45 protein-coding genes and 1 riboswitch (2 of these 46 cut by a window edge) are annotated in these 57,671 nt (G+C 75.7%); of the genes, 25 read left to right on the forward strand and 20 right to left on the reverse strand.

The features are described from left to right. The 3 genes from ACF08D_RS04650 to ACF08D_RS04660 all read right to left on the reverse strand — a co-directional run. A protein-coding gene (locus ACF08D_RS04650; protein ID WP_392221036.1) for a ribonucleotide-diphosphate reductase subunit beta crosses the window boundary here: on the reverse strand, positions 1-308 show its 5' end (the start). The gene continues 382 nt to the left of window position 1, outside the view; the window shows 308 of its 690 coding nt (coding positions 1-308); the start codon lies at positions 306-308; the stop codon falls past the left edge of the window. 169 nt (positions 309-477) lie between these two features. Beyond that, a riboswitch (cobalamin riboswitch) is annotated at positions 478-702 on the reverse strand. Between the two features lie 91 nt (positions 703-793). Then, on the reverse strand, positions 794-1,150 hold the full coding sequence (locus ACF08D_RS04655; protein ID WP_392221037.1) for an STAS domain-containing protein: 357 nt from the start codon (positions 1,148-1,150) through the stop codon (positions 794-796). A gap of 37 nt (positions 1,151-1,187) precedes the next feature. Further along, a complete protein-coding gene (locus tag ACF08D_RS04660) occupies positions 1,188-2,567 on the reverse strand; it encodes a PP2C family protein-serine/threonine phosphatase (protein WP_392221038.1) in 1,380 nt (459 codons plus the stop codon). A 236-nt stretch (positions 2,568-2,803) separates the two neighbouring features. On the opposite strand from ACF08D_RS04660, the gene ACF08D_RS04665 reads away from it, so the two are divergent. The 4 genes from ACF08D_RS04665 to ACF08D_RS04680 all read left to right on the forward strand — a co-directional run bounded on the left by ACF08D_RS04665 (position 2,804) and on the right by ACF08D_RS04680 (position 9,282). Beyond that, the gene (locus ACF08D_RS04665) at positions 2,804-7,057 is read left to right on the forward strand and encodes a SpoIIE family protein phosphatase (RefSeq protein ID WP_392221039.1); all 4,254 of its coding nucleotides are present in this window, start codon (positions 2,804-2,806) and stop codon (positions 7,055-7,057) included. After that, a complete protein-coding gene (locus tag ACF08D_RS04670) occupies positions 7,057-7,347 on the forward strand; it encodes an STAS domain-containing protein (RefSeq protein WP_392221040.1) in 291 nt (96 codons plus the stop codon). The genes ACF08D_RS04665 and ACF08D_RS04670 overlap by 1 nt, the downstream gene beginning before the upstream one ends. A gap of 109 nt (positions 7,348-7,456) precedes the next feature. After that, the gene (locus tag ACF08D_RS04675; RefSeq protein WP_392221041.1) at positions 7,457-8,332 is read left to right on the forward strand and encodes an MEDS domain-containing protein; all 876 of its coding nucleotides are present in this window, start codon (positions 7,457-7,459) and stop codon (positions 8,330-8,332) included. Then, the gene (locus ACF08D_RS04680; protein WP_392221042.1) at positions 8,329-9,282 is read left to right on the forward strand and encodes an anti-sigma factor RsbA family regulatory protein; all 954 of its coding nucleotides are present in this window, start codon (positions 8,329-8,331) and stop codon (positions 9,280-9,282) included. Before ACF08D_RS04675 ends, ACF08D_RS04680 begins: the two co-directional genes overlap by 4 nt. Before the next feature lie 141 nt (positions 9,283-9,423). On the opposite strand, the gene ACF08D_RS04685 is transcribed toward ACF08D_RS04680, so the two are convergent. The 4 genes from ACF08D_RS04685 to ACF08D_RS04700 are packed head-to-tail and all read right to left on the reverse strand — an operon-like array spanning position 9,424 to position 18,197. Continuing rightward, positions 9,424-11,643 carry an NADP-dependent isocitrate dehydrogenase gene (locus tag ACF08D_RS04685; RefSeq protein WP_392221043.1) on the reverse strand — a complete coding sequence of 740 codons (2,220 nt, stop codon included), beginning with the start codon at positions 11,641-11,643 and terminating at the stop codon, positions 9,424-9,426. Positions 11,644-11,686: 43 nt separating this feature from the next. Further along, complete coding sequence (locus ACF08D_RS04690) at positions 11,687-16,297, reverse strand: amino acid adenylation domain-containing protein (RefSeq protein WP_392221044.1); 4,611 nt, start codon at positions 16,295-16,297, stop codon at positions 11,687-11,689. Next, positions 16,294-17,943 carry an amino acid adenylation domain-containing protein gene (locus ACF08D_RS04695; protein ID WP_392221045.1) on the reverse strand — a complete coding sequence of 550 codons (1,650 nt, stop codon included), beginning with the start codon at positions 17,941-17,943 and terminating at the stop codon, positions 16,294-16,296. The genes ACF08D_RS04690 and ACF08D_RS04695 overlap by 4 nt, the downstream gene beginning before the upstream one ends. After that, complete coding sequence (locus ACF08D_RS04700) at positions 17,940-18,197, reverse strand: acyl carrier protein (protein ID WP_392221046.1); 258 nt, start codon at positions 18,195-18,197, stop codon at positions 17,940-17,942. The genes ACF08D_RS04695 and ACF08D_RS04700 overlap by 4 nt, the downstream gene beginning before the upstream one ends. Before the next feature lie 482 nt (positions 18,198-18,679). On the opposite strand from ACF08D_RS04700, the gene ACF08D_RS04705 reads away from it, so the two are divergent. Beyond that, positions 18,680-19,261, forward strand: coding sequence for a CAP domain-containing protein (locus tag ACF08D_RS04705; RefSeq protein ID WP_392221047.1), 582 nt, complete (start codon positions 18,680-18,682; stop codon positions 19,259-19,261). An 11-nt stretch (positions 19,262-19,272) separates the two neighbouring features. Here ACF08D_RS04705 and ACF08D_RS04710 read toward each other — a convergent pair whose 3' ends face one another. Further along, positions 19,273-20,031: a peptidoglycan recognition protein gene (locus ACF08D_RS04710; protein ID WP_392221048.1), complete on the reverse strand. Its 759-nt coding sequence runs from the start codon at positions 20,029-20,031 to the stop codon at positions 19,273-19,275. A 206-nt stretch (positions 20,032-20,237) separates the two neighbouring features. Here ACF08D_RS04710 and ACF08D_RS04715 point away from each other — a divergent pair, with 206 nt between their 5' ends. From ACF08D_RS04715 to ACF08D_RS04725, 3 genes are all read left to right on the forward strand, one after another. Then, positions 20,238-21,680, forward strand: a complete 1,443-nt coding sequence (locus tag ACF08D_RS04715; RefSeq protein ID WP_392221049.1) for a WGR domain-containing protein — start codon at positions 20,238-20,240, stop codon at positions 21,678-21,680. After that, positions 21,677-22,171 carry a hypothetical protein gene (locus ACF08D_RS04720; protein WP_392221050.1) on the forward strand — a complete coding sequence of 165 codons (495 nt, stop codon included), beginning with the start codon at positions 21,677-21,679 and terminating at the stop codon, positions 22,169-22,171. Before ACF08D_RS04715 ends, ACF08D_RS04720 begins: the two co-directional genes overlap by 4 nt. Before the next feature lie 408 nt (positions 22,172-22,579). Beyond that, positions 22,580-23,113: a DoxX family protein gene (locus ACF08D_RS04725; RefSeq protein WP_392221051.1), complete on the forward strand. Its 534-nt coding sequence runs from the start codon at positions 22,580-22,582 to the stop codon at positions 23,111-23,113. 34 nt (positions 23,114-23,147) lie between these two features. Here ACF08D_RS04725 and ACF08D_RS04730 read toward each other — a convergent pair whose 3' ends face one another. Continuing rightward, entirely contained in the window at positions 23,148-23,303 is a 156-nt protein-coding gene (locus ACF08D_RS04730) for a DUF6131 family protein (protein ID WP_392221214.1), read from the reverse strand. Positions 23,304-23,446: 143 nt separating this feature from the next. On the opposite strand from ACF08D_RS04730, the gene ACF08D_RS04735 reads away from it, so the two are divergent. Both ACF08D_RS04735 and ACF08D_RS04740 read left to right on the forward strand, forming a co-directional pair. Next, positions 23,447-24,697 (forward strand): FAD-dependent monooxygenase, encoded by a 1,251-nt coding sequence (locus ACF08D_RS04735; protein WP_392221052.1) that lies wholly within the window; start codon positions 23,447-23,449, stop codon positions 24,695-24,697. Positions 24,698-24,761: 64 nt separating this feature from the next. Beyond that, complete coding sequence (locus ACF08D_RS04740; RefSeq protein ID WP_392221053.1) at positions 24,762-25,196, forward strand: hypothetical protein; 435 nt, start codon at positions 24,762-24,764, stop codon at positions 25,194-25,196. Between the two features lie 86 nt (positions 25,197-25,282). Here the strand turns inward: ACF08D_RS04740 and ACF08D_RS04745 are convergent, their stop codons facing one another. Both ACF08D_RS04745 and ACF08D_RS04750 read right to left on the reverse strand, forming a co-directional pair. Continuing rightward, positions 25,283-26,698 (reverse strand): alpha-lytic protease prodomain-containing protein, encoded by a 1,416-nt coding sequence (locus ACF08D_RS04745; RefSeq protein ID WP_392221054.1) that lies wholly within the window; start codon positions 26,696-26,698, stop codon positions 25,283-25,285. A 174-nt stretch (positions 26,699-26,872) separates the two neighbouring features. Continuing rightward, positions 26,873-27,838, reverse strand: coding sequence for a LysR substrate-binding domain-containing protein (locus tag ACF08D_RS04750; protein WP_392221055.1), 966 nt, complete (start codon positions 27,836-27,838; stop codon positions 26,873-26,875). Between the two features lie 188 nt (positions 27,839-28,026). On the opposite strand from ACF08D_RS04750, the gene ACF08D_RS04755 reads away from it, so the two are divergent. After that, positions 28,027-28,221: a hypothetical protein gene (locus ACF08D_RS04755; protein ID WP_392221056.1), complete on the forward strand. Its 195-nt coding sequence runs from the start codon at positions 28,027-28,029 to the stop codon at positions 28,219-28,221. A gap of 22 nt (positions 28,222-28,243) precedes the next feature. Here the strand turns inward: ACF08D_RS04755 and ACF08D_RS04760 are convergent, their stop codons facing one another. Then, positions 28,244-28,897, reverse strand: a complete 654-nt coding sequence (locus ACF08D_RS04760; protein WP_392221057.1) for a DUF6328 family protein — start codon at positions 28,895-28,897, stop codon at positions 28,244-28,246. A gap of 114 nt (positions 28,898-29,011) precedes the next feature. On the opposite strand from ACF08D_RS04760, the gene ACF08D_RS04765 reads away from it, so the two are divergent. Beyond that, a complete protein-coding gene (locus tag ACF08D_RS04765) occupies positions 29,012-29,617 on the forward strand; it encodes a flavodoxin family protein (RefSeq protein ID WP_392221058.1) in 606 nt (201 codons plus the stop codon). 135 nt (positions 29,618-29,752) lie between these two features. Here the strand turns inward: ACF08D_RS04765 and ACF08D_RS04770 are convergent, their stop codons facing one another. Both ACF08D_RS04770 and ACF08D_RS04775 read right to left on the reverse strand, forming a co-directional pair. Beyond that, positions 29,753-30,091, reverse strand: coding sequence for a DUF3140 domain-containing protein (locus tag ACF08D_RS04770; protein WP_392221059.1), 339 nt, complete (start codon positions 30,089-30,091; stop codon positions 29,753-29,755). After that, positions 30,088-30,315: a DUF2945 domain-containing protein gene (locus ACF08D_RS04775; RefSeq protein ID WP_392221060.1), complete on the reverse strand. Its 228-nt coding sequence runs from the start codon at positions 30,313-30,315 to the stop codon at positions 30,088-30,090. Before ACF08D_RS04775 ends, ACF08D_RS04770 begins: the two co-directional genes overlap by 4 nt. Positions 30,316-30,536: 221 nt before the next feature. On the opposite strand from ACF08D_RS04775, the gene ACF08D_RS04780 reads away from it, so the two are divergent. The 7 genes from ACF08D_RS04780 to ACF08D_RS04810 all read left to right on the forward strand — a co-directional run bounded on the left by ACF08D_RS04780 (position 30,537) and on the right by ACF08D_RS04810 (position 39,703). Continuing rightward, positions 30,537-32,630 (forward strand): MMPL family transporter, encoded by a 2,094-nt coding sequence (locus ACF08D_RS04780; RefSeq protein ID WP_392221061.1) that lies wholly within the window; start codon positions 30,537-30,539, stop codon positions 32,628-32,630. Positions 32,631-32,808: 178 nt separating this feature from the next. Continuing rightward, entirely contained in the window at positions 32,809-33,705 is an 897-nt protein-coding gene (locus ACF08D_RS04785; RefSeq protein ID WP_392221062.1) for an SDR family oxidoreductase, read from the forward strand. A 194-nt stretch (positions 33,706-33,899) separates the two neighbouring features. Further along, positions 33,900-35,231: a polyprenyl synthetase family protein gene (locus tag ACF08D_RS04790; RefSeq protein ID WP_392221063.1), complete on the forward strand. Its 1,332-nt coding sequence runs from the start codon at positions 33,900-33,902 to the stop codon at positions 35,229-35,231. Further along, positions 35,228-36,760, forward strand: coding sequence for a phytoene desaturase family protein (gene crtI / locus ACF08D_RS04795; protein ID WP_392221064.1), 1,533 nt, complete (start codon positions 35,228-35,230; stop codon positions 36,758-36,760). The genes ACF08D_RS04790 and crtI overlap by 4 nt, the downstream gene beginning before the upstream one ends. After that, a complete protein-coding gene (locus ACF08D_RS04800; protein ID WP_392221065.1) occupies positions 36,757-37,767 on the forward strand; it encodes a phytoene/squalene synthase family protein in 1,011 nt (336 codons plus the stop codon). Before crtI ends, ACF08D_RS04800 begins: the two co-directional genes overlap by 4 nt. Beyond that, complete coding sequence (locus ACF08D_RS04805; RefSeq protein WP_392221215.1) at positions 37,764-38,810, forward strand: DUF5914 domain-containing protein; 1,047 nt, start codon at positions 37,764-37,766, stop codon at positions 38,808-38,810. The genes ACF08D_RS04800 and ACF08D_RS04805 overlap by 4 nt, the downstream gene beginning before the upstream one ends. A gap of 206 nt (positions 38,811-39,016) precedes the next feature. Beyond that, positions 39,017-39,703 carry a hypothetical protein gene (locus tag ACF08D_RS04810; protein WP_392221066.1) on the forward strand — a complete coding sequence of 229 codons (687 nt, stop codon included), beginning with the start codon at positions 39,017-39,019 and terminating at the stop codon, positions 39,701-39,703. A gap of 65 nt (positions 39,704-39,768) precedes the next feature. On the opposite strand, the gene ACF08D_RS04815 is transcribed toward ACF08D_RS04810, so the two are convergent. From ACF08D_RS04815 to ACF08D_RS04830, 4 genes are all read right to left on the reverse strand, one after another. Continuing rightward, the gene (locus ACF08D_RS04815) at positions 39,769-41,319 is read right to left on the reverse strand and encodes an FAD-dependent oxidoreductase (protein WP_392221067.1); all 1,551 of its coding nucleotides are present in this window, start codon (positions 41,317-41,319) and stop codon (positions 39,769-39,771) included. Continuing rightward, positions 41,316-42,569, reverse strand: coding sequence for a lycopene cyclase family protein (locus ACF08D_RS04820; RefSeq protein ID WP_392221068.1), 1,254 nt, complete (start codon positions 42,567-42,569; stop codon positions 41,316-41,318). The genes ACF08D_RS04815 and ACF08D_RS04820 overlap by 4 nt, the downstream gene beginning before the upstream one ends. A 179-nt stretch (positions 42,570-42,748) precedes the next feature. Further along, entirely contained in the window at positions 42,749-44,014 is a 1,266-nt protein-coding gene (locus ACF08D_RS04825; protein WP_392221069.1) for an NAD(P)/FAD-dependent oxidoreductase, read from the reverse strand. Positions 44,015-44,153: 139 nt separating this feature from the next. After that, positions 44,154-45,239 (reverse strand): MerR family transcriptional regulator, encoded by a 1,086-nt coding sequence (locus ACF08D_RS04830; RefSeq protein WP_392221070.1) that lies wholly within the window; start codon positions 45,237-45,239, stop codon positions 44,154-44,156. 162 nt (positions 45,240-45,401) lie between these two features. On the opposite strand from ACF08D_RS04830, the gene ACF08D_RS04835 reads away from it, so the two are divergent. Continuing rightward, positions 45,402-46,034 carry an RNA polymerase sigma factor gene (locus ACF08D_RS04835; protein WP_392221071.1) on the forward strand — a complete coding sequence of 211 codons (633 nt, stop codon included), beginning with the start codon at positions 45,402-45,404 and terminating at the stop codon, positions 46,032-46,034. Between the two features lie 32 nt (positions 46,035-46,066). On the opposite strand, the gene ACF08D_RS04840 is transcribed toward ACF08D_RS04835, so the two are convergent. Together ACF08D_RS04840 and ACF08D_RS04845 are read right to left on the reverse strand one after the other, a co-directional pair. Then, positions 46,067-48,751 (reverse strand): DUF262 domain-containing protein, encoded by a 2,685-nt coding sequence (locus tag ACF08D_RS04840; RefSeq protein ID WP_392221072.1) that lies wholly within the window; start codon positions 48,749-48,751, stop codon positions 46,067-46,069. 232 nt (positions 48,752-48,983) lie between these two features. Continuing rightward, entirely contained in the window at positions 48,984-49,778 is a 795-nt protein-coding gene (locus tag ACF08D_RS04845; protein WP_392221073.1) for a crotonase/enoyl-CoA hydratase family protein, read from the reverse strand. A gap of 480 nt (positions 49,779-50,258) precedes the next feature. On the opposite strand from ACF08D_RS04845, the gene ACF08D_RS04850 reads away from it, so the two are divergent. From ACF08D_RS04850 to ACF08D_RS04870, 5 genes are all read left to right on the forward strand, one after another. Beyond that, positions 50,259-51,839, forward strand: a complete 1,581-nt coding sequence (locus ACF08D_RS04850) for an AbfB domain-containing protein (protein ID WP_392221074.1) — start codon at positions 50,259-50,261, stop codon at positions 51,837-51,839. 68 nt (positions 51,840-51,907) lie between these two features. Next, on the forward strand, positions 51,908-52,537 hold the full coding sequence (locus tag ACF08D_RS04855) for an RICIN domain-containing protein (RefSeq protein WP_392221075.1): 630 nt from the start codon (positions 51,908-51,910) through the stop codon (positions 52,535-52,537). A gap of 32 nt (positions 52,538-52,569) precedes the next feature. Beyond that, positions 52,570-53,220, forward strand: coding sequence for an RICIN domain-containing protein (locus ACF08D_RS04860; RefSeq protein ID WP_392221076.1), 651 nt, complete (start codon positions 52,570-52,572; stop codon positions 53,218-53,220). A 149-nt stretch (positions 53,221-53,369) separates the two neighbouring features. Further along, positions 53,370-54,476: a hypothetical protein gene (locus tag ACF08D_RS04865; protein ID WP_392221077.1), complete on the forward strand. Its 1,107-nt coding sequence runs from the start codon at positions 53,370-53,372 to the stop codon at positions 54,474-54,476. A gap of 348 nt (positions 54,477-54,824) precedes the next feature. Then, positions 54,825-57,671, forward strand: the 5' portion of a protein-coding gene (locus ACF08D_RS04870) for a polymorphic toxin-type HINT domain-containing protein (protein WP_392221078.1). 1,410 nt of this gene lie beyond the right edge of the window; 2,847 of the gene's 4,257 nt are visible here — the first part of the coding sequence; it begins with the start codon at positions 54,825-54,827; its stop codon lies beyond the right edge, outside the window.

Consider the following 57,671-nt stretch of genomic DNA (forward strand, 5'->3'; position numbering starts at 1 on the left):
GCCTTGTCGCGCAGGATCAGCCGGACCATGTCGGCGGTGTTGGTGAGCAGCGCGTGCGTGGAGAAGTGCAGCGGCAGGTAGAAGCCCGCGTACAGCAGCAGCGACGACAGCAGCGTGGAGGCGACCTTCCGCTTCAGCGGGTCGTCGCCGTAGCCATAGGTCGGCGTGATCAGCACATACGGCTCGGACACCCGCGGCATGCCGTCGCGGCGCGGGTGCAGGGGGATGCGTGTGGCCGGCAGGCCCAGCCTGTCCACGAAGCGCCTGGTGTTCTCCGAGACGCTGGAGAAATACACAAGACCGCTCATCGGTCCGCCGCCTCCTCTCGCTCGTTCCCGTCCGGCTCCGGGGACCGGAGGAGGGCACGGCGGCACGTGGGGCGGAGAGCGGACGGCGGCGCGCGAAGGCACGCCGGAGCCGGGTCCGTACGACGGCCACGCGGCCCTCCCTCGGGGCCTCGAAGCGCGTACGCCGGACGTCGGCGCACGCACCGGTGGCAGGTCTTCGGACTCGCGGGCACATCGCCTGACGACGTCAGGCCACCTACTGGCCGTCGCTTCCCGGGCCCCCGCACGGGGCCCAGTGCGTATGACGGCGGTCGTTCCCGCTCACCGCTGCGGGGCAGTCCCGGATTCGCACCGGGTTCCCTCTTGCCTCGCCGGGCACCGCAGTGCCCGGCGAACCACCAGCGGCTCCAACACTACATCTGGAACCGACTGGTGGCGCGCACCCCAGATGTTGTGTCTCGCAAGAAAGTTAGGTATACCTAAGTGGGGCGCCGACCCCGGTCGTGTCAGTGCGCCAGCGCCCTGAGCGCGTCGTCCGCCGTGGGGTGGAAGGTGAAGACCTGGTCCAGGCCGACCGTGTGGAAGACCCGGGTCAGGTCGGGGCTGAGCCCCGCGAGCGCCAGCGGGCAGCCGGCCGCCTCCGTGCGGTGGTAGGCGCCGACCAGCACCGTGATGCCGGTGGAGTCGCAGTACGTCAGGCCCGACAGGTCCAGCACCAGGGCCCCGTCGGGCGCGAGCGGCACCGACGTCAGCTCCCGGCTGAGCCGGGGCGCGGTGTGGTGGTCCAGCTCGCCGGTCACCTTCAGCAGGATCCGGCCGGCCCCGTGCGGCTGCTGGTCGACGGTCAGGATGGGTTCGGTCACCGGTTCTCCAGGTGGGTCATGCGGGTGTCGCCGATGGTCATACGGGTGTCGCGGGTACGGACAGGACGAGCAGCGCGGTGTCGTCACCGACTCCGCGGCCCAGGTCGCCGAGGAGGCCGTTCACAGTGTGCAGGAGCGCGTCGGCGGTCGGCGCGCCCAGGGCCGCCAGGTGCCGGACCAGCCCGTCCTGCCCCAGCAGGCCGCCCCCCGGGGTTCGGGCCTCGACCAGCCCGTCGGTGTAGAGCAGCAGCGCGTCACCGGGTCTCAGGCGCGTCGTCGTCCGGACGAACCGGGGCGCCGGGAGCATGCCGATGAGCTGCCCGCCGAGGGTGGAGACCGGCTCCACCGTCCCGTCGGCGCGGTGCGCGAGCGCGGGCGGGTGACCGCCGCCGGCCAGGGTGACGGCGAAGGACCCGCCGGCCTCCGGTTCGAGCACCCCGAACAGGGCCGTGCAGTAGCGCGGCGTGCTGCCCTGCTCCTCGCCCTTGAGCACCGCGTCCAGGTTGGCCAGGGCGTTGCACGGGTCGGGGTCGTAGATCGCGGCGGCCCGCAGGGTGTAGCGGGTCAGGGAGGTGAGCGCGGCGGCGTCGGCGCCCTTGCCGCACACGTCGCCGATGAAGAACGCCCAGCGCCCGTCGTCCAGCGGGAACAGGTCGTAGAAGTCCCCGCCGACCTCGTCCGCCGACGCCGGGTGGTACGCGGCCGTCGCGCACAGGCCCGGCACGGTCGGCAGGACGGGCGGCAGCAGGGTGCGCTGGAGGGTGCGCGCCAGCCGCTCGGCGTCGGTGCGCCGGGCCCGCTCGGCGGCGACGGTGCGCAGCGCGGACAGCCGCAGCTCCAGCTCCTCCATCACCAGGGCCGCCAGGTCCCGCAGGCTGCCGAGCTGGTCGTCCGTGGGGTGGCGCGGCCGGGTGTCCATGACATGGACGGTGCCGAGGCGGTGGCCGTCTGCGGTGGTGACCGGCGCGGCGGCGTAGAAGCGGATGCCCGGGCCGCCGGTGACCAGCGGGTGCCCGGCGGTGCGCGGATCGGCGCGGGCGTCGGTCACGACGTACGGATCGGGGCCGAGGACGGCGGAGGCCGACAGCCCCGGGACGCGGAGCGTCTCGGCGGAGCCGGCCGGGCCGTGCGCGGCCCTGACCCTGATCCGGTCGGCCTCCACGAACGCCACCCCGGCCATCGGCGCGTCGAAGATCCGCGCCGCCAGCGAGGCGATCCGGGAGAAGGTGTGGTCCGAGGACGGGTCGTCGAGGGGGTACCGCCGCAGCGCGGTGACGCGGCCCTCCTCGTCGAGCGGCTCGCCCTCGCCATCGCATGGCGAACTCGCGCCGTCGCGTGGCGAGCTGTCGCCGTCGTGTGGCGAGCTCTCGCCGCCGGGCGGCGAAGCGAGCACCGGTACCGGTGAAGTAGAGGTCATCGTCCCGCCCCCTGCGCGCGTCTCGTGCTCTCACCATGCCGAGTGCTGGTACCCCGTTTCGACGCTTTATCCTACGGAGTGATCGGCGCCGGTGGGTGGGGCGGTCCGGGGTGCGGGACGACGGACGTCGGACCCCGCGCCCGGGTCACGTGCCGCCCCCGGCGGTGGTGCCGCGACCGGCCGGATCCCGGTGGCGCGGTCCGGCAGGTGGGGCTGGTTGGACGAGAGGGTCTCCCGTGACGCGTGCTGAAGACGCCGGGCAGGCGTGTGCCCGGAAGGCCGGGCACCCGTCGCCGGGCGGGGCGGCCGGCGAGGTGTTCGCCGCCGACGCCGAGGTCGGCGCGGACCTCGCCGCGGTGGACTGGACGGCGACCCCGCTCGGGGTCCCGGAGAGCTGGCCGCAGAGCCTGCGGACGGCGGTGAGCATCCTGCTGTCCTCCCGCTTCCCCATGTGGATGGCGTGGGGACCGGAGCTGACGTTCTTCTGCAACGCCGCCTACCGCCGCGACACCCTGGGCCAGAAGTACCCCTGGGCCCTGGGCCGCCCCGCCGACGAGGTGTGGGCGGAGATCTGGGACGACATCGGCCCCCGCATCGACGCCGTCCTCACCACCGGCGAGGCCACCTGGGACGAGGCGCTGCTGCTGTTCCTGGAGCGCTCCGGCTACTCCGAGGAGAGCTACCACACCTTCTCCTACAGCCCCCTGCGGGACGACTCCGGCGCGGTCGTCGGCATGCTCTGCGTGGTCAGCGAGGAGACCGAGCGGGTCATCGGCGAGCGGCGGATGGCGACCCTCCGGGACCTGGGCTCCGACCCCAGCGTCGTCCGGACCGAGCAGGAGATGCTCGCCTTCGCCGGCGAGCAGCTGGGCCGCAACCAGCGCGACCTGCCCTTCACGCTGACGTACCTCTTCCAGCCGGACGGCACCGCACGGCTGGCCGCCGCCACCGGACTGCCCGCCGGGCACCCCGCCGCCCCCGCGCTCCTGCCGTCCGGCGCCCCCGCCGGCGACGCGGAGGAGAGCGCCGGTACGGCCGGCGCCTGCGGCCCGGGCGCCGGGGACCCGGACGTGCCGTGGCCCGCCGCCGCCCTGGCCCGCGGCGAGTCCGTGACCGTACCCCTCGACGCGGCACCCTTCACCGGGCTGCCCGCCGGGGCGTGGCCGAAGCCGCCCGCCGAGGCCCTCGTCGTACCGCTGCTCCAGCAGGGCAGCGCCCCCTACGGCTTCCTGGTCGCCGGGCTCAACCGCTACCGCCCCCTGGACGCGGGCTTCCGCGGCTTCGTCGAACTGGTCGCCGGGCACATAGCGGCAGGCGTGGCCAGCGCCCGCAGCTACCAGGCGCAGGAGCGGCGCGCCGAGGAGCTCGCCGAGCTGGACCGGGCCAAGACCGCGTTCTTCTCCAACATCAGCCACGAGTTCCGCACCCCGCTCACCCTGATCATGGGGCCGGTCGAGGAGCTGCGCGGCCGATTCGAGGGCGCCGACCCCCGGGCCCGCGAGGAACTCGACGCCATCCACCGCAACGGCCTGCGGCTGGGCAAGCTCGTCAACAGCCTGCTCGACTTCTCCCGCATCGAGGCCGGCCGGATGCAGGCCCGGTACGAACCGGTCGACCTGCCGGCCGTCACCGCCGAGCTGGCCAGCGTGTTCCGCTCGGCCGTGGACAAGGCCGGGCTCGCCTTCGAGGTCGACTGCCCCGCGCTGGCCGAGCCCGTGCACATCGACCGGGGCATGTGGGAGAAGGTCGTCCTCAACCTGCTGAGCAACGCCCTGAAGTTCACCTTCGACGGCTCCATCGCCGTCCGGGTCCGCGCCGAGGACGGCCATGCCGTCGTCACCGTCGCCGACACCGGGATCGGCGTGGCGGAGGAGGAGATGCCGAGGCTCTTCGAGCGCTTCCACCGCATCGAGTCCGCCCGCTCCCGCTCCAACGAGGGCAGCGGCATCGGCCTCGCCCTGGTCAAGGAGCTCGTCGGCCTGCACGGCGGCACGATCACCGCCGACAGCGCGCCCGGCGAGGGCACCCGCTTCACCATCCGGCTGCCCTTCGGCACCGACCACCTGCCCGCCGGGGCCCTCGTCCCCTCCGCGCCCGCCGCGGCCGTCTCCGCCACCGCCGAGCCGTTCGTCCAGGAGGCCCTGCGCTGGCTGCCCACGGAGGAGGCCGGCGCGCCGCGGACCGGCACGGACACCTCCGCGACCGGCGGCGCCTACACCTCGGGCCCCGTCGTCCCCGCCCGCGTCCTGATCGCCGACGACAACGCCGACATGCGGGAGTACCTCACCCGCATCCTGCGCGGCGCCGGCTACCAGGTGGAGGCCGTCCCCGACGGACTGGACGCCCTGCGCGCCATCCGCGCCGACGCCCCCGACCTCGTCGTCAGCGACGTCATGATGCCCCGCCTCGACGGCCTCTCCCTCGTACGGGAGCTGCGCGCCGAGGCGCGTACGGCCGCCGTCCCCGTCCTGCTGCTCTCCGCCCGCGCCGGGCAGGAGGCGTCCATCGAGGGCCTGCAGTCCGGCGCCGACGACTACCTCGTCAAGCCCTTCGCCGCCGCCGAACTCCTCGCCCGGGTACGGGCCAACGTCGAACTGTCCCGGCTGCGCACCCATCACGCGCGCTGGCGCACCGCGCTCGTCGACTCCCTCCAGGAGGCGTTCTTCGTCTGCGACGAGGAGGGCGCCGTCATCGAGCTGAACACCGCCTTCACCGACATCCTCGGCTACGGCCCCGAGGACCTCCCGTACGCCCCGGTCCACCCCTGGTGGCCCTCCGCCGACAGCGACCCGGACGCCCACCGTCGGGTCGCCGAGGCGTTCGACCTGCTGATGACCGAGGGCAGCGGGCGCTTCACCATCCCCGTCACCCACCGCGACGGCCACCGCCTCTGGATCGACGCCGCGTTCAACAAGGCCCAGGACCCCGACACCCGCCGCAGCGTCACCGTCGGCACCTTCCGCGACGTCACCGCCGAGCACTACGCCGTCCAGCGCGACAGCGCCCTCGCGGCGCTCAGCCTGCGCCTCACCCAGGCGGCCGGCCTGACCGAGGCGCTGTCCGGCGCCCTCGACGAGCTGAAGCAGCTCTGGCACGCCCGGGAGGTGTCCGCCGTGGTCTTCGGCCCCGGCGGCGAGCCCGCGCTGACCGCCACGGACACCGCGTCCGGCTGGGACGGCCTGCCCGAGGACCGCCGCGAGACGCTCACCGCCCTGCGGGAGCTGCCCGTGCTGACCCCGTTCACCGACCGCACCGGCGCCGGGATCGCCGTGGAGCACCCCGAGGGCCCCATGGTGCTGTGGGTGGACCTCGGCGGCGTCCGGCCCTTCGCCGAGCCGGACCAGCTGCTGCTGTCCCTGCTCGCCGGACACCTCGCCCAGGGACTGGTCCGGGTGCACCAGATCGACCAGCAGCGCCGTACCGCCCTCGCCCTCCAGCGCGCCATCCTCGGCCCCTCGCACCTGCCCGACGGCTTCGCCGTACGGTACGAGCCGGCCACCCGGCCGCTCGAGGTCGGCGGCGACTGGTACGACACGGTCGCGCTGCCCGACGACCGCATCGGCATCGTCGTCGGCGACTGCGTCGGCCGCGGACTGGCGGCGGCCACCGTCATGGGCCAGCTCCGCAGCGCCTGCCGCGCCCTGCTCCTCCAGGACGCCAGCCCCGCCCAGGCCCTCATGGCGCTGGACAACTTCGCCGCCGGCGTCCCCGGCGCCGAGTGCACCACCGTCTTCTGCGGCGTCCTCGACCCGGTGACCGGCCGGCTCACCTACTCCAGCGCCGGGCACCCGCCGGGGATACTCGCCCACCGGGACGGCACCACCCGCCTGCTGGAGGAGGGCCGCAGCCTCCCGCTGGCCGTCCGCCCCGGCCGGCCGCGCCCCGAGGGCGAGTGCGTCATCCCGGCCCTCGCCACCCTGATGCTCTACACCGACGGGCTCGTCGAGCGCCGCCGCCGCCCGCTGAGCGTCGGCATCGACCAGGCCGGCCAGGCCGTCCAGGAGGGCAGGGACGCCGCCGTGGACGATGTCGCGACCCGGGTGATGTCCCGGCTGGAGCCGGAGAACGGCTACGACGACGACGTCGCCCTGCTGCTCTACCGCCACCCCGCCCCGCTGGAGCTGACCTTCCCCGCCGAGTCCGCCCAGCTCGCCCCCGTGCGCAGGACCCTCCGCAGCTGGCTCGAACGCTGCCAGCTGCCCCCGCAGACGGCGCAGAACGTGCTGGTCGCCGCCGGGGAGGCGTGTGCCAACGCCATCGAGCACGGCCACCGGCACCGCAGGGGCGAGCCCATCCGGCTCCGCGCCGAGGCGAACGTCACCGATCTGCGGCTGCTCGTCGCCGACTCCGGGCAGTGGAAGACGCCGCAGCCCGAGGCCAACGCCCACCGGGGCCGCGGCATCATGCTGATGAAGGCCATGATGCAGCAGGTCACCGTCACCACCGGCGCCGACGGCACCACCGTCCAGATGCACACGAGGATCGCGTGATGACCACCACTCCGCTCACCCTGACCCCCGGTCGGCGGGCCGACGGCACGACGCTGCTCACCGCGGTCGGCGAGATCGACATGAGCAACACCGACGCCCTCGCCGAAGCCCTCGACAGCGCGTCCGGCCCCGTCGTCCTCGACCTCACCGGCGTCGAGTACCTGGACAGCGCCGGCCTCAACGTCCTCTTCTCCCACGCCGACCGGCTGGAGCTCATCGCCACCGCGCTCCTCGCGCCGGTGCTGACGATCTCCGGGCTCGCCGAACTGACGACGGTCGAGGGCCTGTGACCCGGGGCCGGTCACCCGGCCCCGTGCCCGGACCGACCCGGCCGGGTGGACCGATGTGCTTCCATTGACGGACAATTCCGCGAGCCGGGGCGAACGAGGAGGAGCGGCCATGACGAGGGTGCGAGGAGCCGGCGCACCCCACGCACGGTTGTCGGCGGCGGAGCAGCACACCAGTGTGGTCTTCTCCGACGACCGTGAGTGGGCGGAACAGCTCTGTACGTTCGTCCGTGCCGGGCTCGACCGGGGCGAGCAGGTCCAGTACTTCGCGGACGCCACCGAGCCCGCACGGGTCCTGGCCGCGCTCTCCGACGGCGGCGTCGACGTACCGGGCGCCCTGTCGCGCGGCCAGCTGACCGTCTCGACCGCGGCCCAGACGTACCTCGCCCAGGGCGGCTTCGACCCCGACGCCATGATGGGGCTCTGGGCGGACGCGCTCGACGACGCCTTCGCCCAGGGGCACAACGGCATGCGCGCCATCGGCGAGATGTCCTGGGGCGTCCGCGACATAGCGGGCGCCGACCGGCTGCTGGAGTACGAACTGCGCATCCACGACGAGGTGTTCGCGCGGCTGCCGCTCACCGCCTGGTGCTTCTACGACCGGCGGCTGCTGCCCGAGGCGTACCTCGACGTCCTGACCGGCGCGCACCTGACGCACCGCGGCGAGACCCTCGCCGACCCCGTGCTGCAGGTCGCCCCCCTGGCGGACCACCCCGGCTTCCGGCTCTCCGGCTCGGCGGGGTACGACACCCGGGAGGTGGTCACGGCCGCGGCCGCCGCCGTCCGGGGCGCGGCCGCCCCCCGCGTGGAACTGGACCTGGCGGACCTGCGCCACCTGGACGCCGCCTCGCTCGCGGCCCTCGCCGACGCCGCGGCGTCCCGCACCGGCGGCGATCCGGTCCTCCTGCGGCAACCACCACCCACGCTGCGCCGGCTCCTCGACCTGTTCCCCACGCTGGGCACCGCCCTGGAGGTCGTGGACCGATGACGACCTTCATGCGCACGACCGGCGACACCGGCCGGCAGGACGCCTTCTTCCACCCCGCCCTGTTCTACGGGACCCAGGACGAGTACGCCGACGGCCTGCGCGCCTTCGTCCGCGGCGCCCTGGACCACGCCCACCCCGTGCTGGTGGCCGTGCCCGGCAAGCGGCACGCGGCGCTGCGCGAGGCCCTGGGCGCCGACCACCCGCACCTCACCTGGGTCGACATGACCGAGGCGGGCCGCAACCCGGGCCGCATCCTGTCCCTGCTCCAGGACTTCGCCGACCGCGCCGGCCCGGACCCGGTCTCCATCGTCGGCGAGCCCATCTGGCTCGGCCGCACCCCGGAGGAGGCCCGGGAGGCCACCCGCCACGAGGCGCTGATCAACCTCGCCTTCGAGGGCCGCCCGGTCAGCATCCTGTGCCCCTACGACACCGCGCTCCCCGAGGACGTCCTGGCAGAGGCGTACCGGACGCACCCGGTCATCGGCGCGCCCGGCGCCTACCGGCCCAGCCCCCGGTACGCCGACCCGCACGAGGTGCTCCGCGACTGCGACGCCCCGCTGCCCGAGCCGGCCGACCCCGCCGTCGTCCCGTTCGAGGAGCACGACCTGGCGCGCACCCGTGACGAGGCCGACCGCTGGGCGGCCGGGGCGGGACTGCCCCCGGCCCGGCGCACCGACTGGCTGCTCGCCGTCAGCGAGGCGACCAGCAACTCCGTGCGGCACGGCGGCGGCAGCGGGACCCTGCGGATGTGGCGCACCCCCGGCGCGTTCGTCGCCGAGATCAGCGACGGGGGCCGGCTGGCGAATCCGCTCATCGGGCGCCGCCGCCCCGATCCCACCGCGCCGACCGGCGGCCGCGGCGTGTGGATCATGCACCAGCTCTGCGACCTGGTCGAGATCCGCGCCGGGCGCGACGGCCTGGTCCTGCGGCTGCACATGGCCCTGGGCTGACCCCGGCCCGCCCGCCCGGCACACGGAGGCGGGCGGCCCCGGTCCCGTACGGACAACGCGATCGCCCCGGCCGGTGGGAAACCGGCCGGGGCGATCCACGTGCGGGGGGCCGGGCCCGGCGGTGCGGGCCCGGCGGCGGCGTCAGGCCAGCGAGGCCAGCGCCTGGTTGAGGGTCTTCGACGGGCGCATGACCGCCGCGGCCTTGGCCGGGTCCGGGTGGTAGTAGCCGCCGATGTCGGCCGGCTCGCCCTGCACCGCGATCAGCTCCTCGACGATGGTGCCCTCCTGCTCGGTGAGCGTCTGGGCCAGCGGGGCGAACGCCTTGGCCAGCTCGGCGTCGTCCGTCTGCTTCGCCAGCTCCTGCGCCCAGTACAGGGCCAGGTAGAAGTGGCTGCCGCGGTTGTCGATGCCGCCCAGCCGGCGGCTCGGCGACTTGTCCTCGTTGAGGAACGTGGCCGTGGCGCGGTCCAGGGTGTCGGCGAGGACCTGGGCGCGGGCGTTGCCCGTGGTCTGCGCCAGGTGCTCGAAGCTCACCGCGAGCGCCAGGAACTCGCCCAGGCTGTCCCAGCGCAGGTAGTTCTCCTTCACCAGCTGCTGGACGTGCTTGGGCGCGGAACCGCCGGCGCCCGTCTCGAAGAGGCCGCCGCCGTTCATCAGCGGTACCACGGAGAGCATCTTGGCGCTGGTGCCCAGCTCCAGGATCGGGAAGAGGTCCGTGAGGTAGTCGCGCAGGACGTTGCCGGTGACCGAGATGGTGTTCTCGCCGCGGCGGATCCGCTCGACGGACAGCTTGGTCGCCTCCACGGGCGACATGACCCGGATGTCCAGGCCCTCGGTGTCGTGCTCGGCGAGGTACCGCTCGACCTTCCCGATCAGGACGGCGTCGTGGGCGCGGGTCTCGTCCAGCCAGAAGACCGCCGGGTCGCCGGTCGCGCGGGCGCGGGTGACGGCGAGCTTCACCCAGTCCTTGATCGGCGCGTCCTTGGTCTGGCAGGCGCGGAAGATGTCACCGGCCGACACGGTCTGCTCCAGGACCACGTTCCCGGCCTCGTCGACGAGGCGGACGGTGCCGGTGGCCGGGATCTCGAAGGTCTTGTCGTGGCTGCCGTACTCCTCGGCCTTCTGCGCCATCAGGCCCACGTTGGGCACCGAGCCCATCGTCGCCGGGTCGTACGCGCCGTTGGCACGGCAGTCGTCGATGACGACCTGGTAGACACCCGAGTAGCTGCTGTCGGGCAGCACCGCGAGGGTGTCGGCCTCCTGGCCGTCGGGGCCCCACATGTGACCCGAGGTGCGGATCATGGCCGGCATGGACGCGTCGACGATCACGTCGGACGGCACGTGCAGGTTGGTGATGCCCTTGTCGGAGTCGACCATGGCCAGCTCGGGGCCCTCGGCCAGCTCCGCGTCGAACGACGCCTTGATCTCGGCGCCCTCCGGCAGCTTCTCCAGGCCCTTGTAGATGCCCCCGAGGCCGTCGTTGGGCGTGAGGCCGGCGGCGGCGAAGACCTCGCCGTACTTCGCGAAGGTCTTCGGGAAGAAGGCGCGCACCACATGGCCGAAGACGATGGGGTCGGAGACCTTCATCATGGTGGCCTTGAGGTGCACCGAGAACAGCACACCCTCCGCCTTGGCGCGGGCGACCTGCTCGGACAGGAACTCGCGGAGCGCGGCGACGCGCATCACGGAGGCGTCGACGACCTCACCGGCCTGTACGGGTACGGACTCCCGCAGGACGGTGGTGGAGCCGTCGTCGCCGGTCAGCTCGATGCGCAGCGAGCCGGCCTCGGAGATCACGACGGACTTCTCGGTGGAGCGGAAGTCGTTCTGGCCCATGGTCGCGACGTTGGTCTTCGACTCGGGGGTCCAGGCGCCCATGCGGTGCGGGTGGGCCTTGGCGTAGTTCTTCACCGAGGCGGGGGCGCGGCGGTCGGAGTTGCCCTCGCGCAGGACCGGGTTCACGGCGCTGCCCTTGACCTTGTCGTACCGGGCGCGGATGTCGCGCTCCTCGTCGGTCTTCGGGTCGTCCGGGTAGTCCGGCAGCGCGTAGCCCTGCTGCTGGAGCTCGGCGACGGCCGCCTTCAGCTGCGGGATGGAGGCCGAGATGTTCGGCAGCTTGATGATGTTGGCACCGGGGGTCTTGGCCAGCTCACCCAGCTCGGCGAGGGCGTCGTCGATGCGCTGCCCCTCCTCGAGGTACTCGGGGAACCCCGCGATGATGCGGCCGGCCAGGGAGATGTCCCGGGTCTCGACGCCGACGCCGGCGGTCGAGGCGTAGGCCTGGACCACGGGCAGGAACGAGTGCGTGGCGAGTGCCGGGGCCTCGTCAGTGTGTGTGTAGATGATGGTCGAGTCAGTCACCGGGTGCTCCGCTCCACGTCTGCGTCTGCAACATTGCTCGACATCAAGATATCTCGTGATCGATCGTCGATCGACAGGGGTCCGGTTCCTTTCTGGACAGCCCGGGGGAGGGGGGCAAAAACCCCTCCCGCTCGAAAAACCGTACATAGCGGTCGAAGAGTGCATCGTCCACCACGGCGGGTACGACGTCGCATTCCGACAGTGCCCGCCGGGTGGCCGAGGAGTCGAACAGCGGAGAGCCGCCCTTGGGCGCGGTCTCGGCGGGCGTCGCCTCGGCGGAGGGCGTCTCGGCGGACGGAGTCTTGGCGGGCGCCGCCTCGGCGGACGGCGGGAGGAGCCCGAGGAGCGGGTAGGCCGCGTTCCCCGGCTGCCGCTCCACCCGGCGGTGCCACTCCTCCAGCGGTACGTCGTCCAGCCGGTGCCCCAGTTCCCGCAGCCGCCCCGCGATCCCGGCGAAGGTCCGCAGCCGCTCGCTGGACAGATGGAAGACGCCCCCGGCCGCCCCCGTGCCGGGCGCCGCCCGGCCGGTCGCCAGCGCGGTGATCGCCCCGCTGACGTGGTCCACCGGCACCAGGTCGAAGTCCGAGACGTAGTCACCCGGCGCGGCACCCACCTGGAGGCACCCCTTCACCAGCAGCCACAGGAAGTCCGACGTCTGGCACACCCCGGTGGCGGTGGCACCGGCGATCCGGGTGGGCCGGTACACCGTCACCGGCAGCCCCCGCTCCCCGGCCCGCGCCACCAGCGTCTCCGCCACCCACTTCGACTCGGCGTAGCCGTTGCGCAGCAGCGTCACGTCGCCCAGCGGGTGACCGGGCAGCACCCGGCCCACCGGCGGCCCGGCCGGCGGGAACACCCCCACTGTCGACACATGGTGCACGGGCACCGTGCGGTGGGCGGCGGCCAGCCGCAGCACCTCCGCCGTCCCGTCCACGTTGGCCGCCCTCAGCCGCTCGTAGCCGTACGCCAGGTTCACCTCCGCGCCGGAGTGGAACACCGCGTCGACGGACCGGGACAGCGCGGCGAACCGGTCCTCGCCCAGCCCCAGCCGGGGCAGCGCCAGATCGCCGGGGACCGGGACCACCCGGTGCGCCATCGCGTCGTCCCACAGCCGGTACCGCTCCAGAACGGCCCGGATCCGCTTGCCGGCCGTCGCCGCGTCCGCCGCCCGCACCAGGCAGTGCACGACCGCCCCGGTCCGCTCCAGCAGCTCGCGCAGCAGGAACGCGCCGAGGAACCCGGTCGCACCCGTCAGCAGCACCTCGCGCGGCTCGGCGGCCACCCGCACCACCTCCCCGGCGGGCACGATGGCCGGGTCCAGAGCCACCGGCCCGATGGCGGGCACCGCGCGCCCGCGCGACCGGGCGAGCGCGGCGAGACCGCCCAGCGTGGGCGCCGCGACGATGTCGGCGGGACGGATGTCGAGCCCCAGCTCGGTGCGCAGCCGCACCGACAGCCGCACGGCCAGCAGCGAGTCGCCGCCCAGGGCGAAGAACGACCGGTCGGGATCGGTGTCCCCGGTCCGCAGGACGTCGCACCAGACCGCCGCCAGCCCGCCGGGCCCGGGACCGCTTGGTCCGGCACTGGCGCCGCCGGGACCACCGCTTCCGGTAGTGCCGGTTCCGGAACCGGGACCGTCGCTTCCGGTGTCGCCGCCTCCGGAACCGGGACCGTCGCTTCCGGTATTGCCGCCTCCGGAACCGGCACCGCGCGAACCGGCGCCCTCCGTCGCGCCGTACCGCCGGTGCACGGCCGCCCGGTCCGTCTTGCCGCTCGCGGTGCGGGGGAGGCCGGGCACCACGACCACCGACGACGGGAGCAGGTGCCGGGGCAGCCGCGCCCGCAGGCCGGCCCGCACCCCGTCCGCGCCGGGCCCGTCACCGGCCGCCACCGTGACGTATGCCACCAGGCGCTTGTCCTCCGCCTCCCGGCCCGCGACCTGCACCACCGCGTCCGTCACACCCGGCACCGCCTTCACGGCGGCCTCGACCTCGCCCGGCTCCACCCGGTACCCCCGGATCTTCACCTGGTCGTCGTCGCGGCCGAGGAACCGGATCGTGCCGTCCGGCAGCAGGCGGCCCCGGTCCCCGGTGCGGTAGAGCAGACCGCCCGGCGGCGCCCCGCCGAACGGGTCCGGAACGAACCGGCGGCCCTGCCCGGCCTCCCCGGACAGATAGCCGAGGGCCACGGAGTCACCGGCGACACAGATCTCCCCCGCCGTCCCCACCGGACACGGCCGCAACCGCCCGTCCAGCACGTACACCCGGCTGCCCGGCACCGGGCGCCCGATCGGCGGCCGGTCCGGCCACCCCTCCGGGGCGCCGGTCAGCCGGTGCGCCGTCACCACATGCGTCTCGGACGGGCCGTACTGGTTCTCCAGGCTCGCCCCCGGGCACGCGCGCGTGAAGAACGCGCGGATCGCCGGCGTCACGTACAACTGCTCGCCCGCCGTGATCACCTCCCGCAGCGAGGGCAGGACCCGGCCGGTGGCCACCGCGTACCCGGCCAGCTGCTGAAGCGCCACATAAGGCAGGAAGAGGCGGTTCACGGCCCGGTCCGCGATCAGGTCGAGCAGGCGGTGCGGGTCCCCGCGCGTCGCGTCGTCCGCGACGACCAGCGCCCCGCCGGCCGCCCAGGTCGCGTACGCCTCCTGGAACGCCACGTCGAAGCCGTACGGGGCGAACTGGAGCGTGCGCGATCCGGCACCGGCGTCCGAGGTGCGGCACTGCCAGTCCAGCAGCGCCGCCAGCGACCGGTGGGGGAGCGCCACCCCCTTGGGACGCCCCGTGGAGCCCGAGGTGTACACCACGTACGCCTCGTCGTCCGGCGACGTGACCGGCAGCGGCGCGTCCCCGGGGCAGTCCGGGACGTCCTCCAGGTACAGCACCGGCACACCGGGGTCGGGGACGGGAGCCGCCGCACGGGTCGTCAGGACGGCGGCGAGCCCGCTGTCCCGGACCATCAGCGCGGTACGGGCGTCCGGCAGGGACGGGTCCAGCGGCACACAGGCGGCGCCCGCCCGCGCCACGCCCAGCAGGGCGACCAAGGCGTCGGCGGACCGGTCCATGCGCACGCCCACGCGCGCGTGGGCCGCCCCCCGGGCCACCAGCCAGTGGGCCAGGCGGTGCGAGGCCGCCGACAGCTCCCCGTACGTCACGGTCCGCCCGCCGTCCAGCACGGCCGGGGCGCCGGGGGCGGCGAGCGCGGTCCGGACGGCCCGCTCGTGGGCGTGCGGCGGCGGCTTTGCCCCGGCCTCCCGGGCCGCCCCGCTCAGCTCCCCGGTCACCAGCAGCCGTTCCGCCCCGGGCATCACCGCCAGGTCCTCCACCGCCCGGTCCGGGTCCCGGGTGGCGTCGGCCAGCAGGGCCAGGAAGCGCCCGGACAGCCGCCGCGCGGTCGACGGGTCGAGGACACCGGTCGCGTACTCCATCAGCACCCGGTACCCCTCGCCCTCCCCGCCCGGGACGATCTCCAGGAACAGGTCGAACTTGGCGGTGCCGTCATGGGCGTAGAGGCGCTCGGCGGCCACCCCCGGCAGCCGCAGCCCGGGCGCGCCCGCGTCGTCCACCGTGAACACCACCTGGAACAGCGGGAACCGTCCCGGCACCCGCTCGCCCGCCAGCTCGGCGACCAGCCTGCTGTGCGGGACCCGCCGGTGCGCCATGGCCCCCCGCACGCACGCGGTGCTCCCCGCGACCAGCTCCCGGAAGGTCTGCCCGGGCCGTACGCGCTGACGCAGCGGCATGACGTCGCTGAGGCAGGCGACCAGCGGCTCCAGCTCCAGCCGGTCCCGCCGGCTGACCGGGGTGCCCAGCACCACGTCGTCCTGGCCGCCGAGCCGGCTCACCAGCGCCGTCAGGACGGCGGTGAACAGGCCGAACGGCGTGGCGCGCAGCCGCCGGCAGGTGTCGCGCACTGCGGCGGCGAGATCCGGCCCGACCCGGAACTCGATCATCCCGCCGCGGTGGTCCGGGACGGCGGGCCGCGGCCGGTCCAGCGGGACGGTCGACTCGGCCGGCGCCCCGGCCAGGGTCCGCCGCCAGTAGGCCAGGTCCTCGCCCCCCGGCGTGCCGGGGTCCGCCGTCTCCTCGGCGCGCTGGGCGCGGGCGTACGCGCCGAACGTCGTCGGAAGGGGCGCCAGCGCGGGGCGGCGGCCCTCCGCGGCGGCCCGGTACAGCTCGCCGAACTCCTCGTCCAGGAGCCGGAAGGACCAGCCGTCCACGACCGCGTGGTGCACGGCCACCGCCAGGACGGCCTCCCGCTCCCCGGTGCGCAGCAGCGTCGCCCGCAGCAGCGGCGGCCGGTCCACGGGCAGCGGGCCCGAGACGGCGGCCCGGACCGCTTCCGCCACCGCGTCCCCGGGCACCTCCCGGACGGCGAGGGGGACGGGCGCGGCGGGGTGCACCCGCTGCACGGTCCGGCCGCCCTCCAGCACCAGCGCCGTCCGCAGCGGCTCGTGCCGGGCGACGATCCCGGTGAGCGCCGTACGGACGGCCGTGACGTCGACGTCCCCGCGCAGCCGGTGGACCCAGGACTCGACGTACCGTCCGGTACCGCTCTGGAACTGGTCGTTGAGCCAGATCGACTCCTGCTCGAACGACATGGGGTGGGTGGGCAGTGCCTCCCCGGCCGGGCCGTTCCCGGGCGCCGTCATGCGCCCGCCTCCCCGGTACGGGCCCCGGAGCCGCCGTCCGGCCGGAGCGCGTCCAGCAGCGCGGCGCGGTCCAGCTTCCCGTTGGCGGTCAGCGGCAGCCGGGGGAGCACCCGCACCACGTCGGGCACCAGGTGGCGGGGCAACCGGGCGGCCAGCTCCCGGCGGAGCGCCGGGCCCGACGGCGGGGCCTCCGAGGGCGCCGCCGTGCAGAACAGGGCCAGCCGCTCGAAACCGCCGTTCGCCCCGGGGACGGGGACGGCCGCGCAGTCGGCCACCGGGGGCAGGGTGCGGGCGACGGCCTCCACCTCCTCCGGTTCGACGCGGTGGCCGCGCAGCTTCACCTGCCGGTCGGCGCGGCCGGTGAAGTGCAGGACGCCGTCCGCGTCGCGGAAGCCGAGGTCGCCGGTGCGGTAGACCCGCGTCCGTACGCCGTCGAGGGCGACGGCCGGGAACGCCCGGGCGGTCGCCTCCGGGTCGCCCAGGTAGCCGAGGGCGATGCCGTCGCCCGAGACGCAGATCTCGCCCGTGACGCCCGCCGGGGCCTCCTCGCCGTCCGCCAGGACGTGCACCCGGCGGCCCGGGACCGGCTCGCCCACGGGTATCCCGGTGGGGACGTCGCAGTCGGCGCGGCGGACCCGGCGGGCCGTGGCGAACACGCACGTCTCGACCGGCCCGTAACCATTGGTCAGGACGGTGTCCGGGTGGCGGTCGAGGAAGGCGCGCACCCGGGGCACGGAGAGCCGCTCCCCGCCCGTCAGGACATGGCGCAGCCCGCCGAAGCAGCCCGGGTCCTCGTCGGTGAACAGGTGGAAGAGGGAGGCGGTGAGCCAGACGGTGTCCACCCCCTCGCGTTCCACCAGGCCGCGCAGCGTGCCGGGCAGCAGGAAGCCCCCGCCGAGCAGCACGCTGGTCCCGCCGTTGACCAGCGGGCCCCACGCCTCCAGGGTGAAGCCGTCCCAGGAGACCGGGGCCGCCTGCGGCATCACCGGGCGCCCGGCGTCGCCGGCGGTGAAGGGCGCGAAGCGGTCCCCGAGGAGGCTGAGCGTCGCCCGGTGCCCCGACACCACCGCCTTGGGGCGCCCGGTGGTGCCCGAGGTGAAGAAGACCGTGGCGGGAGCGGCCCCGTCCACCGGGTCACCGGCCCCGCCGCCGGTGCGCTCCGCGCCGGACGCGGGCCGGGCCGCCCCGCGCCGGGGGAGCAGGCCGCGCCCGTCCGGGGAGCAGACCACGCGCGCGTGGAGGCCGTTCTCGCCGGCCGGCGCGACCGCCACCCGGGGCGTGAGCATCGCCGCCACCGAGCGCAGCCGCCCGGCGGGCCAGGCGGGGTCCAGGGCCGCGTAGGCGGCGCCTGTCTTCAGGACGCCGAGGAGCGCGGCCACCAGGGTCGCCGAACGCTCCAGCACCACCGGCACGAACGTCCCCGGACCGGCGCCCCGGTCCCGCAGTTTGGCCGCCCAGGCGTCGGCCGCCGCGTCCAGCTCGGCGTACCCCACCCGCCGGTCGCCGTCGACCAGGGCCACCGCGCCGGGCGTCCGCGCGGCGTGCTGCTCGACCGCCCGGTGGATCAGCTCCGGCCGCCCGCCGGTCGCGGTGCCCGCCGCGCGCGGGGCCGGTACGGCGCCGGGCAGCGTCGGGACGCCGGTCACCGGGCGTCCCGGGCGGCGGTCACGGCGGCGGCGAAGCCGGCCAGGTCCTCGCTGTCGAGCAGGGTCTCCGGCGGGACGTCCACGTCCAGTTCGCGGCCGACGCGCAGGCATATGCGTATGGCGTCCAGCGAGGTACCGCCGAAGTCGTAGAAGCTGTCCGAGGCCCGGTGGGGCCCGGTGCCCGTCACCTCGGCCACGACGGACAGCACGACCGCCACGACATGGTCGGCGGGTGCGGTGCTCTCAGTGCTCACGTGCGGGGCTGACACCCTCGAAGTCCCTTCTGCTCTTGTCCTGCGACTGCCGGGCGGGTCTTATCGAACAAGTCCGGCCAGTCTTCGCACATCCTGCCCCATCGCCGCCCCGCCCGGAGAGGGGCCGCCGGACGTGAACGTCCGCCCCCCGGGGCCGATTCCGGCCCGCCCGGTTTCCGGCCGGGGCGCGCACGGAAGACCTGACGTCCCAGACGTGCGCAGCCGTCCACGACGCGTCACACGGTCACGGACGGCTGGAGAAACGTTCCATCACGCCGGAGGAAGGCTGCTTTCCCGTGTCGTACGACCCCAGCCCGGACCGCCCCCGCGAAGACGGACTCCGCCCCGGTGCGCCCCTTTCCGGCCGCGCCCGCCGCCGCTCCCGCTCCCGCTCCCGTGCCGGGGAAAGGGCCCCACGCCGGGGGAGACCGGCCCGGGCCACCGGAATCGCCCTCGCCGGTACGGTGGCGGCGGCCGGCGCCGTGGCGGCAGCCGTGGCCCTGGTGACCGGCGCCTTCGACGCGGACCAGTGGGGCGGCCCGGACGTCCGGGTGGCCCCTCCGGCAGCCACCCCGTCCCCCGCCGCCCCCACCGCTCCGGACCCCGCCCTTCCGGTGCCGGCCGCCTCGGTGCCGGCGAGCGCGGTCCCGGCGGCCGGACGGGCGGTGGCCGCGGCCGCCGCCACGCGCGCGGAGCGGGTGGTCGCGCTGGTGAACGCCGCGCGGGCGAAGGCGGGTTGCCGCCCCGTACGCCCCCACGCCCGCCTCCGCGACGCCGCGCAGGGGCACGCCGACGACATGGCCGCCCGGCACTACTACGCGCACGACAGCCCGGAGGGCCGCGACGCGGGCGACCGGATGGAGGCGGCGGGCTACGCGTGGCGCGTCTGGGGCGAGAACATCCACCGCGGCCCCAAGGACCCTGGCCGCGCCGTGCGCGACTGGCTGGCCAGCCCGGGCCACCGCAAGAACATCGTCAACTGCGAGTTCAAGGACATCGGCGTCGGCGTCAGCCTCCGCTCCAACGGCCCCTGGTGGGTGCAGGTCTTCGGGCTGTCCGGCTGACGGGGCCCCGGCTACGGACGGTGCTGGAGACGGGCGGCCCGCGCGGCGATGTCGGGGAGCTTCGCGTGCAGGGCCCCGCCCGGGCAGCGCGTCGGGTAACCGTCCGAATGGCCGCTGACCACGGCGAGGTTCGCCCGTGTCCCCTTCGGGTACCGCGCCTCGTCGTTGGTCGACACCAGGGTCACCCGGCCGCGCGGATCGGGGCCGTACGGGCCGAGCTTCCACGCCACGAGCCGCGCCATGGCGTCGAGCATCGGCTCCGGAACGGAGTCCTCCTCATTGAAGGTGCCGATGCCGGCGATGCCCACCGTTCCCTCGTTGAACCCCTTGGAGTGCGCCCCGACGACGGGCCGGTCGACGCCGCCCGCCCGCCCCTCGTAGATGGTGCCGCACGCGTCGACCAGGAAGTTGTAACCGATGTCGTCCCACTCCCGGCCGATCGCATGGCCCGCGTACACCTGGCGCAGCGTGCCCGGCACGGTCGCGCAGTCGTAGCCGTTGGGCGTGCTGGTGTGGTGGATGACGGCCGCGCGCACGGCCGGCGCGTAGCGGGCGGCGGGCGCCGTGCCCACGCTCTCCGCGTGCCACGCGCCGCGCGGCACGACCGCGGGACGGGGGCCCTGGTGCAGGGCCCTGGGCGCCGGCCGGCGCTCCGGCGCCGAGGAGGCGCTGCCCAGCAGCCAGGCACCCGGGTGGAGCACCAGCGAGGTGGCGGCGAGGAGCATCAGCACCGCCAGCGCGGCGGCGCTGCGGTACCGGCGCCTCCGCATGAGCTGCATGCTCCACCCTCCGCTCGTCACGGCCATCGTGCCCCTGGCCGGGCCGGCGCGCCCGCCGGGCTGCTCCGCCAGTGGCGCTGCTCCACCAGTGGCGGGCGACGGGCCGTCACCGGGTGATTGTCAGTGGTGGCTTCTACCGTTCAGGAAGTGGGACTCGCGGAGAAGGCCGCGCGGTCCGTCCTGGGGAGGGGTCTGCCATGTCGACCACGTCGACCACGTATCTGGAGCTGTCGCAGGACGGCGGAGGTGCGCACAAGTTCTACGAGGTCACGGTGGCCGGCCAGGTGGTGTCCGTGCGCTACGGACGGATCGGCGCCGCCGGGCAGACGCAGACGTCGACGTTCGCCACGCCCCAGAAGGCGCAGGCCGCCGCCGCGAAGAAGGTCGGCGAGAAGGTGCGCAAGGGGTACGCGCCGGCCGTGCCCGGGCAGCGGGCGCCCCGCTCGGTCACCCGCCGCCAGGTGTCCTCGGCGCCCTCCACCGCGCGGGCGGTCGCACCGGTGCTGTGGCGGTTCCGCACGGGCTCGGCGGCCTTCGGCATCCACGTCGACGACGAGCGCTGCTGGGTGGGCAACCAGTCGGGCGACGTCTACACCCTGGCGCACGGCGGGGAGGTCCTCGCCCGCTACAGCCTGCCCGACGGCGTCAAGTGCCTGGTCGCGGACGACTTCTGGATCTACGCGGGCTGCGACGACGGCCGGGTGTACGACCTGTCCTCCAAGCTGCCGTTCGCGGCGTACGACATCGCCGACGACGTCGACATCTTCTGGCTGGACATCCACGAGGGCGTGCTCAATGTCGCCGACCGGGGCGGGCGGCTGACCGTGATCGACCACGAGGACGAGCACCAGTGGGCGCGCGGCGGACGGGGCGAGCACGCCTGGATGGTGCGCGCCGACGACCGTGCCGTCTACCACGGCCACACCCACGGCGTGACGGCCTACGCGCCGGACGGCGGGGGCGAGCTGTGGCACACGCCCACGCGGGGCGCGGTGCTGTTCGGCTGGCAGGAGGACGACGCGGTGTACGCGGGCACGGGGAGCAGGGTGGTCCAGCGGCTGTCCAAGCGGGACGGCCGGCTGGAGGCGACATACGGCTGCGACAGCCCGGTGTACTCGTGCGCGACCTCGCCCGGCGGCCGGTTCGTCTTCGCGGGGGACTCCTCCTCGTCGGTGTACTGCTTCGACCGGGACGGCACCCGCCTGTGGAAGCTGGGCACGGGAGGCGGCTCGGCACTGTCGATGCAGTACCACGAGGAGCGGCTCTACCTGGTCACCACGGACGGCTCCCTGGTCTGCGTGGACGCGAGCGAGGCGGCCGTCACCGCCGCGCAGCGGGGCTCCGTGCCCGTCGCCCGGGACGTGAAGCTGGCCGCCGCGCTGCCCACCTACGCACCGGCGACGGCCGCCGCCGCGGTGACGACCGTGTCGGCCGCGCCCGCCGGCGCGGTGGTCGTGGAGTGCGTCCAGCAGGGCGGCCGGATGCGGGTGCACGTGGTGTCGGAGGGTTACGACCCGTCGTGGAACGTCCAGTTCCCGCGCGCGATACGGGAGCCCGGCGCGCGGTACGTGGTGGACGCGCTGCACCCCGCGTCGGGCGGTTTCTACCGGGTGCGGGGTGACATCAGGAGGCTCGGGTGACGGACCGGGCGTTCGAGGCGGCGACGGGCGACGGGCCCGCCCCGCCGGCGGAGGAGGAAGCGGCGCGGCGCCGGGCGGCCGAGGTGCGGGTGGCGTTCGAGGGGCTGCTGCAGATCCGGCGGCTGACCGGGGGCGCCGGGAGCGGGGGCGATCCCGAGGCGGTGCCCGCGCCCTGGGAGCGCAACCGGCCGGTCAGGGCGGTCGCCCTGGCCCTGGAGGCCGCCGGACTGGCGCCCTCGGGCGTGGACGCGGAGGGGCGGCGCGTGGCGAACGGGTACCGGGTGGCGGCGGGGGAGGCACCGGGGACGGTCAGGGTGGAGTGGCTCGGCCCGCCCGGGGGAGGGGCCGCGCAGGAGGAGGAGTCCGCGCTCGGCGCGTGCGTCCGGGCGCTCGCCCCGCTGGGCTGGGAGGCCCTGCTCTACCGGGGCCCGCGAGGACGCCGCCACCTGGAGGTGGAACCCCTCCCGCCCCCGGCCCGGGGCGGCCGGTGAGGCGTGCCTGGGCGCGCGGGCGGGGCGGGCCTGGGCGGACGGTGGGCCGGCCGGGACGGATCGGGCGGGTGGGGGTGGTACGGGCGGGGCGGGGCCTGCGGGCGGCCGGGATGGGACCGGCGGGCGTGGGTGGCACGGGCGGGACGGGGCCCGCGGGCGGCCAGGGTGGAACCGGCGGGCGTACGGCACCGGGCGGCCGGGACCGTGGCCGGGAGGGCACCGGCAGGTGGGGCGCGACCCGCGGGCGGTCGCGGACCGGCGGGCGGGGCGGGACCCGCGGGCGGAGGGCCAGCCGGGCCGGGCCCGCCGGGTAGGGCCCACCCGTATGGCGCAGCAGCGGGGTCCGGGGGGCGGCGCGCCGGGTGAGAGTGGGACGGTACACAACCGCCGCCACGCCCGGGAGACCCCATGAGCGCCGCCCTCAACCGACGCGACCTCGGTCTGTGCGTCCTGCGCGCGGGCACCGGAGCGGTGCTCGCCGCGCACGGGGCGCAGAAGCTGCTCGGCTGGTTCGGGGGCGGCGGCCTGGAGGGCACGGCCAAGGCGATGGACGCGATGGGCTACCGGCCCGGCCGCCTGAGCGCGGTCGCGGCCGGAGCGGGAGAGGCGGGAGGGGGACTGCTGCTGATGCTGGGGCTGGCCACCCCCGCCGCCGGGGCGGCCGCGGCGGGTGCGATGGCGGGGGCGGTCGCGGTGCACGCCCCGGCCGGGTTCTTCAACCAGTCGGGCGGCTTCGAGTATCCCGCCCTGCTGGGCTTCACGGCGGCGGCCATCGGGGTCACCGGTCCCGGCAGGTACTCCCTCGACCACCTCACCCGCCACCGGTTCGACCAGCCGTGGACCGTGGCGGTGGCCTTCGTGGGCAGCGCCCTGGCGGCGGCGGCCGTGGTGGGCAAGCGCGCCAAGGACCGGCTCGAAGAGTCCGGCGACACGGACGCCTAGCGCGGCGGCGCCGAGCGCGGCGGCGCCCGGCGCGTCACCAGTAGTGCCGCCGTCCGCCCACGGCGTGCCCCAGGGCGCCCAGGATCCAGAGGGCCGCTCCGAGCACGATCAGGACGAGTCCGATGGTCCACAGGACGCCGATGCCGGCCACGGCACCGATGATGAGCAGGACAAGGCCCAGGATGATCATGACGGCCTCCGATCGGGTGTACCCCACTGCAAGGCACCTCCCCACCCACCGCCAGAACAAACCGTACGGATCGCACCATTTAGGGCGATGGGCTGGTACGTTGCCTGATCAATTGGCCGCCTCAGCCCTTGATCGGAGTCCCTGTGAAGGTCGCCTGCGTCGGCGGCGGGCCCGCCGGTCTGTACTTCTCCGTCCTGATGAAGCTGCGGAACCCGTCCCACGAGATCACGGTCCACGAGCGCAACCCCGCCGGCTCCACCTACGGCTGGGGCGTCACCTACTGGGAGGGGCTGCTCGACACCCTGCGGCGCCACGACCCGGTCAGCGCCGACGCCATCGCCCGGAGTTCGGTCCGCTGGAGCGACGGCACGGCGTATGTCCGGGGCGACCGGACCGTGCACCACGGGGACCAGGGCTTCGGCATCAGCCGCCGCGTCCTGCTCGACATCCTCGCCGAACGGGCCGCGTCACTCGGCGTGCGGATCGCGTTCCGGAACACCGTCACGCCCGGGACGGTCCCGCCCGGCGCCGACCTGGTCGTCGCCTGCGACGGGGCGGGCAGCCGGCTGCGCGGCGGCCTCGGCGACCACTTCGGCACCGACATCACGGCCGGGCGCAACCAGTACATCTGGCTCGGCACCACCCGGGTCTTCGACGCCTTCACCTTCGCCTTCGTCGAGACGGAGCACGGCTGGATCTGGTGCTACGGCTACCGCTACGGCGAGGACCACAGCACCTGCGTCGTCGAGTGTGCGCCCGACACCTGGACCGGGCTCGGCCTCGACCGGGCCGGCCACGCCGACACCCTCGCCCTGCTGGGGCGGCTGTTCGCCGAACCGCTGGACGGCCACCCCCTCGTCGGCGGGGAGCGCGGCGACGGCGGCGCGCGCTGGCTGAACTTCCGCACCGTCACCAACCGCACCTGGCACCACGGCAACCTCGTCCTGCTCGGCGACGCCGCCCACACCACCCACTACTCCATCGGGGCGGGCACCACCCTCGCCCTGGAGGACGCCGTCGCCCTCACCGCCGCCCTCCACGAGACCCCCGGCGCCGACGGCGGCCCCGGCCTCACCGCCGCCCTCGCCCGCTACGAGCGGGAGCGCCGCACCGCGCTCGTCCCCACCCAGAGCGCGGCCCGTTACAGCGCCCGCTGGTACGAGAACCTCCCGCGCTACATGGACCTGGCGCCGGATCAGATGTTCGCGCTGCTCGGCCAGCGGCACTCCCCGCTGCTGCCGCACGTCCCGCCCCAGCTCTACTACCGGATCGACCGGGCGGCCGGGCAGGTCGAGGCGCTCCGCAGGTTCAAGCGCTGGCTGGGCCCCCGGCTGGCCCGCACGGTCGCCGTGACCGGCCGCTCCGGCACCCCCGTGGGGAAGGCCGGCGGCTGAGCGGACGGCCACCCGCCGCAATCGGAGTGTCGTGAGAAGGATGCAGGGCGCACACTGGGTCCTTGTGAACGAGGGAACACACGACCACCATCCGCACCACCACCAGGAGCGGCGCGACCCGGACGAGGAGTCCGCCGGCGCGTACGAGGCCGCGCACTCCGACGCGTACCCCACCGGCCCGTACGACGCCGCGCACGACGCCGCGCACGACGGCGTACTCGCGGACGAGCGGGGAGACGACGCTCCGCCGCGCCGGGGCCGGGTCGTCCTGATGGCCGTGCTGGTGCCCCTCGTCGGAGCCGCCGGATCCGCGGCGGGGCCGCTCTTCCGGGGTGTCTCGTCCGCCGGCGGTCCGCTGCTCGTGGTGGTGGGCGCGGTGCTGTTCCTCGCGGTGTTCGCCCTCACCTCCCTCACCGCCATCTGGCTGCTCAACAAGGCGTCGGTCGCCTGCGCACGCGTGCGGGACGGCTTCGACCGCCGCTCCGGCCGGGAGGACTGACGCCACGTGCGCGCGTGCCGTGACCGCCACCGGTCACGGCACGCGCCCCCACGGCCCGGCGCCCGGACGGGCGCGTCACGCACCCGTCAGACGCGCTGCCAGAGCGCCGGGACGTTCGGTGGTTCCCACCCGGCCTGCGCCTGGTGGCCCTGCAGGCAGCGGTAGGTGGCGCCGCCGTGGGTGACCTGGGCGCCCGCCGCGTAGACGGTGCCGGCCGACCAGGTGCCGCCCGGCTCACCGGGGCCCGGGTCCTCCGGGTCCTCGGGGTCGCCCGGGCCGGTGGAGGTGGTGAGCGTCAGCCCGTACGCCTGGAGCAGCGGGTTGATCGGCTGGTGGTACGTCGTGCCGCCACTGCGGCAGTTGCCCGAGCCGCCCGAGGTGACGCCCTGCGCCTGGCTGCCGGAGATGTACGAGCCGCCCGAGTCGCCCGGTTCGGCGCACACCGACGTCCGCGTCACCCCGCTGATGGTGCCCTCGGGGTAGGTGACACTGGTGTTGTGCTGCTGGATCGTGCCGCAGTGCCAGCCGGTGGTCGAGCCCGAGCGGCAGATCGACGCGCCGACCGGCTGCTGGACCGACCCGGCCACCTGGACATTGGCGCCGCCCGCGCCCTTGACGTACGGCGTGGCCGTCCAGTTGGAGTTGGTCGCCACCCAGGCCGTGTCGCGGCCTGGGAACGTCGACGCGTGGAACGAGCCCTGCGCCACCTGGTTGTAGCCGCTGGTGGTGGTGCCGGCCCGGCCGCAGTGGCCCGCGGTCGCGAAGCCCTGCTGGGTGCCCCGGGTGACGGAGAAGCCCACCGAGCAGCGCCCCGAACCCCCCATGTAGTACGCGTCGCCACCCCGTATGTCGTAGAGCGGGCGCGGCTGTTCGTCCGTCGGGACCACCCGGACGCGCGCCCGGTCGTCCCGGCCCAGCCGGGTGATTAGCGACCGGGCCTCGCCCGGGTCCGCCGCGCCGACCACCACGGAGTTGCTCTTCACGTCGACGTACCAGACGGGCACCCCGGACGGCCGGGCATCACGCGCCGCCCGGTCCAGCGCCGCCTTCGTACCGTCCAGTTCGGCCAGGCTGTGCCCGACCACCGCGGCCCGGGCGCCGCTCGCCCGGACGGCCGCCGCGTCGGCGGCCCGGGTGGTGGCGACCGTCAGCACCGACGACGCGTCACCCTCGACCCAGGCGCCCGCGTACGCACCGGCCAGCCGCTGCCGCAGGAGCGCGGCGGTGGCACCCGCCGCCGCCTCGTTGGCCAGCCGCTGCCGCGCCTCGGCACGGGTCAGGCCCAGGTCCCGTTCCATGGCGGCCAGCACCTCCGGGCGTACGGAGTCCACGGCGAGCGTGTCCGCCGCCGAACGGGCCGCCGCCGGGGGCGCGGCGGCGGCACCGGTGCCGGACGCGGGGCCGCCCGGGGCGGCCGAAGCGGCGCCCTGCAAGGCGGTCAGGACCAGGGCGCCCACGGTGGCGGCGCCCACACACGCGGCTCTGGCGTGTCGGTGGAACATGCGGAAGTCTCCTCGGTCTCGGAGGCGGGGAGCGGAGCAGGGGGATCCGGAGCAGGGGGATCCGGGGGTACGGGATCCCGCGGTGCGGCGGTGCGGCGGTGCGGGGAGAAGTGGGGAGTGGCGGTGGGGGGTGCTCCGAAACCGTAGGGAAGGCGGGCGCGGCCCGGGGAGATCTCAGTCGGCCCTCTGCCCGGTGTTATGGGCCAGCCAGCGGGTGTAGCCGGTGCTGCGGGTCACCGCCGCCCGGTGCGCCGCCCGCACCTCCTCGACCACGTCGTGCGCTCCCACCGCGGCGGGCGCGTCCGGATGCCGGCCCAGCAGGTGCCGCCACACCAGCGGTGTGCCGGCCAGCGGCCGGGTCACCATGCCCGGGGTGTCGGGGAACGTGGCGCGGCACAGCCCGACCGCCCTGCCGACCTGCACCAGATGCACGCACGACGCGGTGTCCGTCTCGTACACCGAGGCCGGGGTGAAACCCGCCCGGAGGCACGCCGCCGCGAAACAGTCCGCGAAACACCCGTCCCCCGGGACGTCCGTCCACGCCTCCGAGGCCAGCTCGGCCAGCTCCACCTCCCGCGCCCCGGCGAGCGGGTGGGCGGCGGCCAGCATCACGAACACCGGATCGCGCGCCACCTCCGTCCACACCAGCCGGGCGGGCTCCGGCGGGGCGCTGTCCCCGCACGTACCGATCAGCGCGTAGTCCAGCTCGCCCTCCGCCGCGGCGGCGGCGATCTCCCGCTCGGACCACGAGGTACGGGTGACCACGGTGACGCCCGGGGCGCCGGTCGCGAGCCGGTCGACGAGCCCGCCCAGCAGCGGCCCGTGCGTCCCCCCGACGCTCACCCGCCGCCGCTCGGCCACCGGGGCCCCCGACCGGGCGAACCGCTGCGCCTCCTCCTGGAGTTCGCGTACGGCGGGCAGGACGACCCGGGCGCGGTCCAGTACCAGGGCGCCGAGCGCGGTGGCGCGCACCCCGTGACGCCCGCGTTCGAAGAGCGCGCCGCCCAGGGAGCGCTCGATCCGCTTGAGCTGGGCGCTCAGCGCCGGCTGGGCGAGCCCCAGCGCCGTCGCGGCCTTGGTGAGGCTGCCCGCGTCGGCGATGGCCCGGATCGTCCTCAGGTGCCGCAACTCCAGTTCCATACGGGCAGCTTGACGCCCGGCCGACCCCCCGACAAGACAAAGGTCCGGACCAATCCGGGGTGGGGCTCCGGCCCGGTCGCGGCGGGCCGGGCCCTGTGTGACGCTGGCGGCGGAAGCCAGCACCCGGCACCGCCCCGGGCACGGTCCCGGCGGGCGGCGGGGACACGGGACACGGAACGGAGAACGTCATGAACCAGCTGGGAGACAAGCCCGAAGAGGTGCGCAAGCGGCTCGAGGAGGAGAAGCGCCAGGCCCAGCGGGAGCGCGAGGGCGACCTCGCCGAGCGGGCGGCCGACGACCTGCCGGAGCCCGCCGCTCCCAAGGGCCCGGTCCCGGGCGACGCGACGCGCGAGAGGCACCCCGACGCCGAGGAACGGCAGTAGCGGGACCGTTCCGTTCCGGCGGTCAGTCCTCCGGGGTCGCCTCCGGGCGCCCGGAGGACCGGTGCCGCAGCCACAGCGGCAGCGCGTACCAGCACAGGCCGAACCAGAGCATCACCCCGCCGACCAGGATCTCCGCGAGCAGCCCCGGCACCACCACGTGCAGGATCAGCAGCAGCGTGCACCCGATGGTGAGCGCCAGCAGCACCATGCCGCACATCATCAGCCGGCTCGCCGCCTCCACCACCTCGTCCTTCATCCGCTGGCCGGACAGGAAGCGGTGGATCGAGACCGGCGCTATCAGCGAGCCCGTGGCCGACGCGCCCAGCACCACCGTGACGACGTACACGACCCGGTCGAAGGTGTCCAGCTCCCGGAACAGCGGGGTGAAGGCCACGCTCAGCAGGAAGCCGAAGAGGATCTGCACACCCGTCTGGGCGACCCGGGTCTCCTGGAGGATCTCGTTCCAGCGGCGGTTGACCCGTTCGCGCGCCGTCTCCGGCCGCTCCTCGACCTGCCCGCCCTGCCCGGCCGGTCCGCCCTGCCCGGCCTGCCCGGCCCGTTCAGCCTGCCCGGCGGGTCCCGTCGGGCCGTGACCGCATGCGCAGGCACAGGCGGTACGGACCTCCGGGTCCTTCTCCGCTCTCGCCCCGGTCGACCGCTGCTCCGTCATGGCCATGGCACCCTCCCTGTCGTCAGATGGGTCCCTTTGCCCCGTCCGGGGCCCTTCATGCTCACCTGATCGGCGGAGTGCACCGGTCTCGGCGCGGGCGTCCCGGGTACCAGGGACGGCATGAAAGCACTGGTGATCAACTGCACCCTCAAGAAGTCGCCCGAGCCGTCCAACACCCGCGCGCTGGCCGACGTGGTCGCCCGCCGGCTCGTGTCGTACGGGGTCGAGGTCCGCCATGTCCGCGCCGTCGACCTGGCCATCGCACCCGGTGTGACCAGCGACGAGGGCGACGGCGACGAGTGGCCGGAGGTGCACCGCGCGCTCCTGGAGTCGCAGATCCTCGTCATGGCCTCGCCGACCTGGCTGGGCCGCCCGTCCTCGGTGGCTCAGCGGGTGCTGGAGCGGATGGACGCCCTGCTCTCCGAGACCGACGACGAGGGCAGGCCGGTGGCCTACAACCGGGTGGCCGGAGTCGTGGTGACCGGCAATGAGGACGGCGCTCACCACGTCATCAGCGAGATCGCCGGCGCCCTCGGCGACATCGGCTACACCGTCCCCGGCCAGGCGTGGACGTACTGGCACCTCGGCCCGGGCGCCGGCCCCGACTACCTCGACGACGAGCGGGGCCACGACTGGTCCGACAAGACGGGCCGGGCGATGGCGGCCAACCTCCACGGGGTGGCCAAGGCCCTGCAGCAGAACCCCCTCGGACCCCCGCCCAGCTGAGCCGTAAGCGGCAGCCGGAAGCCAGAAGCCGGAAGCCGGAAGCCAGAAGCCGGAAGCGGAGGCCGGAAGCGGAAGCCGGAAGCCGGACCAGCCCATGCCCCGGCGCGCGGTGCGGCACCGCGCGCCGGGGCGCGCTCACTTCTCCGGGTCGTGGCCCCAGTTCATCAGCGAGTACCGCCACGGGGTGTCGGTCACGTCCCCGTCGGGGCGCTGTGCCGCGTGCCGGTGCACATAGCCGACGACCTTCCGCATGTGCGCGAGGTCGTCGTCGCCGAGGTCGGACTTCTTGGTGCGCAACAGCTCCACGATCCGCCGCCCCGACGCATGGCCGACACTCTCGCCCCCGCCGCCGGACTGGCCGACGCCGCGGGACTCCTCGGTCTCCAGCCACTTCTCCAGCTCCCCGGCGGTCATGTTCACCGCCTCGCCGAAGTCGGCCACGACCTTCTCGCGGTCCGGGCCGCCGCCGCTCACGAGCGCTTGCCCTTCTTGCGCAGCGACTCCGGCTTGTGCACCGCGCGCCGACCGGTCTTGTCGCTCTCGACCTCGTACTGAGGTTCGTCCTTCGACGCGTCCACCGTGCGCCCGGCCGCCTCGGTCCGCTTGGTGACCTTCTTCTTCACCTCGCCCTCGACGGTCTTCCCGTGGCTGCTCCAGGTGACCTCGTCACCCTTGCGAAGCTTCTTCTCCTCGGCCATGCGACGCCCTCCTCCGGACTCCGCCCCCCGATTCCGTTTCCCGGCTCGACGGTCCCACGGATGCGCGCGGGCCGCTTCCGGGAGAAGACGCCCGGGCGGCCGTAGCGTTCGCCGGTGAACGTCCGCTTCCGGGCTCCGCATCCGGACCGGGAAGCCGGGCAGAAGGGTTGGCCAAGGGGCGGCGCCGCGGCGGCCCCTTCCGGTGCTGCGATGGGGAGTCCATGAGAAGTGCACAGCGGTGGGCCCGGTGGCTGGTGCCACTCGTCCTCCTGGTCGTCTGGCTGGGCATCGGCGGGACACTCGGCCCGTACGCGGGGAAGCTCGGCGAGGTCGCCACCAACGACCAGGCCGCCTTCCTTCCCCGTACCGCCGAGTCGACCCGCGTCCTGGAGGCGCGCAAGGACTTCGAACGGTCCGAGACCGTGCCGGCGATCGTCGTCTGGACGGCGGACGGCGCCCCCGTCACCGAGGCGCAGCGGGCCGCCGCCGGCCGGGCGCTCGCCGGACTGGCCGGACGCCCCGGCGTCGCCGGCCCGGCCTCGCCCGCCCTGCCCTCCGCCGACCGCGAGGCGCTGCAGGCCGTCGTCCCGCTCCGCCCCGACCTCGGCGAGGAACTCCCGGCGGTCCTCGACTCGCTGCGCTCCGCGGTGGGCGCGGTCCCGGGCACGACGGCCGAGATCGCCGGGCCCGCCGCCAACCAGGCCGACCTGTCCGACGCCTTCTCGGGCATCGACGGGCTGCTGCTGGGCGTCGCCCTGATCGCCGTGCTGCTCATCCTGCTCGTGGTGCAGCGGAGCGTCCTGCTGCCGCTGGTCATCATCGTCTGCGCGGTGTTCGCACTCGGCCTCGCCTGCGCCATCGTGTACGCCCTGGCGGACCGCGGCGTCGTACGGGTGGACGGGCAGGTGCAGGGCATCCTCTCCATCCTGGTGATCGGCGCCGCCACCGACTACGCCCTGCTGATCGCCGCCCGGTTCCGCGAGGAACTCGGCCGCGGCCAGGACCGTGCCGCCGCCGCGCTGACCGCCGTACGCCGCTCCTTCGGCGCCGTCACCGCCAGCGCCGCCACCGTCGCGCTGGGTTTGCTGGCCCTGCTCGCCAGCGACCTGACCAACAACCGGGCCCTCGGGCCGGTCGGCGCCATCGGCATCGGCTGCGCGCTGCTCTCGGCGCTGACGTTCCTGCCCGCCGTCCTCGCGCTGCTCGGCCGCGCCGTCCACTGGCCCTCGAAGGCCCGGACGCCCGCTGCCGCTACCGGCGAGGAGCAGGCCCCGGGCGGGCTGTGGGGCCGGGTCGCCGCCCGCGTCGACCGCCGCCCGCGCCGGGTGTGGGTCACCACCGCCGTGGCGCTCGCCGCGTGCGCGGCCTTCGCCCCCACCCTGTCGGCCAGGGGAGTGCCGCTCGACGAGATCTTCGTCAACGACGCGCCCTCCGTGGCCGCTCAGGAGACCCTCGGCCGGCACTTCCCCGGCGGCGCCGGCAACCCGGCCGTGATCGTGGCCGACGCCGACCGCGTCCAGCAGGTCACCGAGGCCGCGAAGGGCACCGGGGGAGTGGCCTCCGCCGCGCCGGTCACCGCGTCCGGCCGGCCCGGCGGCGGACCGCCCCTGGTGGTGGACGGCCGGGTGCGCATCGACGCCACCCTGCGCGACGCGGCCGACAGCACGGCGGCCACCCGGACGGTCGAGCGCCTGCGCGAACGGGTGCACGCGGTGCCCGGCGCCGACGCGCTCGTCGGCGGCTACACCGCCCAGCGGTACGACACCCAGCAGACCGCCGCCCGCGACCGGACCGTGATCGTGCCGGTGGTGCTCGGCATCATCCTGCTGATCCTGGTGCTGCTCCTGCGCTCCCTGCTGGTCCCGGTCCTCCTGGTGGCGACCGTCGCCCTCAACTTCCTCGCCACCCTGGGCGTCTCGGCCCTCGTCTTCGAACGGCTGCTCGGCTTCAGCGGCACGGACGCGTCGGTCCCGCTGTACGGGTTCGTGTTCCTGGTCGCCCTCGGCGTCGACTACAACATCTTCCTGATGTCACGGGTACGAGAGGAGGCGCTCCTCCACGGCACCCGCGCCGGTGTGCTCAGGGGCCTGACGACCACCGGCGGGGTCATCACCTCGGCCGGTGTGGTCCTGGCGGCGACCTTCGCGGCGCTGATGGTCATCCCGCTGGCCTTCCTGGTGCAGATCGCGTTCATCGTCGCCTTCGGCGTGCTGCTGGACACCCTGGTGGTCCGCTCCCTCCTGGTCCCGGCGCTGGTCGTCGACATCGGGCCGAAGGCGTGGGGGCCCAGCGCTCTGTCCCGGAGCGACCGGTGACCGCCCGCGCCGCGCCCGCCCCTCACCCGGCCGCCCCCGCCGGTTCCGCCGACGCGCCGGTCCGGACGTCCGCGCTTACGGTGGGCAGGGCGGGGCCGCAGCCGCCCGCCCCGTGGTCCGTCCCGCGGTCCGCATCACATTTCGCCCCGTGGTTCGCGCCGCGCCGAAGGGAGTCGCCATGACCACCGCGACCTCGGTGAGCCCGCTGCGCGGCCGTACCGCCGTGGTGACCGGCGCCGCCCGGGGCCTCGGCGAGGCGATGGCCCGCCTGCTGTCCGCCCGGGGAGCCAGAGTCGCCCTGCTCGGCCGCGAGGAGGAGTCGCTCGCCCGGGTGAGCGACTCCTTGCCCGGCGAGGCCCACTGCTACCAGGTGGACGTCACCGACGACACCGGGATGGCCCGCGCCGCCGCCGAGGTGCGCCGCCGGCTCGGCCCGCCCGCCGTGGTCGTCGCCAACGCGGGCGTCGCCGAGGGCGGGCCCTTCCCCGAGTCCGACCCGGCGACCTGGCGGCGCGTCATCGAGGTCAACCTGATCGGCAGCGCGATCACCGCGCGGTCGTTCGTGCCCGACCTCCTGGCGACCGGCGGCTACTTCCTCCAGGTCGGCTCCCTCGCGTCGATCGGCGCCTCGCCCCTGATGAGCGCGTACTGCGCCTCCAAGGCCGGCGTCGAGTCGCTCGCCCACTCCCTGCGCGCGGAACTGGCCCACCGGGGCGTCGGCGTGGGCATCGCGTACATCAACTGGACCGACACCGACATGATCCGCGACGCCGACCAGCACGCCGTGCTCCGGGAGCTGCGCGGCCACATGCCGCCGCCCGCCCGCAAGGTGTACCCCGTCGAGCACGTCGCCGGCCGGCTGGTCACGGCGATCGAGCGGCGCCGCCCCACCGTGTACGTCCCGGCCTGGCTGCGGGCGACCCAGCTCGTCCGGGCGGCGATGCCCGCGGTGGTGACGGCGCTGTCCCGGAGGGAACTGCCCCGGCTCGACGCCCGGGACCCCTTCGAGGCGACCGGCCTGCTCGGCCCGGGCGGGCGCGCGGGCGCCACGACGGGCCCCGGCGCGCCGCGCTGACCGGAACGTGGCGCACCCGGGAGATCTCACCGGTGCGCCACAGGAGTGAGCCGTGCGCCGCCGGTGAAACGAGCGGTGACAGGAACGGGCAGGCATCGATGCATCCAGGGACGGCCCCCGGGCCGAAACACCAGGTGCCCATGCGGCGCGAACGACAGGTGCGCGCCGGCGGGCGCGACGAAGGGGGTCTGCACGTGCTGGGAACGCGAGCGACGACGGCCGGCGAGCTGTGCCGCGGCGAGCCGGGCTCCGACGGTACGCCCGACCGGACCGGCGCGCCGGGCTCCGACGGTACGCCGGACCGGCCCGGCGAGCCGGGTACGGCCGGTGCGGCGACGGAGACCGGCGCCCCGGGCACGGCCGCTGCGGCGACGGAGGCCGTCGCCCACGTCCTGGCCGGGCACCTCGGCGAGCGGCTCCGCGAGGCCCGCGCCCTCGACCCGGTGTTCGCCCGCGACGTGGCCGGGCGGCTCGACGCGTTCGTACGGCGCGGCGGCAAACGGCTGCGGACCGCCTTCGTGTGGTGCGGCTGGCGGGCCGCCGGCGGGGGGCCGGGGCCCGAGCGGGTGCTGCGCGTCGGCGCGGCCCTGGAACTCCTCCAGGCGTGCGCGCTGATACACGACGACCTGATGGACGAGTCGGCGGTCCGGCGCGGCGCGCCGTCCGTGCACACCGACTTCGCCCGGATGCACCGGGCCGCCGGCATGAACGGTTCGGCGGAGGCGTTCTCGGCCGCCGCCGCGGTCCTCACCGGTGACCTCGCCCTCGCCTGGGCCGACGACCTGCTGACCGAGGTCGCGCTCGGCTCCCCGTACGGGCACGCGCTGCACCGCGAGTGGCGGGCGATGCGCGCCGAGATGGTCGCCGGGCAGTACCGCGACGTCCACGCCCAGGCGACCGGCTCGTCGGACCTGGAGGAGGCGGTGACCATCGCCACCCTCAAGAGCGCCCTCTACACCGTGGAACGGCCGCTCGCGCTGGGCGCGCTGCTCGCCGGCGCCGGCGAGGACACCGTGGCCGCCCTCCGCTCGGCGGGCCGCTGCGCGGGGCTCGCCTTCCAGCTGCGGGACGACCTCGACGGGGCGTTCGGCGACCCGGCCGTCACCGGCAAGCCCGCCCACGACGACCTGCGGGCCCGCAAGCTCACCTATCCGCTCGCGGTCGCGGCGCGCCTCGCCGCCGAGTCGGGACACCACGAGGACGCCGACGCCCTGCGCCCCGGCGGCGGCCCGCGCGACGACGAGGCGGTCGCCCGGATGCGGGCGGCCCTCGAACGGACCGGCGCCCGCGAGGCGGTCGAACGGCGGATCGCCGAACTGGCCGCCGAAGCCCGGCACCACTTCGCCGAGAGCGGCGCGGGGCACGACGCCGCCCGGGAGTTCTCCGCGCTGGTGGAGCGCGCGACGGGCGCCGCCCCCGCGGCCCGTACCGCCGAACCCGCGGCCCCGGCCCGTACCGCCGAACCCGCCCCCGCGGCCCGTACCGCCGAACCCACGGCCCCGGCCCGGCAGGGGGAGGGCGCGTGAGGACCGTACCGGGACCGGTGGACCATGTCGTCGTGGTCGGCGCCGGGCTGTCCGGCCTCGCGGCGGCCCTCCACCTGCTGGGCGCCGGGCGCCGCGTCACCGTCGTCGAACGCGAGGCCGGTCCCGGCGGGCGCGCCGGCCTCCTGGAGCGGGCCGGCTACCGCATGGACACCGGGCCCACCGTCCTGACGATGCCGCACCTCGCCGACGAGGCGTTCGCCGCCGTCGGCGACAGCCTGTACCGCCACGTCGAACTGACCCCCCTGCACCCCGCCTACCGCGCGCATTTCGCCGACGGCTCCCGCATCGACGTCCACACCGACGCCGAGGCCATGGAGGACGAGGTGCGCCGCTTCGCCGGAGCCGCCGAGGCCGCCGGCTACCGGCGGCTGCGCCACTGGCTCGAACGGCTCTACCGGGCCCAGATGCGGCGGTTCATCGACACCAACTTCGACTCGCCCCTCACCCTGCTCCACCCCGACCTCGCCCGCCTCGCCGCCCTCGGCGGCTTCGGCCGCCTCGGGCCGCGCATCGGGTCCTTCCTCTCCGACCCCCGCCTGCGGCGCGTGTTCTCCTTCCAGTCGCTGTACGCGGGTGTCGCCCCGGCCCGGGCCCTGGCCGCGTACGCCGTCATCGCGTACATGGACACGGTGGCCGGCGTGTGGTTCCCGCGCGGCGGGATGCACGCCCTGCCCCGGGGGATGGCCCGCGCGGCGGCCGGCGCGGGCGCCGCGTTCCGCTGGTCGGCCGAGGTGGAGACGCTGGAACGCTCGGCGGGCCGGGTACGCGCCGTGCGCCTGGCGTCCGGCGAGCGGATCGCCTGCGACGCGGTGGTCCTCACCCCCGACCTGCCGGTCGCGCACCGGCTGCTGGGCCGGGCGCCCCGCCGGCCCGTACGGCTGCGGCACTCGCCCTCGGCCGTGGTGCTCCACGCCGGAACCGACCGCACCTGGCCGCACCTCGCCCACCACACGCTCTCCTTCGGCGCCGCCTGGGAGCGGACCTTCGACGAACTCACCCGCACCGGCGAGCTGATGAGCGACCCGTCGCTGCTGATCACCCGCCCCACCACGCACGACCCGGAGCTGGCGCCCCCCGGCAAGCACCTGCACTACGTGCTCGCGCCCTGCCCCAACACCACCACCGGCCCCTCCGCCCGCGCCTGGGGCGACCTCGCCCCGCGCTACCGCGACAGCCTGGTGGCCGAACTGGAACGCCGGGGCCTGGACGGCTTCGGCGACCGCATCGAGGAGGAAGTCCTGGTGACTCCGGCCGACTGGACCGCCCACGGCCACGCCGCGGGCACCCCCTTCTCCGTGGCGCACACCTTCGCCCAGACCGGCCCCTTCCGGCCCCGGAACCTGGTCCGCGGGTACGACAACGTCGTCCTCGCCGGCTGCGGCACCACCCCCGGGGTGGGCGTACCGACCGTCCTCGTCAGCGGCAAGCTCGCCGCCGCCCGCATCACCGGCGATCGCGCCCGCGCCCCGCACCGTACCCCCGCGACCCCCGGGAGGCCGGGCGCATGACCCGACGCGAACTCGACACCGCGGGCATCACCGACCCGGGCCTGCGCGCCGACTACAGCCGGTGCCGGACCCTCAACGCCCGCCACGGCAAGACCTACTTCCTGGCCACCCGGCTGCTGCCGGTCGAACGGCGGCCCGCCGTCCACGCGCTGTACGGCTTCGCCCGCTGGGCCGACGACATCGTCGACGACCTCGACCGGCGGCAGCCGCCGGCGGACCGCGACCGGCTGCTGCTCCGCCTGGAGCACGACCTCGCGCACGCCCTGCGCCACGGCGGCGGTGGCGAACCGGTGGTACGGGCCGTCGCCGACACCGCCGCCCGCCACCGCATCGACCCCGGCCTGTTCGCCGAGTTCATGGTGTCCATGCGCAGCGACCTCAGCGTCACCGACTACCCCCGCTACACCGACCTGCGCCGCTACATGCGCGGCTCGGCCGAGGTCATCGGGCTCCAGATGCTGCCCGTCCTCGGCACGGTGGTGCCCCGCGAGGAGGCGGAACCGCACGCCGCCGCCCTGGGCGTGGCCTTCCAGCTCACCAACTTCCTGCGGGACGTGGGCGAGGACCTCGACCGGGGGCGCGTCTACCTGCCCGCCGACCTGCTGGCCGCCCACGGCGCCGACCGGCCGCTGCTGGAGTGGAGCCGCCGCACCGGCCGGCGCGACCCGCGCATCCGCGCCGCGCTGCGCGCCGCCGAGGACCTCACCCGGGGCGTCTACCGCGACGCCGAACCGGGGATCGCCATGCTCGACCCCCGCACCCGGCCCTGCATCCGCACCGCGTTCACGCTTTACGGCGGCATCCTGGACGCGATCGCCGCCGACGACTACGCCGTCCTGCACCGCCGGGCGGTGGTGCCGCGCCGCGAGCGGGCGCGTACGGCGGCGGGCGCGGCCCTGAGCATCCTCGGGGCCCGCCTGCGCCACCGGCACCCGCGACGACCGGCCCCGCCGGTGCGCGGAACCATGACCCAGGGGGAGGAAGCGACCAGGTGGACGACGAGCTGACCGGACACGGCGGCGGACGAGGGGCCCGGGCGGCCCGCTGGACCTCACCGCTGCGGCTGCGCCGCGGCCCGGGCTGGGCGGACCAGCCGCCGACCTGGCGGGAGGCGAGGCCGGCGCTGATCGCGGACGCCCTGAAGCGCGCCAAGGCCCGGCCGTCCGGCAACTGGTTCGTCGCCGGCGCCTCCCGCGACCTCACCCCCGGCCGCCCCCACGGCCGTACGCTCGCCGGGACCGAGGTCGTCCTGTGGCGCGCCCCCGACGGGGCGCTGCGCGCCGGGCCGGGCGTCTGCCCGCACCTCGGCGCCCCGCTGCGGGACAGCCGCGTAGTGTGCGGCACCCTGGTCTGCCAGTGGCACGGCATGGCCCTGGACGGCGGCCCGTTCGCCGGCTGGGAGCCCTTCCCGGTCCACGACGACGGGGTGCTCGTTTGGGTGCGGCTCGACGCGGCCGGCGGCGAGGAGCCCCTGGAACGCCCGGTGATCCCGGTGCGGCCCGACCCGCGCGGCGCGGTGGAGGCCGTCTGGACCGGCGTGGGGCGGTGCGAACCGGAGGACGTGGTCGCCAACCGGCTCGACCCCTGGCACGGCGCGTGGTTCCACCCGTACTCCTTCGTCGACCTGCGCGTGGTGAGCGCCCCCGGCGGCCGGGGCGAACCGGCCGGCGGTGGCGAAGGCGACGGTGACGGCTTCGAGGTCGAGGTCTCCTTCCGGGTCGCCGGGCGGATGGTCGTCCCGGTGCGCGCGGTCTTCACCGCCCCGGAACCCCGGACGGTCGTCATGCACATCACCGAGGGCGAGGGCGCCACGTCCGTGGTGGAGACCCATGCCACGCCCCTCACCCCGGAGGGCGCGGCCCGCCCCCGGACGGCCGTCGTGGAGGCGGTCGTCGCCGCCTCCGGGCGGCGCGGTTTCGCCCTGGCCCGCGCCGCCGCGCCGGCCCTGCGCCCCCTGATGCGCCGCGCGGCGGGCCGTCTGTGGCGGGACGACCTGGCATACGCGGAACGCCGCTGGGAGCTCCGGAGCACCGGGCGCTTCCCCGGCTGACGGGCCCTCAGAACCCTGGCCGGGCGGCACCCGGCCGTGCCTCACGCGCGCGTGGCCCCGTACACCCGGTGGGTGTCGTCGGCGTACGCTTCCGCGAAACGCAGGGCGAGCCGGCCCTGGTCGAGGGTGCCGCCGCCCTCGGCGAGTTGGCGGACGCGCCGTGCTGCGCCGGCTCGAACCGGCCGGGAAGGGCAAGGAGCCGCACCATGCACGATCCCGCGGCCGAGCACGGTGAGACCGTCTTCGACTTCGGTGTGACCGCGCTCGGCGCGTCGTTCCACGGGGACTGGGTGCTCGACGCCCAGGACGCACTCGACCACGTCCGGACGTATCTGGGCACGGAAGGCGACCCCGCCGGGCTGGTCCTGCTCGTCGAGGACCTCCTGCGGCTGCGGGACTCCGGGCTCGACGACGACGAGCTGGCCGCGCTGTGGCACGCCACGGACCCGCCGCTGGGCGGCGCCCCGGTGATCCGCGGAGACGCGCGGGGGTGGCTGGACCGGCTGCTGGCCGTGGTCGTGCCGCTGGCCCGGGCGCGTGGCGCGTCGAAGGCATCCTGTACGACGTACCCCCCGTGCGCCGGGGACGGCACGGACGCGGCGGGGCACCGGCGTCTCGCGCCGGAGGTGGTCGAGCTGGTCGCCCTGCTCGACCCGCGCGCGGAACACCACGAACCGGTCGGCACCGTGCGGCGGGCGCTGGTGCGCTGTGCGGAGACGGTCTGCCCGGAGCTGGCGTTCCGCTTCCTGCTGCACGCCGCGAACGGATACTGGTCGCGGCTGACACCGGAGACGTTCGGCCGGCTGGAGCGCGCCGGCACGGCGTTCGGGTACGGCCCCCATGTCGTGGACGCGGTCCGCCACCTCGTCGACCGACGCACCGGCGCCAGGTGACCACGGGCCCCCGGCCGGACGGCACCCGGCCGGGGCCCTCGCGCGCGTGGCCCCGCCCGCTCCGGTCAGCGGCCCAGGGATGCCAGGGCGCGCAGGGCGCGGGTGCGGCCCGTGCGGGGGACCGTCCACAGGCCCTGCCCCCGTACGCCCCACCCTTCGAGCAGGGCGTTCGCGGCGAGGAACCCGGTCGTCGCGGCGCGCTCCATCAGGGCGACCGGCAGGTCGCAGCGGACCGTGTCCCCGGCCATCACCAGCCGCGGGTGCGGCGTGCGCACCGCAGGGCGCCGCTCGTAGGTGCCCGCCGGGAACAGCGGGCAGTCCGCCCGCCATTCGTGCCGCACGTCCACCACGCGCGCGTCCCGGGTCTCCGGGTACACCTCGTACAGCCGCTCCAGGAGCCGGTCCTGCACCTGCTTCGGCTCGGCCAGGGGGTCCACGGCGTAGGCGTGCAGCTCCACCACCGAGCCGCCGGTGCGGGCGGCCCAGCGCGCCGACTCGCCCTCCCAGCGGTCGAGGACGCTCACATTGTCCAGCCCCCCGTACCCGCTGGTGCCCAGGAAACCGGGGCGGTCCCGGCGCACCGGGCGGTCCAGCCAGTAGCGCGAGACCAGGAACGGCGGCGCCGTACGCAGCGCCGCGACGTCCTCCCGCCAGCCGCCGCCCCCCGGCCCGCCGAGGTCCGGCGACCCGCCCACCACATGGCGCAGCCCCGCGACGTCCAGGGCGAGCACCACCGCCTGGTGCCGGTCCCGCGACGCGCCGCCGGTCACCACCTCGAAGTCGCCGCCCTCCAGCGGGACCAGCGCGTCCACCGCCGTACCGGTGCGGACCTCCGCGCCGAGCGCCGCCAGCCGGCCGCCCAGCGGCTCCCACAGCGCCTGGGGGAACGGTTCGGAGGGCACGTCGAACAGCAGCCCCTCGGACGACCCGAGGAAGTAGATGTGGAACATCACCATCAGCTCCGCCGCCGACAGTTCGCGCGGATCGGCGAAGAAGCTGCGCGAGAACACCTCGAACGCCAGGTGGTGCGCCGCCTCCGGGAAGCGGATCCGCTCCAGGAAGGCCGCCGCGCCCATCCGGTCGAAACGCGCGTACGTCTCCGGCACCCGCACGTCGAGCAGCGGAAGCGCCGCGCGCGGCGCCATCGCCGCCAGGTCGCGCAGACCGAACGACGGGCTGAGCGCGGCGAACCCGACCGCGCTCCACGGCGGGGTCCTCGGCACGCGCGCGAAGCTGTCCGTCAGCCCCCGGCTGTGCCGCAGCGGATAGTCGGGCAGCGGGACGAGCCCCGCCAGCGCCGGATCGGTCCGCCGCAGCAGGGCGCGCAGGTTGTAGTACTGGCGGAAGAAGGCGTGGAAGCCCCGGCTCATGGTCACCTCCGACCCGTCCGCCAGCCGGGCCGGCCACCCGGAGACCCGGCCGCCGAGCACCGGCTCCCGCTCGTACAGCGTCACCCGGGCGCCGCGTTCGGCGAGGACGGTGGCCGCGGCGAGGCCGGCGATGCCGCCGCCGGCGACGGCGACCCGGGGCGCGTCCGCGCCCGTGAAGCGGGGATGGCCCGGGGCGGGCGGCAGGAACTCCGCCCTGCGGTCACGGCCGAGCGGGGGAGTCGTCATGGGCGGCTTCCTTCGGAGCGGGCGGGCCGCGCCACCGGGTCGGCGGCACGGCGGGGGAGGAAGGGGAGTTCGGCGACGGTACGCAGCATGGGGCCGACCGGGGTGCGCAGGCCGATGCCGAACTCCTCACGCGGGGAGGTCGTTCCGTCCAGGAAACGCAGCAGCCGCTCGGTGGGCACGTCGCGGAACAGCCCGGTGAAGAACCGGGGCCCGTCGATCCGGCCCGCGTCCAGGGCCCGCAGCAGTACGGCGTCCATCGCCACCGCCCGGCGGGAGTGGGGGCGCGGCACCGCGTCCGTACCGTCGCCCAGGGCCGCGGCGATGGCCCGGCTCTGCCGCTGCACCGCTGCGAAGGTGTAGCCGGTCGAGGGGCGTGTGGCCCCGCCGGCCGTACCGATCCGGAAGACCCGCGCCCCGCCGCGCCGGGGGAAGCGCCCGTCGGTCATCGGGATCACCCCCTGCTCGGCCGATTCCACGGTGAACGGCCCCAGCCGCAGCACCTCGGCGGCGTACCGCCCGAGCGCCGCCTCGTACGCCTCCGTGGTCAGCGGCGCCCGGGAGAACTCGGTGTACTCCACCAGGGCCCGGTCCGGGGCGAGCGGCAGGACGTAGCCGAACGCCATGCCGTGCCCCGGCTGCGGTACGCGGAAGTCCATCAGGTCCGCCACGTCCGGGTCGAAGCGCGGCGCGGCGGTGCGGACGTACCAGCCCCGGAAGTGCTGGAGCAGGGTGGTGCGGCCGGGCGGCAGCCGGCCCGGGGGACGGGAGTCGAACGCGTACCGCCCGCGCAGCGTCAGCGGCCGGCCGTCCGGTGCCGTGCAGCGGACCTCGGCGCCGCCGCCCGGCGCGTCCCGCACCGTGTGCGCGGTCGCCCGGACGAGCCGTGCCCCGGGATCGGCCTCCAGCCGCTCGTGGACGAGCCGTTCGAAGGGCACCGACCGCAGCATCCGGTAGCGCAGCGGCGCGGGGTCGCACCACACGGGCGTGCCGTCCGGGCCGTGCACCCGCAGCCGGGACCAGGAGGCGGTGACGGCCTCCTCGTACTCGCCCGGCCCCGCGTCCCAGTGGCACCAGGTGCGCTCCGCCGGGCGCAGCGGCCCTTCGGGCGCCTCCACCACGGTGACCTCGGCCGCGTCCGTCCGGCGCAGCCAGTGCGCCAGGCTCAGCCCGGCCGCGCCCCCGCCCACGACGACCACGCCGTGCGCCCCGCCGCCGCCCGCCATCTCCGTACGCTCCCGTCCTGTCGTCATCTCCCGGCGCGCCCGGCGCACTTCGGTGCCCCGTGCCGCCCGTGCCGCCCGTGCCGCCCGTGCCGCCCGTGCCGCCCGTGCCGCCCGTGCCGCCCGTGATGCCTTCGGTACGGCGCCGCCGCCCGGATGCATCAGCTGTACCGGCTGCACCGGACGCCTCACCTGCACCGGCGGCCGGCTCAGCCCGCGCGCACCCCGCCGGCCGCGCGGTCGGCCAGCACCTCGCGCGCCGCCCGGGCACCCGACGCCAGCGCGCCCTGCACCGACCCCGTGGCGCGGTGGTCGCCGCACACATGGCGTCCCGGCGCCACCCGGGTCGGGCGGCTCAGCGGCCACGGCGGCACCATCGCCGGAAGGGCGCCCTCCACCGTGTACACGGCCACGCTCCGCCAGCCTGAGGTGTCGGCCTCGTGGAGCACCGCCAGCCGGTCCAGCACCTCCCGCTCGCGCCCCGGCAGGTCCGGGCCCAGCACGGACGTGGAGACCAGGGCCGTGCCGGACGGGGCGTACCCGGGCGCGACGGCGCTGAGGACACAGCTGTTGAGGACCGTGCCGGAGCTGTCGGTCACCAGGGTCGGCCCGGTCGCGGGCGGTGCGCCGGTGGCGTGGTAGTACGTGGTGACCGTGCGCGTTTCCGGGACCTCCAGCCCCGGCAGCAGGCGGGCGGCCGTCGCCGCGTCGGTGGCCACCACCACCTGGGCCGCCGCCCGTTCGCCGCCGTCCGCCAGCAGCACCCCCGCGTCGGTCAGGGAGGCGACCGGGGTCCCCAGCCGCAGGACGCCCTCCGGCAGATCCGCGGCCAGCCGGTCCGGCACCGCGCCGATCCCCGCGGAGGGCAGGCAGAGCGTGCCGCGGAACATGCTGCGCCACACCAGGTGGAAGAAGCGCGCCGAGGTCTCCAGCCGGTCCTCCAGGAACACCCCGGACAGGAAGGGCCGCAGCAGCTCGTCGACCGCGCGCCCGGTGAACCCGGCACGGGCGAGCGCCTCGGCGGTCGTCCGGTCGGCGCCGTGCCGCAGCAGCCGGGTCGGCAGCAGGGCGTCACGGGCGGTCAGCGCGGCGAGCGCGGCCAGGTCCCGGCCGGACGGCGGCCGCCCCGGCAGCAGCGCGGCGACCGCCCGGGCGTCCCGGGTCGGGTCGGCGACCCGGACCGGACCGCTCGGCGTACGGGCGACGAAGCCGGGAGTGAACGGCCGCAGCCGCAGCTCGCGCAGCGGGAGGCGCCGTTTCACCTGCGGATAGGAGGTGTTGAAGACCTGGAAGCCGCGGTCCAGCAGGAATCCGTCCCGGCGGTCGGTGCGCATCCGCCCGCCCACCCCGTCGGACGCCTCCAGCAGTTCGACCCTCAGTCCCGCGGCGCTCAGGTCGTGCGCGCAGGCCAGCCCGGCGAGCCCGGCGCCGACGACGACGACGTCGGGCGGCGGCGCGTGCCGCTGATCGGTCATCGGTGCTCCCGTCCCTCCTGCCGCCCGCGCGGACGGCGGTCCAGCCGACCACGTTCCGGCGCCGGATGCCAGCAACCGCCACGGGCGTCGCCCCATCGGAGTGCCCGCCCCGGCGCGGTCCACACGCCCGGGCGGCCGGTCAGGCGCGGACGGCGGACTCCAGGGCGTCCAGCGCCTCCGCCAGCCCCGGCGGACGCGGCAGTCCCGGGACCGCCCGGCCCGCCCAGCCGGGTCCGAGGGTCAGCACGACGGGCCGCCGCCGGGCGCCCCGTACACCCCACTCCATGGCGGCGACATGCCGGGCCAGCGCGGGACTCGCCGTCGTCCGGGACTGCGCCCACAGGCCCACCGCGGCCGGGCCGGTCCGCCGTACGGCCTCCATCAGCGCCCCGACGGGCATCGCCGCCCCGTACATCCGCACCGACACCCCCCGCCGGGCGAGCGCCGCGGTCAGTGCCTCCAGCGCCAGGGTGTGGTTCTCCCCGGGTACGCAGGCGAGCAGCACCGTGGCGCCGGGCGGACCGGACGGCAGCGGCGGCGCCGCCCTGCGCAGCGCCCCGGAGACGTGCCAGGACAGCAAGTGCTCCACCTCGACGTACCGTTCGCCGGAGGTCTCCCACTTGCGGCCGACGGCCTGGAGCGCCGGCACGACCACCTCGTTCCACGCGGTCACCAGGCCGTGGGCGCCGATGACGTCGGTGAGCAGCGTGTCCACGGCCGGTGCGTCCAGGCGCAGCGCCGCCCGGGCCAGGCCCCGGCACTCCTGGCGCACATCGCCCAGCCGCAGGCCGGTCCGGGCGCGCCCGGCGGCCCTGCGCGCCCGCTCGGCGACCCCGTCCGGTCCCTCCGGATCGCGGGTCGTGGGGACCATCTCCGGGACGGGGACGGTCTCGGGGACGGGGACGGTCTCCAGGACGGGGACGGTCTCCGGTGCCGGGACGGGGGAGGGGGCGGGGACCGCCCCGAGCCGCGGGGCCTCGCCGTCCAGGGCGACCCGGGCCGCCTCGGCGGGCGGGACCCCGGTGGCCGTCAGGGCGCACATCTGTTCCAGGCGGGCGATGTCGGCGGAGGTCCACCGCCGGTGCCTGCCGCCCGCGCGGTCGGTGGGGCCCATGCCGTAGCGCCGGTCCCAGGAACGCAGGGTGGTGGTGGCGACCCCGAGGCGCCGGGCCACCTCACCGGTCGTCAGTCCGGCCTGCTCGCCGGTGTCTCCGTTCCTGGGCACCCGCACAGGCTACGACGCACAAACGACGCATGTTGCGTGCGTCGTTTGTGCGTCCAAGACTGATCCGCGCGGTGCCCCCGAGGCGCCCGGACCGCATGAATCCCCTCGCCGCCCGGGCGCGTCGGCGCGCCGTCCGGACGGCCCGGCAGGAAGACGTGACCCATGAGCACGAGCACCCGCCCCGTTCCGCGTGCACCGGAGACGCAGGCGTGGTGCGAACAGGACCTCGAAGAGGATCTGGCCCGGGGCCTGCTGGCCTCGGACGAGACCGCGTTCGCCGCCATCTACCGGCGGTACAGCCCGCTCGTCCACACCCTGGCCGCCCGCTCGCTCGGTGACGCCCGGGAGGCCGAGGACGTCACCCAGCAGGTCTTCCTGGCGGCCTGGCGCGGCCGGGCCGGCTTCCACCCGGAGCGCGGCGCGCTCGGCGCCTGGCTGGTCGGCATCGCCCGCCGCAAGACTGTCGACGCCCTGGCCGCCCGGACCCGGCGCCTCCGGCTCGCCGACGCCGCCGCCCGCGCGGCCGAGGCGACCGTACGGCACCCGGCGGGCCCGGCCCCGGACCATGTGCCGGACCGGGTCCTGCTGATCGACGAACTCTCCCGGCTGCCGCGCCCGCAGCGCGAGGTGCTGTGCCTGGCCTACTACGAGGACCTGACGCAGAGCCAGATCGCCGAGCGGATCGGCCTCCCGCTCGGGACGGTCAAGAGCCACGCCCGGCGCGGCCTCCACCGGATGCGCCACCGCATCGAGGCGGCCTCCGGCACCGAACCCGTGCCGAAGGCCGCCTGTTAGCGCCGCCGGCCCCTGAGGGGCTCAGCAGGGCTTCAGCGGGCGTCCCAGGTGTCCCGGAACCAGGTCAGGGCCTCGGCGAGCCGCTTCCCGTTGCCCGGGTCGGCCAGCACGGAGAGCCGGAAACCGGGGCGAAGCCGGAGCTTCCCCTCGGGGATGGCGACGCCGTCGAGGGCGTTGAGGCGCCTCAGGAACTCGGCCCGCAGCCCGGCATCGGTGAACGGCTCCCGGGTCGCGAGGTGCTGGAACACCACCTCCACCGTGCCGCCGCGCCCGCCGCCCGGGTAGAGCGTGAGCGGCCAGATGCCCCGGCCGGGCGCGCCGGCCTCGCCCAGCATCAGGTACGTGCTGGTGGTGACCCGGCCCGTCCCGTGGGCGAGCCGGCCACCGAGCCCCTCCCAGTGGGCGAACAGCGCGCGGACGGCCTCCACCGTGCCGGCGGAGTCGTCGGCGGCCAGCTGGCGGAAGAACCGCTCCGCACGGGTCTCCCCGCCGCCCGCGCCACCCGCCGCCCCGGCCGCCACTGAGCCACCTACCGTCCCGGCCGTGGAACCGGCAGTCACCCCGCCCTCCGTCCCGTCCTCCGTCCCGCCCTGCGTTCCGCCCTCCGTCCCGTCCTCCGCTCCGGCGTCGCCGGCGAGGAGCGCAGCCAGGTCGTCGGCGGTCAGGCGCTGGTCCGGATCGGCGGTCCCCTTGGCGGTGAAGCGGATCCCCTCGGCGGCCAGCAGCGCCCGTACGCCGTCGCACGCGTCCTCCTCGTCGCGCGGCGGTGTGGCCCACCGGAAGCCGTCCGAGACCCTGCCCTCCGCGGTGAGGACCCGGTGCGCCCGGGCCACCCCGGGCGTATTGGCGAGGTGGTTGCCCACCGCCTGGGCGCCCGAGCCCAGGAACGCGGCGAGGTCTCCGTACGACGTCCAGGTGCCGTGCGGAAGGGCGGCGAGGACCTGGTGGACCAGGCGCCAGTCGCGGCCGCGTTCCGCGCGGCCCACCCCGCTCAGCGGGGCCGGCCACAGGCGGATCGCGCGGTCGGCGAGGTCGTCGGCGCGGGCGAGGATCTCCTTGGCGCCCCAGCGCCCGGTGGCGGCGATGCGCCGGTTCATCTCCAGGTGGCTGCCCTCGAGCAGGTCCTGCTTGCGCCGGAACGGGTGGTTGGACAGCTCCGCGTTGACCGCCGTGAGCGTCAGGTTGCCCAGGGTGTGCTGGAGCCGGGCGTGCAGCTCCTCGGGACTCTCGCCGTCGGCCGTGTCCTCGCCCAGGACGCTCAGCCACGCGTCCCCCGGGGTCTGCGGCATCACATGCTCGACGGTGAGCCGCGCGGCGGCGAAGTCGACGGGCTCCGGGTGCTCGTGGCTCTCCTCCAGCCGCCGCAGGACGTACGCGCGCTGCTGCCACCGCCCGTACCGGTAGAAGGGGGCTGTCCGGATCCGTTCGCGCAGCTCGTCGTCGTCCGGCCAGAAGCGGTGGTCGGCGGAGAGCAGCCGGTGCAGTCCCTCCGGGACCGGCACGTCCCGGGGGAGCTGACCGGGGACGGCCTGGAAGATCCGGCCGAGGTTGTTCGTCGGGACCCGGCAGATCATCCGGCGTACGAGGAAGCTCTCCACGTACCCCATCGCGCGGGCCGTGTCGGCGGCGGACAGCTCACCGCGCTCGCGCCGCTCCAGCAGCAGCATCAGGGCCGGGTACGTCACGGCCGCCTGCCATTCCTCCAGCCGCCGCAGTACGGCGCGGACACCGGGGTCCGGCTCCTCCTCCGGGTGCAGCAGCCGGCGCAGGTGGGCGCCGCGCCGGTGCAGTTCGCGGACGTACGCCTCGATCTCCGGCTCGCCCGCCCCGGCGTCCTCGAAGTGCTTCTGCTGGGCGGCGTACAGGTCCTGGCGCCGGACCCGGTCGTCCCCGCCGAGCACCAGGTGCAGCCACATCAGCCGTTCCAGCTCGTCGGTGCCGAGGCTCCGCTGCAATGGCAGCCAGTAGGTCTCGTGGATGTGCTCGCCCCGCGTGGGCAGCCGCATGAAGAGGTGGTTGCGCAACAGGTCGGCCTGGCTCAGCCGGAGACCGGTGTTGTTGAGCGACTCGAAGATGCGGTGCACGTTGTCACCCGGGTCGGCGATCACGGCCACCAGCGCGAGCCGGGTGGTGACGGCCTGCTCGATCCGGAGCGGGTCCTGCGGGCCCGCCGGGTCCTCCTCCGCCTCCACCAGCTTGCGCCGGAAGAAGTCGTACGCGGCGGCGACGCCCCCGCCCGCTCCGCCCCGCTCCGTCACGGTGCCCGGCGCACCCGTGGTGCCGCGCACCTGGGCGGCGTACTGCGGCCGGTCCGCCTGGGTCGGCAGCAGCCGCAACTGGTCGTGGCCGTCCATCCACTTGTTGACCAGGTACTGCTCGTCGATGCGCTCGGCCTCGCGCGGCCGGCCGGTGGCCACGTGGTCCCGGATCGCGGCCAGCGCCAGCGACAGGGTCGTGAGCCGCTGCTGGCCGTCCACCACCAGCCAGCGCGGGAAGGTCGGGTCGTTCTGCGGCGAGGGCGCCAGCACCACCGAGCCCAGGAAGTGCGTCCCGGCCGGCCGCCCGGACTCCAGCACCTCCGCCTGGTCGAGGACGTCGTTCCACAGCCGGGTGAGGTGGCTCTCCGTCCAGGAGTACGTCCGCTGGTAGAGCGGTACTTGGAACTGCTGCGTCCGCCCCTGTACCAGGCCCGCGAACACGGTCTCCTTGGCCTGCACGTGATCCCCCTCGGTGGTGCCGCCGGACCCGGCCCGGTCGGGTCGTGCCGTCGGGACGACGATATGGCCCCACCGGCAGGCCGGTCCCGGAAACCGGACGGTCCCGGGAAGGGGACGGAGTCGTAGAGGGGCGCCACGCGCGCGTGGGTCACAAGCCCCTGCCACGCGCGCGTGGGCCGAGAGCCCCGGCACGCGCGCGTGGGCGGTCAGTCGTACGCGCGCGCGTGGGCGGTCAGTCGAAGGAGCCGTGCCGCCCCGCCCCGGAGGCGAAGCGTGCCGCGCCGGTGAGGGTCTCGCCGGCGGACAGCGGGACCATGCCGTGCCGCAGCTCGGCCGCCAGGGCCTCGGGCTCCGGCAGGCCGTGCTGTTCCCGTACCGCGAGCCGGTCGTGGCGCAGGCAGGTCTGCGGGAAGGCGGCGATCGCCCGGGCCAGCTCCTCCGCCGCCTGCCGGGCCCGGCCGGGCGGGACAAGGCGGTTGGCCAGCCCGATCGCGTACGCCTCGGAGGCCGGGACCGGGCGGCCGGTCAGGACCAGGTCCATGGCGCGGCTCTCGCCGATCAGCCGGGGCAGCCGGAAGGTGCCGCCGTCGATGAGCGGCACTCCCCACCGGCGGCAGAACACCCCGAACACCGCGTCCTCCTCGACCACCCGGAGGTCGCACCAGAGCGCCAGTTCCAGCCCGCCGGCCACGGCGTGCCCGGCGACGGCCGCGACGACCGGCTTGGTGAGCCGCAGCCGGGTCGGCCCCATGGGCCCGTCGCCGTCGGGTGCCACGCGGTTGCCGTGCCCGGTGCCGACGGCCTTGAGGTCGGCGCCCGCGCAGAACGTGCCGCCCTCGCCCCACAGGACGGCGACCGAGGCGTCGTCGTCCGCCTCGAACTCCCGGAACGCGGCGGCCAGGAGGCGTGCGGTGGGCCCGTCCACGGCGTTGCGGGCGGCGGGCCGGGAGAGCACCACGGTCGTCACGGGCCCGTCGCGTTCCACACGGACGGCCGGGGCGGCGGGGGCGGCCGGGGAATCGGTCATGGCGGCATTCTGGCCCCGTCCGGTCCTGCCGGGCCAGACCCTCTCCCCGGACCGGCGGATGATAAGTCATCAGCAGGGGTGCTCCGGTTGATGTGTACCGGCCCACATTTTTCCCTCACACCTTCCTCACGGAAGTGGACCATCGTGATCCGGCCGCGTCCTACGTGCCCCGTGCGCCGTGTGCCGTCTGGGGCGGAAGCGTGTCGGAGAGGTGACCCAGCGGCGTCATACCTGTTGGCACCACCATTCGGAATGGAAAGTTCCGCACTACTGGTGAGTTCTCCGATGGTTCCCGCAAGTCGGCTTTCCGCCAAAAGTTGGCCGCAAGGTATGCGTGGAATCGCGACCTCCGCCAAAAGCCATGCAGGAGCTGTCAATTCCACTTTGACTCCCCCCGAGTGATCTCCAAGACTGCGCCCCGACCACCTGGCACGCGATCGGGAACCGCGTGCGGGATCTGACAGGGGGACCGAGAACAGCATGAAGAAGAGCAACCCGAACTCCGCCCGCGTGCGGAGAGCCGTCACCCGCGGACTGGTGACCGCCACCGCGATCGCCTCCGTGACGGCCGTGGCCGCGCCGCAGGCCGCCATCGCCGCCCCGCCGGCCGCCCCGGCCGCCGCGGCCTCCATCGGCACCACCGACATCCAGCGGGTCGACGCCGCCGCCGTGGTGCGCCTGGACCCGAGCCCGGACGTCCTGCTGCTCAGCGACCACGACTTCATCCACGCCCTCTGGCAGAAGGCCCGCGACGGCGGGGAGACCTTCGACGCGGTGCGGCAGGCCGCCGAGGCCGCCATGATGAGCGAACTCGCCGAGGACCACGTGCAGTTCATCGTCACCGGCATCCACGAGGCGTACGCCGTCGACAAGCAGCGCGAGAAGGACAAGGCCGACGCCGAGCGCGCCGCCCGGCTCGCCAAGTCCCAGGCGCTCATCGCCATCGGCATCCCCAACAGCCCCGACCTGCTCGACCTGAGCGACGACAACTTCATCCGCGCCGTGATGCGCCACGAGGCCGCCGGGCCCGAGGTCCGCACCGCCGCCGCGGCGGCCCTCGCCGCGGACCCGGCCGCCTGGCAGGAGTTCATCGCCAACGGCGCCCGCGAGGCCCACCAGCGCGACATCGCCAACGAGCTGAAGGAGCTGGAGGAGAAGGACCGCGCCGAGGCCGAGCGCCGCAAGGAACTCGCCGCCCGCACCAACGCGGCCGCCCTCTTCCGCATCACGCCCTCCGAGGCCATGCTCGCCCTCAGCGACGACAACTTCATCCGCGAGCTGCTGCGCGTCGCCCCCGCCGACGCCAAGGGCAGCGAGCTGTACGCGGCGGCCCAGCGCGCCGTCCTCAGCCCCGACCCGGCCGTGTGGAAGCAGTACATCCACACCGGCGCCGAAGAGGCGTACAAGAAGGACGACGAGGCGCGCCGCAAGCAGATCGCCGAGGCCAACCGCCGGCTCGCGCTCCAGATCCAGGCCGCCGCCGAGAAGACCGGCGTCAACCCCCACCTGGTCGCCACCGCGAAGAAGGCCCTGGCCGGCACCGACGAGGACGTCGCCACCTTCCTCAAGGCCGACAGCCAGTACCGGGCCAAGCGCCAGTCGTTCCAGCCGGCGAGCGGCAAGCCCGCGGGCTTCTACGTCCGCCAGTCCGCGCCCGACGCCGGGGAGGCGTTCATCGCCCCCCTGTCCACCGCGTCCAAGCAGACCGACCGCGAGGACGGCACCTGGGTGGTCGTCCCCGCCCTCGACGGCAAGCCGGGCTGCTACTCCTTCGAGTCCTCCCGCAAGGCCGGCCACTACCTCACCCACAAGGACCTCCGGGTCAAGATGGCCGCGAGCGACAACAGCACGCAGTTCCGCAAGGACGCCACCTGGTGCGCCAAGAAGGGCCTGAGCGGCTCCGGCACCTCCTTCGAGTCGTCCGCCCAGCCCGGCCGCTACCTGCGCGAGTACTACGGCGACCTGTACGTCGCCAACAAGACCGCCAAGAACCGCTTCGACGTCGAGAAGGACTTCGCCCAGGACGCATCCTGGAAGATCGTCACCCCGCTCGCGCGCTGACCGCGCGGGCGGTGACCACCCCGCCCGCGCGCCCTCTCCCTTCAGACTTGAGAAGAACGGAAGCACCCATGTCCCGGATCGTCCGATCCGCCCTGGCCGTCGCGGCCGGTGTCGCCGCGCTCGCCGGCACCGTGACCGTCGCCGTCGCCGACGAGGCGCGCCCCGCGCCGGCCCCGGCCGCCACCGCCGTCACGTCCACCGTCGACACCGCCGACGCCCGCGCCGCCGCGGTCGCGGCCTCGGCGCCCGCGGCCGTCCAGCTCAGGGCCGTGCACAGCGACAAGTGCCTCACCACGCCCAACGCCAGCCTTCGCAACGGCGTCAACAGCGTCCAGTCGACCTGCGTCGCGGACGCCGAGAACCAGCGCATCGACCTGGTGCCCACCGGCGCCGGCACCTTCGAGGTGCGCTTCGGCCACAGCGGCAAGTGCCTCGACGCCGAGAGCGCCGGCACCAAGAGCGGCACGCCCGTCCAGCAGTGGTGGTGCGTCGGCGCGCAGAACCAGCGTTGGCGCCTGGTGATGGTCGACATCGCCAAGGAGGCGTACGAGCTGCGGCCCGCGCACGCCCCGCTCACCGACAGGCTCTGCGTGGACGTCGAGTCCGCGAGCACCGCGGACGGCGCGGCCACCCGCCTGTGGGCATGCAACGGCACGCCCGCCCAGCAGTGGCGCGTCCACCCGGTCACGGCCGCCTGAGCCCCGTACACGCGAGAGAAACGGATCCCCACATGTCTCGGACCCTCCGGGCCGTCCTGACCGCGGCCGCGGCCGTCACCGTCCTCGCCGGCACCGCCACCGCCGTCCAGGCCGACGAAGAACCCACCAAGGCGGCAACCGCCGCCACCAAGCCCACCGCCTCCGACGACGCCGCCGAAGCGGCCCGCCAGGCCGCGGCAGCCGCGGCGGCGGCCCGCGCGGAGGCCGTCGCCCGCCTCCGGATGGCGCAGCAGTCCATCACCCTCACCGCCGCCCACAGCGGCAAGTGCATGGAGATCGAGGGCGGCAAGACCACGGACGGCATCAACGTCCAGCAGTACGACTGCAACGGCACCGATTCGCAGAAGTGGAAGGCCGTCGCCACCTCCGGCGGAACCTTCGAACTGCGCAACGTCAAGAGCGACAAGTGCCTGGAGATCCAGACGCAGAGCGTCGCCAACGGCGCGGCCGTCCAGCAGTTCGCCTGCGGCCAGGGCAACCACCAGCGCTGGCGGATGATGCTGGTCGACCCCGTGCGCAAGCTGTACGAGCTCCAGCCCGCGCACACCGCGGAGAAGTGCGTCGACGTGACCAGCGGCAAGAAGGACAACGGCGTCGACCTCCAGCTGTACACCTGCAACCGCACCGACGCCCAGCTGTGGCAGGTCCGGCCGGTCGCGTGAACCGGCCGGACGGGCGCGCACGGGTGCGCCCGTCGAACGCCGCGAAGGGGCGGGGCCGTGCGCACGGCCCCGCCCCGGCGGCCGTGCACCGAACTTTCTCACCCGAGGGGGACCCTGAGTTGAGTCGTCAGTGGACAGGCGCGCGGGCGGTGACCGCCGGCGCGCTGGCCGGCGCGATCGCCCTCGCGGGCGGCGTACCGGCGTGGGCGAGCGCCGGCGCCCCCGCCGCCGTACCGCAGCGGGTGGCGGCCACCGCCACCGCCGTACCGGCCGGTCGGGCGCAGCAGACGCTGTCGCCGGAGCTGGCCGCCGCCGTCGAGGAGGCCCGCAAGCGGGTGACGTCGATGGCGAAGACCCACCCCGCCGCCGAGGTGCGGACCTCGGCCTGGAACGCCCTGCGCAGCACGCGCGGGGACCAGGCGCTCCTGGAGTGGCTCGCCCCCGGCGGCGGCTTCGACGGGGCCAAGCAGCGCGCCCGCGACACCCGCGCCCGCAACAAGGCGTTCTGCGAGCGGGTGATCGCCACCCACACGGCGGCGTTCTCCCCGCAGGTGCGGGCCGCCGCGACCCGGGCCCTCAAGGGCAGTGTCGCCGAGCAGGCCGCGTTCGTCGCGACCGGCTACGCCGAGGCCCAGCGCCGCGACCGCGCCGCCCGCGAGGCCGGTGAGCAGCAGCGGCTGGACGTCGCCGCCGCCGACCGCGAGTTCGTCCGCACCCTCGGCGCCCAGGACCCGGGCGAGCAGGTGCGCGTCGCCGCCCAGTGGGCGCTGCGGGCGGGGTCCACGGACGCCGACGTGGCGGAGTTCTTCGGCTACGGCTGGGCCACCGGCGCCACGCTGGACCTGGCCGCCTACCGCACCCGGGTGGCCGACGCCGAGGCCGTACGCCACCACACGCTGACCCGCCTGATCGCCGAGGCCACGGCGGCCGAGGCGGCGGTGGCCGGCGCGGCGGACGCCGCACGCGCGCGTGCGGAGGCGGAACGCGCCTGGCAGGCGGTGTCCGAGCACGCCGGAGCGGCACAGCGCGCCTGGCAGGCCGAACAGGCCGCCGCGGCCGCCCAGGCGGAGAACTGGCGGATCGTCGCCCAGCTCTCCCGCGAGTCCGCCGAGCGCCTCTGGCAGGCCATCTCCGGCACCGCGGACGACCACGAGACCGCGTGGTCCGGGGAGCGTACGGCGGCGGACGAGGCGGCCGCGTTCTGGCAGGCCATGTTCGACCGCGCCCAGGACGGCGAGAACCGCACCCGCGGCTGAACCGGGGCGTACGCCCGTCCCCGCCCGTGACCGGGGCGGGGACGGGGGCGCCCGTGCACGGGGGCGCGACAGGGACGTACGGCCGCCCGCGACCGGGGCGAGCCCGGCGCACACCGGCGGACCGGCGGACGGACACCGGTCCGCCGGTCTCGCACCGGCCTGCCGGACTCACACCGACCGCCGACCGCCGACCGTTGGCTGCCGGCACCGACCGCCCATGGCCGGCCACCGATCACCGACCACCCCGCCCCCCGACCGGGCCGGGGTTTTTCCATCCGATCGTCGAGGGGGATTCCCGTGAGGGAACGATTCCGGCCCAGAGCCGGAGGGCTGCGCGCAGGCGTGGCCGTGCACATACGGAAGGCCGTGTCCGCGGCGATCGCCGTGGCGGTGCTGGGCACCGTGACCGGCGAGGCCGCCGCCGCGACCTCCGTACGCACCGAGCAGGCGTCGCTGGCGCAGACACTCCAGTCGCTGGACCGGCTCGCGGCGGCGGTGAAGCCGCAGAGCGACCCAGCCCCGGCCCCTGCCGCCAGGTCCGAGCTGGACCGGATCAGTGATGAGCGGGACCGGCAACTGGTCGAGGACTTCGCGGAGTTCGACGAGGAGGAAGAGGTCCGCGAGGCCGCCAGGAAGGCGCTGGAGAGCACCGACCCGGACGCCATCCGCATCTTCCTGGAGCGCGGCGAGGCCGAGGCGCGCCAGCGCGCCAAGGACAAGCGCGCCGGCGTCGACACGGCGAACCGGCAGCAGATCGAGGCGCTGCGCGGCACGGGCGGCCCGTTCTTCAACGCCGAGGTCGAGCGGGTCCTGAAGGGCACCGCCCAGGACCGGGCCGACTTCCTGGCGTTCGGCGCCGGCATCGCCAAGCAGCGCGACGAGGCGGACCGGCAGAACGCCGCCAAGCGGGCGGAGGAGAACCGCAAGCGCGTCGAGATGCTGGCCTCGGTGGGCGGGCCCGCGGTCAAGCGGGCCGCGCTGGCGGCGCTGGAGTCCAAGGACGCCGCCGTCATCGAGGAGTTCCTGGAGAAGGGCTACCAGGTCGCCGCGCGGCAGGACGCCGACGACCGGGCCGCGCACGAGAAGGCGCAGAAGGAGGCCCAGGAGGCCGCCGAGCGCCTCCGGGAGCTGGCCCGCAAGGCCGCCGTCGCCGCCGAGGCGCGTACCAAGCTGATCGCCGCGCACGGCGACGCGGTCAAGGCGCTGAAGACCGCCTCCAACGCCATGTCGTCGGCCGCCTCGGCGTCGCGCGAGGCGGACCGGATGCTGGCGGCCGACCGGGCCGGCAAGCGCCTGTCGGACTACACGGCGGTCAAGACCGAGGTCGCACGCCAGGTCGGGTACGCGGAGGACGCGGCCAGGGCCGCCCAGGTCGCCGCCGCCCAGGCCAAGGTTCAGGCCGATGTCCTCGTGGGCACCGGGCTGGAGCATGGCGTCCAGTGGTCCGAGGTGGCCGCAGGCATCGCGGGCGCGGCGGACGCGGCGGCGAAGGCCGCGGCGACCGCACGGCACGCGGTCGACGCCACTGCCGCCGACGCCGCCGGGCTCAACGCCAAGAACCAGGCCGAGCTGCACGCCCAGCAGGCCGCCAAGTGGCGCGCCAACGCCGAGGAGCACGCCAAGGCCGCCGCCCGCCTCGCCGACGCCGCCGCCAAGCAGGCCCAGGTCGCCGCGACCGCCGCCGAGAAGGCCAAGCAGGCCCGGGTGGCCGCCGAGCAGGCGGAGAAGGAGGCGTGGGAGCACGCCCGCAAGACCCGCGACGCGCGGATCGAGGCGGAACGGCAGGCCAAGATCGCGGCCGAGCAGCGCAAGATCGCCGAGCGGGAGCGCGACCTCGCCGCCGCCGCACGCGCGCGTGCCGAGCGGGAACGGGACATCGCGGCCGCCGCACGAGCGCGTGCCGAGGCCGAGGCCCGTACCGCCTCCGCCGCCCGCGCACAGGCCCAGGCCGCCGCCGCGACGGCCGCCGCCGCGCGTGCCGACGCCGCCCACCAGGACGGCATCGCCTCCGAGGCCGACCGCCGGGCGCGGGCCGAGGAGACCACCGCCCGCAACGCCCGCGACGCCGCCTTCAAGGCGGAACAGAACCACCAGGCCAAGGAGGCGCGGGCCAAGGCCACCGAGGCCCTCGCCGCCGCCGGCCGCGGCACCGTCGACGCGGGCGTGGCCCGTGCCGCCGCCGACGCGGCCCGCGCGGACGCCGACACGGCGAGCGCCGCCGCCCAGCAGGCCCGGGGCGCCGCCGACACCGCGAGCGGCGCGGCCGTACGGGCGCGTTCCGCCGCCACGGAGGCCGCGGGCGCGGCCGCCCGGGCCCGGGCCGCCGCCGCCGAGGCCACCGCGCACGCCGCGCGGGCCAACGCCGCGGCCAACAAGGCCGAGGCCGCCGCGTCCGCCGCGAACGCCGCGGCGAACAAGGCCGAGGCCGAGGCGGCCCTGACGCGTGCCGCCGCCCGGCGCGCCGACGAGAAGGCCGCCGAGGCCACCGCGCAGGAGGCGCGCGCCGGTATCGCCGCGCACGAGTCCGCGCGGCTCGCCGGACTGGCCGCGATGGAGGCCAACAACTCCCTCCAGGCCGCCAACCGCACCAAGGAGGAGGCCCAGGGCGCCGTCCGCGAGGCGGCCATGGCACGCGTCCAGGCGACCGTCGCCGTGAACGCGGCCGCCGCCGCCCGCAGCACCGCGGCCGGCATCGCCGAGCCGGCCAACACGGCGATCGCGCTCACCGCACCGTTCGCCGGGAAGGACGTGGACGCCGACTTCGCCGCCGAGGTCGCCGCCGCCGCCGAGCAGATGGGTGCCGAGCAGGTCGCCTCGGCGGAGGCGAAGGCGGCGGAGGCCGTGAAGGCCGCCGAGGCCGCCGAGGCCGCCGCCAAGCGGGCCAACGCCCAGGTCGCCCCGGCCTTCAAGGCCGCCGCCGACGCGGCGCGTTCGTCCGCCGACGCCGCGCGGTCCGCCGCCGCGGCGATGAAGTCGGCCGCGCAGGCCGCCGCGGAGGGCGCCAAGGCCCGCGCCGCCGCCGCCCGCGCCCACCAGGCCGACGCCCAGGCGCAGGCCGACGCGAAGCTCGCCCGCTCGGCCGCCAACCAGGCGTACGCCGACGCGACCGCCGCCCGCAACGCCGCCAACCAGGCCGAGGCCGAGGCGGCCCGCGCCCGGGGCGCCGCGGCGGAGGCCGACAGCCACGCGGTGGCC

Source organism: Streptomyces sp. NPDC015131, assembly GCF_043079975.1.
Classification (GTDB): Bacteria; Actinomycetota; Actinomycetes; order Streptomycetales; family Streptomycetaceae; genus Streptomyces.

Coding starts and splice junctions, on each gene's coding strand:
- ACF08D_RS04660 (WP_392221038.1), bottom strand. CDS start 2,567: ATGACCTCTACTTCACCGGTACCGGTGCTCGCTTCGCCGCCCGGCGGC.
- ACF08D_RS04670 (WP_392221040.1), top strand. CDS start 7,057: ATGACCACCACTCCGCTCACCCTGACCCCCGGTCGGCGGGCCGACGGC.
- ACF08D_RS04675 (WP_392221041.1), top strand. CDS start 7,457: ATGACGAGGGTGCGAGGAGCCGGCGCACCCCACGCACGGTTGTCGGCG.
- ACF08D_RS04680 (WP_392221042.1), top strand. CDS start 8,329: ATGACGACCTTCATGCGCACGACCGGCGACACCGGCCGGCAGGACGCC.
- ACF08D_RS04690 (WP_392221044.1), bottom strand. CDS start 16,297: ATGACGGCGCCCGGGAACGGCCCGGCCGGGGAGGCACTGCCCACCCAC.
- ACF08D_RS04710 (WP_392221048.1), bottom strand. CDS start 20,031: ATGCGGAGGCGCCGGTACCGCAGCGCCGCCGCGCTGGCGGTGCTGATG.
- ACF08D_RS04715 (WP_392221049.1), top strand. CDS start 20,238: ATGTCGACCACGTCGACCACGTATCTGGAGCTGTCGCAGGACGGCGGA.
- ACF08D_RS04725 (WP_392221051.1), top strand. CDS start 22,580: ATGAGCGCCGCCCTCAACCGACGCGACCTCGGTCTGTGCGTCCTGCGC.
- ACF08D_RS04730 (WP_392221214.1), bottom strand. CDS start 23,303: ATGATCATCCTGGGCCTTGTCCTGCTCATCATCGGTGCCGTGGCCGGC.
- ACF08D_RS04745 (WP_392221054.1), bottom strand. CDS start 26,698: ATGTTCCACCGACACGCCAGAGCCGCGTGTGTGGGCGCCGCCACCGTG.
- ACF08D_RS04750 (WP_392221055.1), bottom strand. CDS start 27,838: ATGGAACTGGAGTTGCGGCACCTGAGGACGATCCGGGCCATCGCCGAC.
- ACF08D_RS04755 (WP_392221056.1), top strand. CDS start 28,027: ATGAACCAGCTGGGAGACAAGCCCGAAGAGGTGCGCAAGCGGCTCGAG.
- ACF08D_RS04760 (WP_392221057.1), bottom strand. CDS start 28,897: ATGGCCATGACGGAGCAGCGGTCGACCGGGGCGAGAGCGGAGAAGGAC.
- ACF08D_RS04765 (WP_392221058.1), top strand. CDS start 29,012: ATGAAAGCACTGGTGATCAACTGCACCCTCAAGAAGTCGCCCGAGCCG.
- ACF08D_RS04775 (WP_392221060.1), bottom strand. CDS start 30,315: ATGGCCGAGGAGAAGAAGCTTCGCAAGGGTGACGAGGTCACCTGGAGC.
- ACF08D_RS04780 (WP_392221061.1), top strand. CDS start 30,537: ATGAGAAGTGCACAGCGGTGGGCCCGGTGGCTGGTGCCACTCGTCCTC.
- ACF08D_RS04785 (WP_392221062.1), top strand. CDS start 32,809: ATGACCACCGCGACCTCGGTGAGCCCGCTGCGCGGCCGTACCGCCGTG.
- ACF08D_RS04800 (WP_392221065.1), top strand. CDS start 36,757: ATGACCCGACGCGAACTCGACACCGCGGGCATCACCGACCCGGGCCTG.
- ACF08D_RS04810 (WP_392221066.1), top strand. CDS start 39,017: ATGCACGATCCCGCGGCCGAGCACGGTGAGACCGTCTTCGACTTCGGT.
- ACF08D_RS04815 (WP_392221067.1), bottom strand. CDS start 41,319: ATGACGACTCCCCCGCTCGGCCGTGACCGCAGGGCGGAGTTCCTGCCG.
- ACF08D_RS04820 (WP_392221068.1), bottom strand. CDS start 42,569: ATGACGACAGGACGGGAGCGTACGGAGATGGCGGGCGGCGGCGGGGCG.
- ACF08D_RS04825 (WP_392221069.1), bottom strand. CDS start 44,014: ATGACCGATCAGCGGCACGCGCCGCCGCCCGACGTCGTCGTCGTCGGC.
- ACF08D_RS04835 (WP_392221071.1), top strand. CDS start 45,402: ATGAGCACGAGCACCCGCCCCGTTCCGCGTGCACCGGAGACGCAGGCG.
- ACF08D_RS04845 (WP_392221073.1), bottom strand. CDS start 49,778: ATGACCGATTCCCCGGCCGCCCCCGCCGCCCCGGCCGTCCGTGTGGAA.
- ACF08D_RS04850 (WP_392221074.1), top strand. CDS start 50,259: ATGAAGAAGAGCAACCCGAACTCCGCCCGCGTGCGGAGAGCCGTCACC.
- ACF08D_RS04855 (WP_392221075.1), top strand. CDS start 51,908: ATGTCCCGGATCGTCCGATCCGCCCTGGCCGTCGCGGCCGGTGTCGCC.
- ACF08D_RS04860 (WP_392221076.1), top strand. CDS start 52,570: ATGTCTCGGACCCTCCGGGCCGTCCTGACCGCGGCCGCGGCCGTCACC.